The organism is Alteribacillus sp. HJP-4 (assembly GCF_042139015.1).
Lineage (GTDB): Bacteria > Bacillota > Bacilli > Bacillales > Marinococcaceae > JBHIKY01.
Window position 1 is genome coordinate 1 of sequence record NZ_JBHIKY010000002.1, and the last position, 57,671, is coordinate 57,671.

The window sequence follows — 57,671 nt, forward strand, 5'->3', positions numbered from 1 at the left end:
AACGGACTAGTACCGCATGGTACTATGGCTTCGGCTGACTTCTGATCGTTCAGCGGCTTCTTTCGAAGCCGGTTACCGCAAGAGTACGGCGTGCCAATCAGACCTCCCCGGGTAAGCGCACAGACTTCCTCTCCATGTACCCGCCTCATTTACTGCCCGTCCCTTTTTCGGACTTTGACTTGTTAAGCAGTCTCATCCAAGAAGGACAGCCTGGTATGAGATTCGTGTTCCTCGGATCGGAGATTTGCCTCCAGCTTCCTTCAGATTCCACCTCACGATGGACACCCTTGCCTTTGGCTAACGGCTACAACGACCTTCACCGTTCGGGACTTAAACCCTATAGCGTGTGCGCATGCCGGGCACACTTAAAAAGCTCCCGGGCTAAACCGGGAGCTTGCTGCCATCAGGTATGGCAGGAGAACACTATGCGTTATTCGAATCCGCTTCGGTCTGAAGCTGGACGTTCCGCTGCGGAGAAAAAGTGGAAATAGCGTGTTTATAAACCAGCTGCTGCTTGCCGTCACTATCCAAAACAACAGTGAAATTATCAAATGCTTTGACGTGACCCCGCAGCTGAAAGCCGTTTAATAAAAAGACAGTTACTGGGATCTTTTCTTTTCTAAGCGTATTTAAAAATTGGTCCTGGATATTTACTGGCTGCTTCATTGCTTTCGTCCTCCTCATCCATCTCTAATTCTAAGTATTCGACGATAAAAATTTTTTTCCTTCCAAATACTGAATAATTTCCGTAATTATTTTCCTGAAATCCTTTTTTGTTACATCAAACCATTCCACTTGTTCTTTGTTACGAAACCAGGTAAGCTGACGTTTCGCGTAACGCCTCGAATTTCTTTTTAATAAATCGACTGCATCGTTCAGGGATATATCCCCTGTAAAATAGGGAAAAAATTCTTTATATCCTATCGCCTGAGCTGCTTGGGACTGAGGAGAAATATTTTCAAAAAGCCATCTCGCTTCTTCCACGACCCCGGCTTTTATCATCTTATCCACACGCTCATTAATTCTATTGTATAAAAGCTCTCGTTCCATCGTCAAACCAATCAATGTTATATCGTTATTAGGAGCATTCTTTTCTTGATGTGCAAACGTGCGTTTATGACTGCCGGAATAGTGATTAATTTCCAGTGCTCGGATCACTTTTTTAACATTGTTCGGATGGATGGATTCTGCGCTTACCGGGTCCACTAATTCAAGTTTTGTATGCAATGCTTTCGCTCCATACTCTGCTGCGTACTTTTCAAGCTCTATTCGAAATGTTATGTCAGCAGCTGTATTATGAAATGTTAGATTTCCGGTTAGTGAGCGAATATAAAATCCGGTGCCGCCAACGATTACTGGAATTTTATTTTTATTAGTGATAGTGTGGATCAATTCTTCAGCCTGTTTTTGAAAGTCTGCTGCTGAAAAAGATTCACCAGGTACAAGGAGGTCGATTAAGTGATGAGGAATCATCTGCTGTTCTTGTACAGTAGCCTTGGCTGTCCCAATATCGAGTCCTTTATAAATCTGCATAGAGTCCCCGCTGATGATTTCACCACGAAAACGGCGTGCTATCTCAATACCGGCTGCTGTCTTCCCTACCGCCGTGGGACCTACTACAGCTATAACTCTCTTGCTCATACCTGACCACCTTTCTTCAGCTCAATAACAGCATATTCTGTGGAGGCATGCCGCCGCTTTGGAACAGAGAAACCTAAATAATTGGACTGCGAGCGTATGTTACGTTTCCAGACTACTCGTTTTTTCGCCACTCTTTTCGCTTCAGTAACCGTATTTTCATTTAATTTTTCATAAGAGGCTGCTGCTCTCAGCGGATTCAATGAGCGAGAACTCTCCACAGGAAAGTCAAACATCGGATCAAAATAAATAACATCATACAAATTGTCCGGCTGTTTCTCTAAGAAAGATAGATAATTTTCCGTTACAATAGAAATTCGCCGCATCGCTCTGTTAAAATTATCATCGGTTTCCGTCCAAAATTTTAAACCTTTTTCCACTACCCGAGCGATTTCCTTTTTTGATTCGAGGGCTGTCACATGTCCCGAATCTCCCGTTATAAAGCTCGCAATGATACTGTCTGAGCCGAGGCCAAGCGTACAGTCTAAAAAGGACATTCCGCGTTTGAGCCCTGCAGCTTCAATTAAAGGGTCATGTCCCCCTGCCGCAAGTCTCCTCGTCCGCAGCCACGACATTCCTGGATGAAAAAAGAACGCCTCGTCTGATTTACGAGAATGCCATGTATCGCGGACCGGCCCAACAATATATATATCCTGTGAAGTGTCTGATTTCCATTTTAAAATCGACCGTTTTTTACGATCCATATAAGAAGAGTCCCAGTTCTTCGCGAGCATCCTGGCTTCTTCTCGTACATTTTCAGCGGCTTTTATGGTAGTCGTAATAATCATGGCGCACTCCTCGTGATTATATTCTCCAAAGAAAGTAAAAAAAGGCGTATTCACGCCTTTTTAATTAGTTATCAGATTGGGACTGCTTGAGCATATAAACGGCCATAATCAAACTGACGATCACAATAAATGCGGATACACCTAAAATAACAACGAGATCCAATGGTGTCATGTAAAGATTCCCTCCATAATACTCTTTTCCCTGCATTATATCACGTGCAGCATGCTAGTTTAGTTTGAAATTGTGACAAACTATTGAAAGACAGCTACATAACACGCTTAAACATTTTTTCCATATCATAGCTTGAAAAATGGATAATGATCGGCCTGCCGTGCGGACACGTGTATGGATCAACACATGCCCTTAGATCCTTGATCAGGACCGTCATTTCATCCTCGCGCAAATAACGGTTCGCTTTAATCGCTGCTTTACATGACATGAGAATTGCAGCTTCCTCTAACAGCTTTGCGATATTAACCTTTTTGGCGTCAAGCAGCTGCTGAAGCAGCTCTCGGATGGTGCTTTCCTCTTGACCTTTCGGAAACCACGTCGGATGGCTCCTTATTCTGTAGGTTCTCACACCAAATGGTTCAAGAAACACGCCAACTTTTTCTAATTCCTCCAGATGCGCTTCTAATATTTGTTCTTCTCTCGCCGATAGCTCCATTGTGACAGGAACCATTAGATCTTGAAGCTGATTTGGAGTTTCTCCTATTTTTTGGCGAAAGAATTCATAATAAATCCGCTCTTGAGCTGCGTGCTGGTCAATAATATAAAGACCTTCATGATTTTGGGCAAGAATATATGTGCCATGGAGCTGACCGATTGGTTCAAATTCCGGGACCGTCCCATTCTGCTCAGGCTTCGTACGATCACTATCTTCTTCGTATGGTGCCCTGTCAACTGAATGCTTTTTTTCCTGAACTGCAGAATTCTCTTTTATAGAAGCATACGTTGACTGTTCATTCAGTAAATCTTCAGTCTCGTTTATCATCGATGGAGTCTGATACTTACTTTTCACATATGAAGGTGTTTCTGGTTTTGTCGGCTTCACGCCTCCATCATTTTGCTTCTTCTCCTTCTCAAGCACAAACGCTAATTGCTCAGACTGAGGTTTTTTGGCTCTTTTTTGGTCCATATTTGGTATGAGTGGCTGAGAAGAGATCGTCTGCTTTAGAATATATTCAATCTCTTCAAGGAGTTCTTTTTCTTTACTGAGACGTACCTCAAGCTTGGCAGGATGTACATTGACATCTACAAGGACTGGATCCATTGTCACTTTTAAAATGACAATTGGATACCTGCCGATCGGAAGCAGCGTATGATACGCCCGTTCAATTGCCTTTACAATAGGGAAATGCCTTACAAACCTGCCATTAATAAAAGTAGATATATATTGACGTGAAGCCCGGTTTGTCTCAGGTTTCGCAGCATAACCTTCGATAGTATAATCAAGCGATGAATGCTTCACCTGCAGAAATTGTCTGGCAGTGTTCATTCCATAGATAGCGGCAATAACAGCACGCATATCTCCATTTCCATTCGTAAATAGAAGACGTCGGCCGTTATGGGATAATTCAAAAGACACGCCGGGCTCTGCCAGGGCAAGCCGGTTAATTACATCCGTGAGATTGCCCACTTCTGTATTTATGGTCTTCATATATTTTAAACGGGCAGGCGTATTAAAAAATAAATTTTTTACAGTTATATCTGTCCCTTTTCTACTTTTTGAAGATGTAAAGGCAATTCTTTTTCCTCCCTGGTAACGTATAAGCGTCCCCGGACCTTTTCCAGTACCAGTCACTAAATCAAGCGTTGACACAGCAGCAATACTCGGCAGCGCTTCTCCCCGGAATCCAAAAGATGCAATTCTGAAAAGATCATTTTCTGTTTTTATTTTACTGGTAGCGTGCCGCAGAAAGGCAAGCTCTGCATCTTCTCGTTCCATGCCATTTCCGTTATCTACAACTCGAATCGATGATAAGCCTCCTTCTTCCAGGCTTATTTGTATACGGGAGCTGCCTGCATCGAGAGCATTCTCAACGAGTTCCTTTACGACAGAAGCTGGACGCTCGACCACTTCTCCTGCCGCAATCTTATTAGAAAGGTCGTCCGATAATTTTCTGATTTTGTTCATTAGTTCTGTGCCTCCTTTTACTTAGCGCGAAGCTTGTGCTGATACTTATAAAGCTTCTCAATCGCTTCGATTGGGGACATATGCAGGACGTCTGTTTTTAAAAGGTCAGAGATAATTTTTTCATATGTGTGCTCAGAAGGCTTCTGCACAGGTTCTTCAAACAGCTGCAGCTGTTCCGTGCCAGAGGCTGCTCCGTTGATCTGCTCCGGAGCAGGAGGTTCAGGCGCACGGCGATGACTATTGCTTTCAAGCTCTTTAAGTAAAGATTCGGCTCTGGTGATAACAGCTGCGGGGAGTTCAGCAAGTTTGGCTACATAAATACCATAGCTGCGATCAGCCTTACCCTCCTCTACTTTATGAAGAAATACAACCTCTCCATTTTCTTCAATCGCACGAACATGGACGTTATTCAACGTAGTAAGCTTATCTTCAAGAACCGTAAGCTCATGATAATGAGTAGAGAAAAGAGCTTTCGCTCCAACTACATCATGAATATACTCTACAATAGCCTGAGCGAGCGCCATACCATCATATGTAGAAGTCCCTCTACCGATTTCATCAAGCAGTATTAGACTTGCTGGAGTTGCTTTAGCCAGTGCATGCTTCGTCTCAAGCATTTCGACCATAAAAGTACTTTGACCAGAAGCAAGGTCATCAGCTGCGCCGATTCTTGTAAATATTTGATCAAATAATGGAAGAACAGCTTCATCAGCTGGAACAAAACATCCAGTTTGAGCCATAATGGATATTAAAGCTGTCTGTCGCATATAGGTGCTTTTACCGGCCATATTAGGACCGGTAACGAGAAGAATTTCACGGTTATCATTTAAAGTAATATCATTTGCTACATATTCTCCCTGGTCAAGCATCCGCTCTACAATTGGATGCCTGCCGTCTTTTATTGAAAGATGACGTGTGCTTGTAAAGGCCGGTCTCACATAATGATTCTGCTCAGCCACGACAGAAAATCCCTGCAGGGCATCAATTTCACTAACCGCTTTTGCAGTTTTTTGCAGCGGCTGTAAAAACGCTTTAACTTGATCTCTTAATGCAAGAAACAGCTCATATTCAAGCCCGGTGCTGTTTTCTTCAGCTCCAAGAATAAGTGATTCTTTTTCCTTCAGCTCCGGCGTTATAAAGCGCTCGGCATTCGTTAATGTCTGTTTTCTTTCATAACGGCCCTCCGGCAGGTATTGGATGTTTGCTTTTGTTACTTCAATATAATAGCCGAATACTTTATTAAACCTGACTTTTAACGATTTAATTCCTGTAGCCTGCCGTTCTTCCCTTTCAAGCTTAGAGATCCATTCTTTCCCGTTCCGGCCTGCCGCATTGTATTCATCGAGCTTTTGATGGTATCCATCTTTAAACATGCCGCCCTCAGTAATCGAAACCGGAGGTTCATCTACGAGACTTTCTTCTAAGAGCTTCAGCAGTTCTGAAAAATCCTCCATCTCTGCTGCTTTTTTATTCAGGATATCATGCTGTAGATTTTTTAATAAGTTAATAATGGCAGGAAGTTCTTGAAGAGAACGGCGCAGCTGCACAAGTTCGCGCGCATTAATGTTACCGTAGGATACTTTTCCTGCAAGTCTCTCAAGATCGTATACATAACGGAGATGTGTACGAATATCCTCTCTTTCAAAAAAGCTCGTTAAGAATAATTCGACGATACTCAACCTGTTCTCTATCGCGTCCTGGTGCAGGAGCGGTTCCTCCAGCCATTTCTTAACAAGTCTGCCCCCCATCGCAGTAACCGATTTATCTATCAGCCACAGCAGAGAACCTTTCTTTGTTTTATCACGCAGGGTTTCTGTCAGCTCCAGATTTCTTCTTGAATGAAGATCAAGCTGCATCGTTTCTGCCGGTACATAAGTTTCCACTGGCTGCAAATGGGTAAAGGACCGCTTTTGAGTTCGTTTAAAATAATTCGTCAGCAGTGCCACTGCCTCTAAAAGTTTTTCATTATGTAGGTGTTCACAGACAGAATTAAATTCCGGGTCAAGTGATGAGTTCGGCTCTGGTGATAATACAAGCTCGTTCTTTGGAAGTCCATCATTTGAAAATGTTTCTGGAACGACGAGCTCTTTAATACCCGCTCTTGTCCACTCTCTCTCCCACTCTGTCATATCAGAGGTTAGAAGTGCCGCCGCTGCTTCTCCTGTTGTTAAATCCGCTTTTACGAACGCTGCGGTATGATCTGAAAAAGGGAGAAGCGCTCCGATGAAATTGTTTTCTTTATCCTGAATGGCTTTACCTTCCATAACCGTGCCGGGCGTGATCATCTGAACCACTTCCCGCTTTACAACACCTTTTGCCGTTTTTGGGTCCTCTGTCTGCTCGCAAATGGCGATCTTAAATCCCTTTTCAATTAAAGAAGCTATATAGCTCTCGGCGGAATGATAGGGGACCCCGCACATCGGAATGTCTTCTCCTTTATTCGTTCCCCTCTTTGTCAACGTTATCTCCAGCTCCTGAGCTGCTTTTATGGCATCATCAAAAAACAGCTCGTAAAAATCTCCGAGCCGGTAAAATAAAAAGGCGTCCTCATATTCAGCTTTAATTGCTTTGTACTGCTTCATCATCGGTGTTTCCTCTGGCACAATGGATTCCTCCAACTCATAGGATGCGTCTGCCGTTATTATATCACACAAGGTTATTATGAAAGTAAAAAAAAGCCCTTTCTCCATCTGGACAAAAGGCTTGAAAGTATGATTATTTTTTATCCTTTAAGAAGTCCGTATTAATATCTTTTAGTTCTTCATCAGCCACTTGCTCTTCCCATTTAATATTTTTATAATCATCATCTTCTTCATCATCATGTACTTGAATGCATACCTTTGTTTCTCCGACAACTTCGGCGGCAAATTCTTTTTCCACTTCTACTTTTACATCCTTGCCTTTCTCCCCAATCGTCGCTTCTAGAGTATTCGGCTGTTTAATTGTTCTGGCAATGACATCTACATCGTCGCTGATCCATTCCTTCTGCTTCATAGCAAGCGGAAGTACCTCTGTGTATGCTACATTTTCAGTTGTAACATCTGTTTTCGTATTATCATCGTATGAATACCATACATTGATATCATAGCTGCCGATAATTTCTACAGAGTCACCTTTTCTGTCCGCTTCATACTTATGATTAATGATCCAGCATCCTAAAATGCTGCTAGGCTTTTGAGGAGGCTTGATGACGTGAGTATCTTTACAGTGCTTTCTCCCTTTTCCACAGACTGCTTTGGTCACAATCTCCCGATATCGTACGTTTTGTTTTTCCGACGGCATGCCTTGCCCTCCTTTAATTGTATGTGTAAATGCCGTGCCAGAATGGTCGCATTTACAGTGCTCATGCTTCCACTATATGCATGGCAAATGTCTATGTTGTCTTTTTATTTTGATTTCTCGTTCATACATACGCTGCTTATCCTAAAAATATTCTTAATAAATTACGGTACGTGAAATTATAATTTAAAATTAAAAAGGTGGCTGGGACAAAAGTGAATTTTTTAAGCAAAATCCAGACGATTCTACTGAATCTGTCTAGATTGTTTGTTACCCCTTAAGTTTTTAGTAAATGCTCGTCAAAATGCTTCGTTTCCCACAGGCACGTCTCAAGTGGGCGCTAGTGTCGATGTTTGCCACAGGACGTGGCCGATTAATTCACCAGGCCTCTCGCTTGCTCCTATCTAATCAATCATTTCTTTCTTTATGTAAAGGAATAATTATTGTTCATATCAGACGGCAGTGGAACTTAATAACTTGGTTTGCGTTGCGTTGCCGAAATTTGACAACCAAAGCTTTTTACTCATCGTCTACATATCTTTAGAGAAGTATTTTTAGCATCCTTATGGCGTTTATTCTTCGATTGAAGAACGGAAGGCGGCGACTCCGTTGAGATCAGCGCAGTCTGAAAATCCATTCTGCCGAAGCATCGCTGAGGCAGAATTAGTTGAAGACAAGCCCCGCGGAAAGCGTCCACCTGCAGGGATGAAATCAACAAAACCCAAACTTTCTCTGTTTTATAAAAGCGGATGGGACAAAAGTAAATTTTTTACGCAAAATCCAGACGATTCTACTGTATCTGTCTGGATTGTTTGTTACTCTTGAGTTTTCATAAAATGCTCCGTCAAAACGCTTCGCTTTCCACAGGCACGGCTCAAGCCTCCCCGGCAGAAAGAACACTGCCAATGGAGACTTGAGACTCGTGCTGTCCTGCGACGCACAGGACCGTGCTGGTAGCGATGTTGGCCACAGGACGTGACCTGTTGTTCTAATCGACCAGCAGTCTAGGAATTTGACTGCGCATTGGATCTATTTTCTCGTTCAAGGATTTTAATATTCGTCTTTCAAGAGACTATTTTTAATTTGTCCAAGCCTCTTTATTATTTTTGCTCAATATTCATAAATGGATTTTTCGTCGTCGTACCCTGGAGCTTGTCTCCTCCAGCAGATTCTATAATTTCATCAGTTACTGTATTGGAAATTGTAGTAGATACCAGCTGCAGAAGCTGGTTTACATCGGTTTGACTCTGTTTAAACTCCTGCACGAGTGGAATATCATCAATTTCAGCATTTAGATCATCAATCTGTTGTTCTACCTTTTTCAGTGCCTCAGTTTTTTCATAATGCTGCAGGTTTACTGCTTCTTTTTGTTTCTTTTTTATCTTCCCAATTAATTCCTGCACTTTTAAATTTCGATTAATCTGTTCTTCTGCGCGCTTAAAGAAGTCAACTTCTTCTGTTTCTGCTATCATTTTTCCGAGTTCACGCGCTTTACCGAGCACTTCTTTTTTTGAATAAATCGTCTCACTCATCAGCTTTGCACCTCTGCCATTTCTGTCATATTTCCATCAAGACTCCATGTTTTAGCTTTAGTAATCGTAACATAGACGATCTTACCAATACATGATTTCGGCCCTTGGAAATTCACCAGCTTATTCGTACGGGTCCTCCCGGAAAGAATATCTGCATTTTTTTTGCTTTCCCCTTCGACAAGTACCTCTACTGTCTGCCCTTCAAGTTCTTTATTTCTTCTTGCGGAAATCTCATTGACAACTGCATTCAAGCGAGCTAGTCTATCTTTTTTTACTTCCATTGGCACATTATCCTGCATTTTTGCAGCCGGTGTGCCGTCACGAGGGGAGTAGATATACGTAAAGGCACTGTCATAGTCCATTTCCCGCATAAGGGTCAGTGTATCCTGAAATTGTTCTTCTGTCTCATTTGGAAATCCTACAATAATATCCGTCGTAAACGAAGCATTCGGCATGGCTTTTTTAATCTTGCGGGCAAGCTCCGTATAGCTTTCTCTCGTGTACTTTCTCGCCATCAGCTTTAATACTTTACTGTTCCCCGACTGGACCGGCAGGTGAATGTGTTCCACCAGATTTCCGCCTTTGGCGAGTACGTCAATAAGATGGTCATCGAAATCACGAGGATGGCTGGTCGTAAATCGAACACGCGGGATATCAATTTTTCGGATTTCATCCATGAGATGACCCAGCCCATAGTCTTTGTCCAGGTCTTTTCCGTAGGCATTCACATTTTGTCCAAGCAGCGTAATTTCCTTATAGCCTTGGCGGGCCAGGTCGCGCACCTCCGCAATAATATCCTCAGGGAGCCGGCTTCTTTCCTTTCCGCGAGTATAAGGCACAATGCAATACGTACAGAACTTATCACAGCCATACATAATATTCACCCAGGCCTGCGTTTTGCCAACTCGTTTTCTCGGCATATTCTCTACTACATCGCCTTCTTTAGACCAGACTTCGATCACCATTTCCTTGCCCTGGATTGCATCCTTTAACAAGTGAGGAAGGCGGTGAATATTGTGGGTGCCGAAGATGAGGTCGACATGCTGATGTTTGTTCATAATTTTATTTACGACTGACTCCTCCTGTGACATGCAGCCGCAGACTCCTAAAATTAATTCAGGCTTCTCTTTTTTCAAATGCTTTAAATGACCGACTTCTCCAAACACCTTATTTTCAGCATTTTCACGGATCGCACATGTGTTTAAGAAAATAACATCGGCATCCTCGGCTTCATCTGTGGCGATAAATCCCATATCCTCAAGAATTCCTGCCATATTTTCGGTGTCATGATAATTCATCTGACAGCCATAAGTGCGGATCAAATATTTTTTTCCGGATCCGATCGCTCTCATTTCAGATGGGATGGAGAAATCATAATGCACTTCGACATCTTCTTTTCCACGCCGTTTTCCTTTTTTATAATCCGGCTGGTCATTAATTAAAATACTGCGCCCGCCGATTTTCATGTATTGTTTTCCATCACTGTTTTCTTCCATGCTGGCATTGGAAAAATCGAAATATTTACTAAAATCTTTATTGGAAGCAGTCGTTTTATCAGACGCTGCATGGTTGTCTCGCGTTTCACCCATTTGCTGCTTACGCTGTTCTTCGTTCATGATCAGCTCTCCTTTCATTCTCGCAAAATGGAGAAGGTCCAATATAAAATTATACCCCGTATACACCTGGAAAACAACCGTTTCCGCGACTGCAGCCGTTGTTCAGATTTCAATGAAATAAAAAAGAAGCCGCTTTAATTAACAACAAGGCGCCGGTGACGATTAATGGCAGCCGCTATTTCATATCGTCTCGGCATTGCCATATCCCCAGGATGAGAACCAAAAAATGGAGAGACTCGATCAAGTCCATATTCTGAGACTTCTGCTTCGAGGAATTGTAATACTTCCTCCATCGATGCATTTTCCTCCAGATATCTGCAGGCATACTGTATCATGTTCGCAATCGCATTCGTCTGGGAGCTGTTTAAAAGCTGCTCTACCCCGGTAAGATCTATTGCATCTCGTCCATATAAAATCGTCTGTTTTCCTTTCGCAGCCACTTTACTTTTCTTTCCTTTTTTCGACTGAAAGCAGTTCGTCTGAATAACTCTTTCGGAAATTGGACCGAAATTGCTTCCGGCCTCCATCTGCCGTGAAGAACCATAGAGAGCCGCAATTTCTTTTGCTTTTTTTGTCACATCAGTCGGGCGGTACTCCTCAAGCATCACCACCGAATCAGCCACATCAAAATAGTCACCTGCCCCGCCGACTACCAAAATGGTGGAGACTCCATGATCGGTGTAGAGGGAATTAACTTTATCTATAAATGGAGTAATCGGTTCCTTATCTTTTGCCACGAGCGCCTGCATTCTTCCATCACGGATCATAAAATTGGTCGCACTCGTATCCTCATCAATTAATAAGCAGTTTGTTCCGGCTTCGAGACTTTCCATAATATTAGCAGCCTGGGAAGTACTTCCGCTGGCATTATCAGTACTAAAAGAATCCGTTGATTTATCTATGGGAAGATTAGAGATAAATGGAGAAATATTCACTCCCGCGACACTTCGGCCGTCCTCTGCCCGCACTTTGCATGCGCCTGCCCGGGTAATAACAAATTCTCTTCCGTCCCCGCTGCGATGGTTATATACTCCTCGTTCAATTGCTTCTAATAAGGTGCTTTTTCCATGATAACCGCCCCCGACGATAATATTAATACCTTCTTTTACAGCCATACCTCTAATAGGAGGTCTATGTGGCAGCGGTATTTCCACTCGCATACTGTCCGGCGACTGAAAAGATACAGCGTTTTCTTTAAGCGGTCGATTACTTATCCCGCTCTCTCTGGGCAGAACAGAGTCTTCTGCAATAAAGGTAATCAGTCCGTTCTCTATTAAAAATTCACGAATGGCCTGCTGCTGATCTGCCAGCTCCAGCTGTGCCCGGAGCTTATCAGCAGAATAGTGGAGCACTGCTGTCTCCAGAATTTTAGGAAGATCTCTGCTTAAAAGCTGGACGGCTTCTTTCCCAAGGATCGTTCTTCCTCTTGCCGGAAGGTGAACCGACATTCTAATTTCTATTTCTTTCTCCCTTATCAGAACTGCTGTGCGATCGAGAATTTCCTGGCCGGGTCCGTCAATTTGCAGACTGCTGCTTCTCTGTTTTTTCAGGGCAAGCTGAATTTCTTTAGCAAAGAAATCAACAGAAGCCACCCTTCTTTGCTGGCTGCTATCCGCCTCTGCGCCTAGAGAAAGCAGCTGCCTTCCCACACTTATCCTTATTCTTGAAGGACTCGCATAGGGATCGGGCTGGATATGATCAATATGAAGAGTAAAATTGGGAAATGAATAGCGTCCTTTAATATCGTTGTATGCTTTGTAACCTTTTCGATCTATTCGGTTTAAATGTTGTATTAATTGCTTCATGTCCTGTCTCCTTTCTCGTATCTGAGAGTGATATTACCTCATGTGAGGCTGCGCAAACATCAAAACAGGACCGGAGAAGAATCCCGGTCCTGCATTTTTGTTTACATAAATTCACTTGCAAGCTGTTCAAATTTTTCACGGTCAAGTTCAAGATTGTCATCGGAAAGAGGGGTCTCTTTGTATCCGCTGATAAGATCCTGATATGACAGCTTTTCTTTATCCTGATAAATAAGGCCGGTGACAAGACCTTCATTTTCCATTAATGTCTGCATGGCTAAGATCCTGTTGGAAGAATCATAATTTTCAATTGTATCCAATTTTGTCAAATTTTCCTTAAACCAATCATAAGTGTTCACTTTATTAAATGTAACACATGGACTGAAAACATTGATCAGGGAAAATCCGTTATGATTGATTCCTTCCTCAATTAAAGATGTCAGTTCCTTTAAGTCGCTTGAAAAGCTCTGCGCAACAAATGTAGCGCCTGCGGTTAAGGCTGCTTCCATCACATTTAAAGATGATTCAATTGAGCCTCCCGGCGTGCTTTTGGTCTTAAATCCCATCTCACTGCGGGGGGAGGTCTGCCCTTTTGTTAATCCGTATATCTGGTTATCCATGACAATATACGTCATATTAATATTTCTGCGGATTGAATGAATGGTATGCCCCATTCCAATCGCAAATCCGTCTCCGTCTCCGCCGGAGGCAACAACAGTTAAGTCGCGGTTCGCCATTTTGACACCCTGGGCAAGGGGAAGCACACGTCCATGAACCCCGTGAAAACCATAGGCATTCACATAACCCGACACACGTCCTGAACAGCCGATCCCGGTAATCACAGCGAGCTCATGAGGCTCTAGCCCGACATTGGCAGCGGCCCGCTGGATGGCGGCCTGTACGGAAAAGTCACCGCATCCTGGGCACCAGTTAGGCTTTACTTTATTTCTGAAATCTTTAAAAGTTGCCATTTACAAAACCTCCCTGCACTTGCTGTGAATTTCGGACGGAAGAAACGGGTTTCCATCGTACTTCAATATATTTTCCACTTTTACGCCGGTATTCAGGCGGATAATCTGCCCGAGCTGACCGGTAGCGTTATTTTCAATGACGACTGCTTTTTTAGCTTTGTTCAGCTGTTCAAGTAACTCTTTCTCCGGGAAAGGATGAAGAAGCCGGATATGAGCATGATTCACTTTAAAACCTTCTTTCTCGAGCCGGGGCATAGCTTCTTTAATAGTACCACGGGTGGAGTTGATTCCGATAATTAATAAATCAGCTTCATCATGATTTGCTTCCACATGTACCGGCTCTTCAAACCGTAACGAAAGATTCTTCGTCTTTTTTAGACGCTTATCCATCTGAGTGACACGGTTTTCGGGATTTTCAGAAGGTTTTCCCATTTCATCATGTTCTACACCAGTGACGTGAAAAATCCCATTTTTCGTACCTGGAAGGACACGTTCTGAAATTCCATCAGCTGTGTCCGCATACCTCTTAAAATAATCTCCCGGCGCTTGTTCTTCAAACTCTTCACCGCTGTTCAACCTGCCGCGCTCAATTTTGATTTTATTATAATCTAGAGGTTCAACTGTCTGCTTTCCAAGGGAAAGTGCAAGGTCTGTCATTAAAATGACAGGGCATTGGTATTCATCTGCGAGATTAAAGGCCTGGATTGTATCATAAAACGCTTCCTGAACAGTACTTGGAGCAATAACAATTTTCGGAATCTCCCCGTGTGTCCCATAAAGCATCGCCATCATGTCTGACTGTTCCTGCTTTGTAGGAAGGCCGGTGCTTGGTCCTCCCCGTTGAGTGTCGACAATAACAAGAGGCGTTTCTGTCATGCCGGATAACCCAATCGCTTCCGTCATTAGTGATAAACCAGGCCCAGCTGAAGCGGTAAAGGATCGGACACCACCGTAGTTTGCTCCAATTGCCATGTTTGCTGCTGCAATCTCATCCTCTGTCTGAATGACTGTGCCGCCAAAATCAGGAAATTTTTTAATTAAGTATTCCATAATCTCAGAAGCCGGAGTAATAGGATAAGCCGCCATGAATCGAGACCCGCCTGCAATAGCGCCGAGACCTATGGCGTCATTACCGATCATAAACATCCTCTTATTGCCATCTGCTTTATTCAATCGGAAATTCTCTACATTTCCGCCTGCCTGCTTTTGAAATTGCGCAGCGCCTTCTCGCACGGCGTTCATATTTTTTTCAACGACTGCTTCGCCTTTTTTGCTAAAGATTTCTTCGACGACTTCCTGGTAATTCTCAGTGGATATTCCCAGAATGGCACTGGACGCACCCACAGCCACCATATTTTTCATTAATGAAGTTCCAAGCTCATTAGCAATCTCTGTAAATGGAACATCATAAAGCACTGCTTTGCCGTTCTCCGGAACGACTGGATTAAACTTTGAATCCGCGATGACAATCCCGCCATTTCGAAGCTCTGAATAATTGACATCGATCGTTTCTTGATCAAAAGCTACTAAAATATCAAGATCGTCAGAAATTGAATTAATCTGGCTTGTGCTGACTCTGATTTTATTATTAGTATGTCCACCTTTAATTCTTGAAGAGAAATGACGGTATCCATACAAATAATAACCAAGACGGTTTAACGCAACGGAAAAGATTTCCCCAGTACTTTCAATTCCTTCCCCCTGCTGGCCACCAACTTTCCATGAAAGTTGTTCTATCATGCTCTCTCATCCTTTCCAAACTACTTTCTCTCTCTCGTGTATATAGCTATAGCAGCAAGTTTTTCTTGCTGCTCTTCGGTCAAAGCGGGCACTTTTTCATCTTAGAATGAACAGGCTGAAAAAGCAAGGTTTGTTAAATTAATCTATCCGTTTTCTCATTACTGTATCTATGTATATTGATTATAACAGAGTAATCCTATCAGATTCAAAGGTTTTTTGAAAAATACAACTATTGTTGAGTCAGTACGAAAAGCGTCAGCTCCTTTACTCACTAGCCCTTAGCTTTTTCTTAAGAAGGTCCACGCGGTGCAGGCGGACAGGAGATCCGTTTTTTTGTTATTTTTCACTTTTTTTGAATGGTTGGCGGAAACCAGCTCGCTGCTTGGAGCAAATAGCCGAACCAATGTTCAAAGAACCCGCCGTATTTTGTAAAAAATGAATTTCATTCAAGTCAAAATAAAAAACCGGCTTTAAATGCAGCCGGTTTTTGTTTATTCCTATAATATTCTTCAGCGGGGTTCTACAATCAATTTAATAGCTGTTCTTTCTTCCCCATCAATCTCAATGTCCGTAAACGCAGGGATACAAACAAGATCAATACCGCTTGGAGCCACAAAGCCTCTCGCAATAGCAACAGCCTTGATGGATTGATTCAGGGCGCCTGCTCCGATTGCTTGAATTTCTGCTGCCCCTCTTTCTCGAATAACTCCTGCAAGAGCGCCGGCAACAGAATTAGGGGTGGATTTAGCTGATACTTTTAATACTTCCATCTATAGTACCTCCTTGTTGGGATCTAGCCCTCGTTAACTATATTCATGATGGAGCGTGCTTATTCCTGCTGTGAATAGAAAGAATTTTGCGCTATTTTACTGTTTTATTCGTAAAAAGGAGTTTCGTCGCTGATATGAATGCGCTCTGCCGCTTGGGCTCTGCCGTTCGAAGGATCGAAATGTATTAGGATTCCGTTTAATTGTTCCCGTCCTTTATCTACTTCAAACCTTACTGGCAAATTTGTTAAAAATTTGTTAAGAACACTCTCCTTTTCCATCCCAAGTATCCCATCTAGCGGCCCTGTCATTCCGACGTCCGACTGGTAGGCTGTGCCAGACGGAAGAATTCTCTCGTCAGCTGTCTGCACGTGCGTATGAGTGCCGATCACAGCTGACACTCTTCCATCTAAATACCAGCCGAGCGCTTGTTTTTCGCTCGTGGCTTCTGCATGAAAATCGACAAATATTATAGGCGTCCGCTTTTTTATTTGTTCAATAATTTCATCAGCTTTACGGAAAGGGTCATCGTTAGCAGGCATAAATGTACGGCCCATCAGGTTAATAATCCCTATTTCCAACTGGTTGACCTTAATAATTTTATAGCCCTGGCCGGGTGTTCCGTCCGGGTAATTAGCAGGACGTACCAACAGTGGAGCGTTATCTATAAACGAGAAAATCTCTTTATTGTCCCAGCTGTGGTTCCCAAGCGTCACAGCCTGCGCCCCTTTTTCCAAAAAACGTTTATAGATTTTCTCAGTAATTCCTTTTCCTCCCGCCGCATTTTCTCCATTTACCACTGTAACGGCAGGGTTGTACTTTTTTTTCAGTTTTGGTAAATATTCATCTATCATTTTTCTGCCGGGAGAGCCGACGACATCTCCAATAAACATTAGCTTCATTTCATAATTCCTTTCATCTTCGCAATCTATCCGTCATTATTTACTTGACAGAAGGAATATTAAACGTTTACCTTTATTCTGTCTTCCTGCTAAAGAAAAAAGCGACGTCGTAACGTCGCTTTATTTCGCATATTCGACTGCTCTTGTTTCTCGAATAACGGTCACCCGAATATGTCCAGGATAATCCAGTTCATCCTCAATTCGTTTAGTTATATCTCTCGCCAGACGATGTGCGAGCACATCATCCACTAAATCAGGCTTCACCATGATTCTGACTTCCCGGCCCGCCTGAATAGCGTACGTTTTCTCCACCCCGTCAAAGGATTCAGCAATTTCTTCGAGCTTTTCCAAACGACGGATGTACGTTTCAAGTGTTTCTCTTCTCGCACCAGGCCGTGCCGCTGACAGCGCATCTGCAGCTGCAACGAGTGAGGCGATAACTGAAGTAGCTTCTGTGTCTCCATGGTGAGAGGCAATACTGTTAATTACGACCGGATGCTCTTTATACTTCTGTCCGAGTTCCACGCCTATTTCCACGTGGCTGCCTTCCACTTCATGGTCAATAGCTTTGCCGATATCATGAAGGAGACCTGCACGTTTGGCGAGCTGCTGATCTTCTCCAAGCTCTGCCGCCATTAATGAAGTCAAATGAGCAACCTCCATTGAATGCTTCAATACATTCTGGCCGTAGCTCGTCCGGAACTTAAGACGTCCAAGAATTTTAATAAGATCAGGATGCAGGCCATGTATTCCCATTTCAAATGTTGTCTGCTCTCCATATTCTCTTATCAGTTCATCTACCTCGCGTCTAGATTTTTCCACCATCTCTTCAATTCTGGCAGGATGGATTCGGCCGTCCTGAACAAGTTTATCAAGTGCCGTTCTGGCAACTTCTCTGCGGATTGGATCGAAACCGGATAAAATAACCGCTTCCGGAGTATCGTCAATGATCAAATCAATCCCTGTTAAGGTTTCGAGTGCTCGAATATTCCTGCCTTCACGCCCGATAATCCGCCCCTTCATTTCATCGTTCGGAAGGTTCACTACAGAGACAGTTGTTTCTGCCACGTGATCAGCAGCACAGCGCTGCAGAGCAAGCGACAAAATCTGACGCGATTTCTTATCGGCTTCAGCCCGGGCACGTTCTGTGTGCTCCTTGATCATAATTGCCGTTTCGTGCTCAAGCTCCTGCTGAATATCGGTAAGAATTATATCCCGCGCTTCTTCTCTCGTAAGTCCGGATATCTTTTCAAGCTCTTGTTTCTGTCTGGATAAAATCTCCTCCACTTTGCTATTATTTTCTTCTGCCTGTCGTTGTTTGTCGGCAAGAGTTTCTTCGCGTTTGTCCAGTGATTCTTCTTTCTTGTCCACGAGCTCACTTCTGCGGTCAAGACTTTCTTCTTTGTGCATTAAACGGTTTTCCTGCTTTTGAACTTCATTCTTTCTTTCACGTAAATCCGCTTCTGCTTCAGCCCGAATCTTATGAGCTTCGTCCTTTGCCTCGAGGATTGCTTCCTTTTTATTCGACTCTGCTTTTCTTTCCGAGTCTTCGAGGATCTGACGGGCTGCGTATTCGGCACTGGAAATCTTAGCTTCAGCTGTCGATTTACGAATAAAATAACCAATCAACCCACTAATGACTGCAACGACAATCAGCAAAATGGAGATGAGAAAGATACTATCCATTCTTTTCACCTCCTCTTGCTATCTGTTTGTGTTCTTTCCATTTTTCATTGGAAAGGAGTGTTTCAATTCAATCATAAAACATTGCTTAATAAAGAATGTTTAATGTGCGCGCTCATCACAGTAACGCTGCACCAATCATTAAGAAACATTCATAGAACAGCTGTATTACAGCAGCGTTCTATATTATTGTATCTTCCCAGTGAAGGCATGTCAAGACTTGCCAGCATGGGGAAACCTTTATTTAACAGGGTTTTCAAGAATTATGGAAACATATGAACGGTCTTAATTTCTTGGATCACAATAACAAATTATTTGTACAGCGAAAGAATGAACAATGATTTTTACATTTTGCTTATCTGTATTTTATGTCAAGGAATTTATTTAGAAGGTGATGAAGAGTCCCGAAATTAATGGTTATAAGAATAGTGCCGACTCCTTGAAAAAACTGGACACAGGGGCCGGCAGCTGGATATCGAAGTTGAAATTTTGTACATTTCTATTCTATAAGAAAGATGACCATGGTGTAAAACCGCGGTCATCTTTAAGATGCATTTCATTAAACTATTCATATTATAGGGTGCGTCTTAAGCAGCTCTAACTTATTTAAGAAGAGTCTTTTAAAACATACCGGAAAATTCGTTTTTTATGCTTCCTCGCTATCGAGGGGCAGACCTTCTTTTCCTTCTTCTGTTTGAGCCTTATTCAAATCATAATGATCACGAATTTGAGCTTCAATTGTTGAGGTTACTTCTTCGTTTTCCTTCAGATACTGCTTTGAATTTTCACGTCCCTGTCCGAGGCGGTCTCCCTCATAAGAATACCAGGCACCGCTTTTTTGGACGATATCAAGCTCAGCGGCCATGTCGAGGATAGATCCCTCTCTTGAAATTCCCTCGCCGTACATAATATCTACTTCTGCCTGCTTAAATGGCGGAGCCACTTTGTTTTTTACCACCTTGATTCTTGTTTTGTTCCCGACCATATCATTTCCTTGTTTCAAGGTTTCCGCACGGCGTACCTCGAGACGGACTGAAGAGTAAAATTTCAGTGCGCGCCCCCCTGGAGTTGTTTCAGGGTTTCCGAACATAACCCCGACTTTTTCACGAATTTGATTTATAAACACGCAGATGGAATTCGATTTACTGATAGCTCCGGAAAGCTTTCGGAGCGCCTGCGACATGAGCCTGGCCTGAAGCCCGACGTGTGCATCGCCCATTTCACCCTCAATCTCTGCTTTTGGTACGAGGGCTGCTACAGAATCGACAACAATCATATCTACTGCGCCGCTCCGCACGAGAGCTTCTGCAATTTCCAGCGCCTGTTCTCCCGTATCAGGCTGAGAAAGAAGCAGTTCGTCAATGTCGACCCCCAGATTCTGGGCGTAAGCCGGATCGAGCGCATGCTCCGCATCAATAAATGCTGCCTGGCCGCCGCTTCGCTGAACCTCGGCAATCGCATGAAGAGCAACGGTCGTTTTACCAGAGGATTCCGGACCGTAAATTTCAACGATTCTCCCCCTGGGATATCCGCCGACACCGAGGGCGATATCAACTGCAAGCGCTCCGCTCGATACGGTGGAAACCCTTCTGTCTGTCTGCTCTCCAAGCTTCATAATTGAGCCTTTTCCAAACTGCTTTTCAATATTTCTTAACGCATGATCCAGAGCTGTCTTACGTTCATTCATACTATCTCTCCTTCGCACATTTTCTGACTGATTGTTGTCCCCATGAAACAAACAGTGCGTGTGTATTTCAAACGGTCATTAGAAAGAAGGACCGTATCATTCTATCACCTACTTAATAATAACTTGTTTTTCATCATTTGCCAATACTTTTGCGAACATTTATTCGTATTTTTTCTTATAGTTTGATGAAATTCATCAGTCATTTTCAAAATCCGGAAGGTTCTCCGGGCATCAGTTCAGCTATTTTCTCCAAGCAGCGTACTTTTGGTTGTGACGGAGATGAGTCCCGCTATCGGTCGAAAAGAATGCCAAATCGCCTGCCATTCACGCTATCAGCGTACCTGATGTCCGCCAACCATTCAAAAAAAGGCAAAAAGTAAAAAAATTACCGATCTCCTGTCCGCGTCCAAGAACCGTCCTCTCACGCTGCATCCGAATGTTCGTGTTGGATATACAGAACAGTACTTATGAAGTTGATTCAGTTATTACAAAGAAAACACTGCCTGGAAATCCGGGCAGTGTTTTTCTTTATCGGGAAGGGCGTGCAGGTCTCGGCCTATTTTCCCGCTTCGGACGCGGCTTAGCAGGCTCAAGGTTTACGCGTGCTCCGTTAATGCGTGAATAGCGGAGCGCTTCATACACAAACGGCGCTACATCTTCTGGCACCTCAACAAAAGTAAAGTTTTCAAATATGTCAATCCTTCCGACAGCTTTTCCAGGAATTCCAACCGCGTTTGAAATTTCCTCAATCAGCACCTTTGGACTCATGTTTACATTGCGCCCAACATTGATGAAGAATCTTATCATTCCTTTTGCTCCACCGGTCTCACCAAAATTATATCCATCATCACTTTCTCCGATTGCAGAGGAGAAATTAAGCTTCATAAGAGAACGGACAATGTCCTTTGCTTCATACTGTTCAAGCAGTTCCTCGGTCAACGCATTAAACAAAGAAAGATCTTCATCATCATTCAATTGGTCCGTGATCAGGTTTTTCCATGACTGCTGCTGTTTTTCCACTACTTCTTCAATAGAAGGAACAGCGTGGGATGGAATCGCCATTTTAATTTCAGCCTCAATAGAACGCAGGTGTTTCATTTCCCGTGGTGTAACAAGGGTAAGAGCTTCGCCGCTTTTCCCTGCACGGCCCGTCCGGCCGATTCGGTGGACATAGCTTTCCGGGTCCTGCGGAATATCATAATTGATAACATGAGATACATCGTTTACATCAATACCACGTGCAGCAACATCTGTCGCAACAAGAAATTCTATAGACGAATCACGGAATTTCTTCATGACTGCGTCCCGCTGAGACTGAGTGAGGTCGCCATGAAGGCCATCCGCAAGATATCCTCGTGCCTGCAACGCTTCTGTAAGCTCAGCTACACCTTTTTTCGTCCGGCAGAAAATAATTCCGAGTTCCGGATCCTTACTGTCAAGTATCCGGCACAGTGATTCTTGTTTATTACGCTCAAGGACTTTAAAGTATACTTGATCAATGGAAGGAGCTGTGACCTCACTTTTATTAATCGACACAGTCACCGGGCTATTCATATAACGTCGTGAAAGCTTACGGATAGCAGGCGGCATGGTCGCGGAAAAAAGAAGCGTCTTTCTGTCCGTATTTACCTGCTTCAAAATATTTTCAATATCATCGATAAATCCCATATCAAGCATTTCATCTGCTTCATCCAGGACTACAGCACGTACTTTATCAAGCCTTAACGTTTTTCTGCGCAGATGATCCTGAATTCGGCCCGGAGTCCCAATAACAATTTGAACTCCCTGCTTCAGCGCACGAATCTGGTGTCCGATGGATTGCCCTCCATAAATAGGAAGCGTTCTTATTTTCATATATTTTGAAAGCTTTTGCAGTTCACCGGATACTTGAATGGCAAGCTCGCGTGTCGGTGTTAAAATAATCGTCTGCACATGTGGAGCTGTAGTAATTTGATTTATAAGCGGAATTCCAAATGCTGCCGTTTTTCCGGTCCCGGTCTGGGCCTGACCTATTAAATCTCTGCCCGAGAGGATTTCCGGAATTGCTTTTTCCTGGATGGGGGAGGGTTCTTCAAATCCCATTTCCTTTATCGCCTTTTTTATGTTTTCATTAATATCAAAATCATTAAAATACGTCATTCACTATCACCTTTTCTTTCCATTAACAACCGGCAGCCGTGATACATGCTAACTCTCCGGATTTGTTCACGTACTCCGGCCAAATTTAATAAATGGGAGGATGTCCCTTCGGCTGAGGCAATTCCAACCCATACCGTACCAGCTTCTTTTCCCTCTAAAGGATCGGGTCCTGCAACACCAGTGAAGCTGATGCCGATATTTGAATTCATAATGCTTCGCACTTGTTCAGCCATCTTTTCTGCACATTCTTTACTGACCATCCCATGCTGATCAAGAAATTCTTCATTAATACCGAGAGCGTGCACTTTCGCAATTTTTGTATACGCTGTAATGCCGCCCCGGAAAACAGACGATGCCCCCGAAATATCGGTAATCATTTTTGAGAACCAGCCTCCGGTTAAGCTCTCTGCAGCAGCGAGAGTCAAGGAATGATCCGAGAGCCATTTCACTGTATTGCTGGCCAGCGAGTCGCTGCCTCTGCCATATAAGTATTTTCCAGCTTTATGCTGTATCATTTGATCGAGCTTTTCAAGCATTTCATCAGCTTCCACATAATTTCCTGCACTAGCGGTCAGTCTTAATGTAACTTCTCCTTCAGCAGCGAGGGGAGCAATTGTAGGATTTGTCTGGGTGCTGATCAGATCTTTAAACATTTCTTCAAGACTTGACTCACCGATCCCAAAAAATCGGAGTACTCTGGATAACACTACTTTTTCGCTGTCTTGTTTTTGCTGCAAAAACGGGCGAACATCATGATCGAACATACTTTTCATTTCCCGGGGCGGGCCCGGGAGTAAAATAAACCAGGTACCTTTTTCCTCAACAGCCATACCACAAGCTAATCCTGCTTTATTATAAAACACTTCTGCACCTTCTGTATAGTGAGCCTGCTTAACATTCGATGCAGTCATCACTTTACCGATCCTGTCAAAAAACTCTTTCATGTTATCATGAGTTTTTTTATGAACAATAAGCTTTCTGCCGGTAAATTCTGAGATAACTTCCTTAGTTAAATCATCCTCAGTCGGACCAAGTCCTCCTGTTAGTATAACAACTTCTGCCCGTTCGCCAGCTTCTGAAAGCGAATCGCGGAGACGATTCCAGTTATCTCCAACGACAGTATGGCGGTACACATTTATGCCAATTCCGGCAAGTTCTGCGGATAAGTATTGTCCATTCGTATTAGCAATTTGACCGAGCAGAAGCTCTGATCCAACAGCAATAATTTCAGCATTCATAATCGTATATCCCCGCCTTTCTTACATGGAATGTTTAAAAATGTGCTTATTTTTCATAAAATAATCAACACCGGAAACAATGGTTAAAAGCACCGCAATCCACATCAATGCCATTCCCGCTGGTATGCCCCACAGCTCGAATGGAAGATTGTAAAAAAGCAAAACGGAAAGAGCAGTCATTTGAAACACGGTCTTCCATTTGCCGAGCCCGCTTGCCGCAATCACTTCACCACTGCTGGCTGCTACAAGGCGTATACCGGTCACCGCAAATTCGCGGCTTAAAATAACGATAGCCATCCAAGCTGGCAGCATTTCAATCTCTATCAGAGACAGAAGCGCAGCTGTAACGAGAAGCTTGTCTGCGAGCGGATCAAGAAATTTACCGAAATTTGTTACGAGTTCAAGTTTTCTCGCATAGTAACCATCAAGCCAGTCTGTTGAGGCCGCAATTACAAATAAAACAAATCCTATCAAATGAGAAACAGGGAACATGCCAGCACTCGTTTCTATTTCTCCTAATGGCAGTGGTACAAGCATAAACACCATAAAAATAGGAATAAGGGCGATTCTTGCAATTGTTATTTTATTCGGCAGATTCATCGTTCACCCTCTTTTCTGTCGTCTTTACCGGATGAAGTCCCTCGTTATTGTACCATATAATAATAATAGATAGGCTGATATAGCATGGATTTGGTGGAAGAAGAAGAAAAAAGCCCCAACTGGAGAACGGGACTTTCTTGCATGTATCATTCTTCTGGATCTTTATCAAAGCGTAGTTTTTGGTGAGGAGCGCTGTCCGGATATTCAATTTCATTGCCGTTAAAGCTGACGGTCACAGCACTGGAATTCCCGATGTTGAGAATCACAAAATCTCGGTCGCTGTAATCAATCTCAACAGATTCTCCGTCGCCGGGGCTTGATATTTCTTCAATAATGCTTCCGTTATCATTCCAGTCTTCTCTGGCGTCCACATAAGATTCCCCTGAAAATTCAAGCTCAATATTCATATTATCCGAACCGGATACTTCGAATACCGCACGGCGGTTTTCAGAAGAGACAAGTTCAGGGGCTGAATCACTATCCTCCGACTCCTCATTGCCTTCTTCCCCTGTATCTTCCTCTTCATCGCCTTCATTTGAATTGTCGCCATTTTCCGAATCATTTTCGGATTGCTCTGGTTCCTCTTCTTCTGGTTCCGCAGATGTTTCTTCATCGTTAACATCTGATTCCACCCCAGGATCATTTTCAGGGGAGATGCCGTCAGAAGTGCTATTATTCATTCCCTGGACCACAACCCAAATACTAGAAGCAACGATCACCAAAAATAAAATACCTATCGCTGCAGGTACGATTGAAGAGTTTTTTTTCTTTTTTTGAGTGCCGGCATGCCGTGGCCTTGCCCGTTCTGCCCGTGACGGAAGATCACTCGTCTGCTGCTTAGGCTGAGGAAGCTCTGAACCGTAGTTTTCAAATACCTCATCAGGATTTAAATGCAGCGCTTCGGCATAGCTTTTAACAAAAGCCCTTGCGTAAAAAGCTCCAGGCAACTGATCATAGCTGCCGCTTTCAATAGCCTGCAGGTAACGCTTCTGTATTTTTGTTAACTCCTGCATTCTTTCAAGCGTAAGGCCCTGATCTTCTCTTTTTGATTTCAAAAATAATCCTAGCTCTGACAATTTTAACACCTACCAACTAACTGATATCAAAAGATGAAAAGCCGGAATCTACAACGTCATAAGTGATTTCTTCTTTCTCATCATTTCGTAATTCAATTATACAATCAAAATCTTCCAAAGAATATGGAGATTCCCGCACAAATATGTCCGGATGCTCGACTACTTTAACAGCAGGAAGTCTCATAATTTCGTCGACGAGAAGCCGGTGTTTTTCAGAAGCTCTCATCATTGTGACGATTCCATCGATGATATATATATAGCCTTCTTCTCGTTCATCATCAGCGAGCTGGCTTCGAACCGTCTGGCGGAGCAACGTGGAGGAAATAAAACTCCAGTGCTTGTTGGCACAAACGCTCGCCGCCACTAATGATTCTGTTTTTCCCACTCTGGGCATGCCCCTGATACCGACTAAATAATGACGGTCCTTTTTAAACAGCTCTGCCATAAAATCAACGAGAAGACCAAGCTCATCTCGTACAAAGCGGAAGGTCTTCTTGTCGTCTGCATCACGTTCTATGTATCTTCCATGCATCACTGCCAGTCTGTCGCGAAGTCTCGGTTCCCTTAATTTACGAACTGTAATCGTATCCATTGTTTCTAAAATGGAACGAAATCTGGTCACCTGATCGTCATTGCGGCTGCGGATCAGCATTCCTCTGCGTCTATCTTCTACACCGTTAATCGTTACTATATTAATGGAGAGCATACCGAGCAGAGATGAAATATCACCTAGTAAGCCGGGACGATTCTGGTGGATTTCATATTCCAAATACCATTCTTTTTTATCCGGCACTTTCGGATCCCCTCCATAATCTAATGAGATGATAATGTTATTTTACGCTAATTTTTTTGTTTTGAACAGGCTTATTCGAATTTTGCAACAATGGTCCTTTTCATTTCATTCGACTAAATAGAAAAAAGGCTGCAGTGCAAAGATAATCTGCTGCAGCCTTTTTTCTCTTACTTTGATTGGACAAGCTTCACCATCATATTTGCAATTGTATGCTGCTCTTTTTCATCTGCAACCTTCCACAAATCGGCAAGAACTCGTTCTTGTTCATTTTTCGGTTCTACCTGGCCGGATAAATACTCGCCGACCTCATAAGCGATGTCGCTGATGACTTCATTATTCATTCCGTCATGCTTTGCCTGATCGAGTCTCGTGCCGAGAAAATCCTTCCACTGATCCCAATTATCGAGTACAGACATAGAAATCCCTCCTTCTTGTATGTTCAAGATTACTATGCCCAAAAGAAGAATTCCTATGTAAATTTCTTTTCGTTTACCAGCCCCCATCCACCTTAAGAATATGGCCGTGCACGTAGCTTGCCCGCTCAGAAAGTAAAAATTCTACAGAACTGGCTACTTCCTCAGCTTTTCCAATTCTTCCGGCAGAGATATTGTCTTCAAGCTCCCTCAGTTCGGGTTCCGACAAATGAGCAATCATTTTGGACTTGACCACTCCCGGCGCCACCGCATTGATGCGGATCCCTGAGCGGGCGGTCTCCTTGGACAGCGCTTTTACAAAGCCGTTTATTCCACTTTTCACAGTAGAATATACCACTTCCATTGCAGCGCCCTCCTGCCCCCAGATCGATGAAACAAATACAAAGCAGCCTTTCTTTCGATGAATCATGGCGGGAAGCAGCAATTGTGTCAGCTCCATTGCACTTCCTAAATGAAGCTGAATAAGCTCACTCATCTCCTGCTGTGTTATCTCTTGAAATAGTTGATAATGAGCGGTCCCGCAGGCATATACTACCTTATCCACGCGAGGTTCTATTGTCTTAAAAAGCAGGGCCGCACTCTGTGGCTTGGATAAGTCTGCCTGCAGAATGTCGGCTTCAGCTCCGCGTGCTTTACACTCTCTTTTAACTTGCTCTGCCTGTTCTTTAGAAAAGGCATAATGCAGCAGCAGATTCATATCAGGTCCGGCAAGCTCAAGAGCGATCGCACTGCCGATCGCTCCACTTGCTCCTGTAATCAGGATACACTCCCCCATTTTCAGGCCTCTTTTTTAATAACCTGGGAAACGGAACGAGATTTTTCCGAAAAATGGTTTTGCAGCTGTTTGTTGATGTCTTCTACCGTTAAAGATTCAAGGATCGGAATAGTATCAAAAAGATGCACATTATGAAAGGCACAGCTCGTAAATTGATTCGCAATGAATTCAGGGGAATTTAACTGCTTTAAAAAATTTCCGATTTTCTTTTTCCGGACTCGTTCAAAGTTTTCGTCATCCACACCTTTTTCCATTGCGGATGCAAATGCGTCCGTTAATTTTTTTTCAAGCTGATCAGGATCAGGCGTATCTCCCCCTGCGGCTACAAAGGAAAAAGAGCGTTCTACCGATATATCGATGGAAAACGAATCATCGATTAAACCTTCTTCATAAAGCTCTTCATATAAATCTGATCCCGCTCCAAAGAGGGCATCCAGCAGCAGCTGCATTTTAAGTTCATATTCGAGCATCTCTCTGCCATTCAGGTCTGATGCCTTCAATTTAAAACCAACCAGGCATTTAGGAGTATTTACACTCATTTTCACGACCTTCTTAGCCGTAACAACCTCCTCAGGTTCTGTTTGAAGAAAGCGTTTGATATCTTCAGGCTCTTTAAAAGTTTTTTGCTCCTGATTTCTCTTTACAAGATCTATAATATGCTCTGGATCAGCGTCTCCAGTCACAAAGAAAATCATATTGGAGGGATGATAAAAGGTGTTGTAGCACTCATATAAGTCATCTTTTGTTATTTCGTAAATAGAGTCAGCTGTACCGGCAATATCTATTTTCACCGGGTGGTTTGCATACATGCTGCCGAGCAGATTAAAAAAAAGCTGCCAGTCCGGATTATCATCATACATGCTGATCTCCTGTTCGATAATCCCTTTTTCCTTTTCAACACTTTCCGCCGTAAAATAAGGATGCTGCACAAAATCAAGCAGGGTCGTAATATTTTCATCCGTATTCGATGTACTTGAAAATAAATATGCCGTTTTTGTAAAGCTCGTAAAAGCATTTGCTGCTGCACCTTGTTCACCGAAGGTTTGAAAGACATCACCTTTTTCATCCTCGAACATTTTATGCTCGAGAAAATGAGCAATACCATCCGGTACTTTGACCTCTTCATTTTTTCCTATCGGAGTAAAATGATTATCGATCGAACCATAATTTGTCGTAAAGCTGGCAAAAGTTTTATGAAATCCGGCCTTGGGGATAACGTAAACTTGGAGGCCGTTTGCGAGCGTTTCTTTATAAAGCTTCTCTTCAAGCTGGTCAAATATTTTTTCTTCCATTTTAATTTCTTTCCTCCTTGCCGCACAAAAAGTAGATCGTATCGAGATTCAGCTCTTCGGCACATGAAATTATATCTTCTTTTTTTACCTCATCAATCTGCTGTATCCATTCAGCAAGCGGTCTGTTTTTTCTGGACACTACTCCCTGATAAGACAGCTCCACCATTCCTCTTGCTGAGTCTGCTGTTTCTAACAGCTGGTTTTTCAGCATCCTTTTTGTCTGCTCTACTTCTTCCTCCGTAAATTCACCTTTTCTCATATCCTCGAGCTGTTCTTTAATAATGGTGACTGCCCTGTCGTATTTGCCTGCCTCTATCCCTGACATAACAAAAACGAGTCCTTTTTGACTCTCATATCGGGAGGCTGCATAGTAAGCGAGACTCTCTTTTTCACGGACGTTAATAAAAAGCTTGGAATGCGGGAAACCACCGAATAAACCGTTCATTACCTGCATGGCGGGAAACTTTTCATTTTCGAAGGTCACCGGTGTCCGGTAGCCGATGTGCAGCTTGCCCTGCTGAACATCATCGGTTTCGGTTACATGATTTTCCCCGGTCTGGACCTTGTCATTAACGGTCTCTGGAGGAGTATCAGCTGCGGAAGACTTTACTTGAAACAGATCAGCCTGCTTTCTCACCTGTTCCTCTGTAATGTCTCCAACAATATATAAGCGGATGTCATCATCGGCAAGCATTTGTTGATATTCCTGATAAAGATCAGCCGTGCTTAACGCTTTAACTTCTTCGGTTTTTCCATAAGGGTGGACGCCAAATGGCTCTCCCTGGCACATGATCTCAAGCATGCGTACATTGGCATATCTGATTTTGTCATCATAAATAGAACCTATTTTTTGAATAAGATTTCTTTTTTCTTCTTCGACTATTTTTTTTGAAAAAGTATTCTCTTCGATCAGAGGTTTTTCAAGGATGTCTCTTAGAAAAGAAATACTTTTTTCAAATAGTGAAGGGTCCTCCTGCAAATATTTTTCATTGGCTGTTTCCATGCGGAAGCTGATTACGTGGTTCTCTCCTTTTTTTGAGATATCGTTACTGAAAGAGGCGCCGTACAGCTCATCGAGAAACAGTCTAATTTTCTTTCGTGTCGGCAGGCCCGCCGTGCCGCTTTTTAACACATTGGCAAGCAGTGCCCTCGGTGCCGCATTTTCATGGGAAAGCTTAGTTTTTAACTGCAGAACAAGTGTGGTGGTTTTATACTTTTTTGTTGAAATCAAATGGATTGGAAAAGGCAGATCTGTGATTATTTTTTCATTGTGCATTTCATTTCCTCCTTGAACCCTATCGAGACTGAATTTCTTCTTCTGTGCGGCTTACAAGTACTTCACGCGGCTTGCTTCCTTCGTACGGTCCGACAATGCCGCGCATTTCCATTTCGTCAATCAGGCGGGCAGCGCGGGTATAGCCAATTCGAAAGCGGCGCTGCAGCATCGATACAGATGCACTTTGCATTTGTAAAATCAGGGCGACTGCTTCATCATATAATTCGTCGCTGACTTCTGCTTTAACCTCAGGCTTGTCATCTGGAATCATTTCTTCCTGGTAAGAGGCTTTCTGCTGGGAGATTACTGCATCGACGATTGCTTCAACTTCATGATCTGATACGAATGCTCCCTGAACTCTTGTAGCTTTGTTTGCTCCGACGGGCTGAAACAGCATATCACCTTTCCCCAATAATTTTTCTGCACCGGACGAATCCAGGATCGTTCTTGAGTCAATTTGGCTGGAAACCCCAAAGGCAATCCGCGAAGGAATGTTTGCTTTAATGACCCCGGTGATGACATCAACTGAAGGACGCTGTGTCGCAATAATCATGTGAATGCCTGCAGCTCTTGCCATTTGAGCAAGTCTTGTGATTGCATCTTCCACATCACTGGAGGCTACCATCATTAAATCAGCCAGCTCATCAACTATAACGACAATGTAAGGAAGCTCCGGCTGCTTTTCTCCCTTTTCATTATTCTGTCTTTTTATGAAATCATTATAACCTCCAATATTTCTTGTACCACTGTGTGAAAAAAGATCATAACGTCTTTCCATCTCAGCAACGACTTTTTTTAAAGCCTGTGCTGCCTTTTTTGGTTCTGTTACGACTGGAGCCAGCAGATGCGGGACTCCGTTATACACATTTAGTTCAACCATTTTCGGATCAATCATCATCAGCTTCACTTCATGGGGCCTGGCCTTCATTAATATGCTGGAAATGATGCCGTTAATACATACACTTTTTCCGCTCCCTGTAGCACCTGCCACAAGCAGGTGCGGCATTTTATCAAGTGAGGCGAGAACCGGTTCACCTGAAATATCCCGGCCGAGACCAACAGAAAGTACATGATCTTTCTTTTTGAATCCCGCTTCAAGTACTTCCCGCAGGGTCACCATCGCCACTTCCTGGTTCGGGACCTCTATTCCAATCGCTGATTTTCCGGGAATCGGGGCTTCCATGCGAATATCCTTCGCAGCTAATGCAAGTGCCAGATCGTCCGCCAGATTGACTATTTTACTCACTTTCACACCGGTATCGGGCTGTACTTCATATTTTGTCACGGCAGGTCCAAGATGAACTTCATTAACTCTGGCTTTTACTCCAAAGCTTTCCAATGTTTTTTCTAATTTTCGTGCATTTGAAGATATTAGTCCGCGTTCATGCTTTTGAGAGTTATGCTTTGGAGAACCTAATAAATCAGGAGATGGAAGGACATAATCTTTATTCTCAGTTTCTCCTGTGATAAGCGGTTCTGCTTCGAGCTTCGGTTCATTATTTGGTGACTCTTTACGTCTGGGTTCCGCCTTTGTGGGAACGATATCCGGACTTTTATTCGAATTATCAGCTCCCGGCGTATCGACTGGATAAGCATGCTCAGCAAAATTATAAATAACCGGCTCTTGTTCATCAATTTCCTGTTCATGTGCTGCAGTCTGTGACTGCTCTTTGGTGCGTGTATTTTTTTCTTTAGGGTCTGTTTTCTTACGGACTGTTTTCGCTGCTGCATCAGACCATTTCTGCCTTCCGGCGGCAAAGCTTTTTTTCAATCCCGGACCTATTTTTTTCATAAGATAGTCGCTTACATCTTTAATGGAGAGTCCCGTAATTAAAAGGAATGACAATATAAAAAACAACATTGCGATAATCCTCGTGCCGCCGCTCCCAAACAGAAAGTGGGTCGTTACAAAAAGCACAGCACCTGCCATACCGCCTCCCAGCTCACCTGCTGTACTGAGTCCGACCGCATCTATCCAAAACAGTTCCCAGGTAGTTATTATTGCAGAGGACTCCTGAAATGCTCCTGCTCTTCCCATACCTTCTATAAGCTCAAGGTGACTGAGCAGCAATATCGTAATTACAGTAAGAAATAATCCGCCCCAGCGCTTTCCTTTAAATACCGGGAGCTTTCGTTTAGCAATCATATATAAGGCGGAGCCCATAACAAATATGTTTAAAAGAGGATGCCAGTCCCCCACAAAAAAACGAAAAAATTGCACGAAAATATTTCCGGCAGCCCCAAAATGAAAAAGCGCCAGCAGGCCGAACGTAAGCAGAAGTAATCCACAAAGCTCAAATTTCATCTGCGTTTTCCACTGTTTATTGGTACGTTTTTTCCGCTTTGTGCTCTTAGCCATTCCATCACCTCATTCATCCCATTACTTTATGTAAACAACGAATGCAGCGCAAAAGGATAAATGCGCTGCTACGTCTTTAACTATTATTTATGGCTGGAAATTATCCTTCATACCTAACAATTACCTGTTTCTATATTATTATAGCATATCTTTCCTGTTTCCCGGCAGACGATTTAAATATCTATCTTTTTTCCCAGACCGATCCCGGCTGATACTCCGGCTTCAAATAATCATTAGGATTCGTGCTGTTTAAAGAGGCAACAATCCAGCTGCTTTCATGTTTTTCTACAGTGACCATGCCATGAGAAATTTCAACATTTTTTCTGTTTTTCCAGTCCGATTCATCAGCTGGAAATACAGATTCTGCGGCCATCGGTGTGTAAAGAATCATTGAATCATGTCCTCCTCTTTTTTGTGGTTTTCATCGATCCATGTGTTTAACGTTCTTAGTGCAGAGCCGATTCCGCCTACTTCATCAATCAGGCCGTACTCCACCGCATCCGGACCGACGACATTTGTACCGATGTCTCTTGTTAAATTTCCTTTTTCAAACATAAGTTCTTTAAATTTTTCCTCAGAAATATTGGAGTGTTTCGTGACAAACTTAATTACACGCTCCTGCATTTTATCTAGATATTCAAAGGTCTGCGGCACCCCGATGACCAGTCCTGTTAAACGGATTGGATGGATCGTCATGGTAGCTGTTTCAGCGATATAAGATCGATCCGCAGCAACAGATATAGGGACTCCGATGGAATGCCCTCCACCCAGAACGAGTGCAACAGTAGGCTTGCTCATAGTCGCAACCATTTCAGAAATTGCAAGACCCGCTTCGACATCACCTCCGACTGTATTCAAAATAATAAGAAGTCCTTCGATCTTCGGATTTTGTTCAGCCGCCACAAGCTGAGGAATTATATGTTCATATTTAGTAGTTTTGTTTTGAGGCGGCAGCTGCATATGCCCTTCAATCTGTCCGACAATCGTAATGCAGTGAATATTCGAGTTTTCCATTGAGGCAACATTTGTCTGGCCAAGCTCCTGAATTTTATTGACGAGGCTTGATTCTTTATTTTCATCTTTCTCCGTCTCAGGCTTCTGCGGTTCCTCTGGATTTTGATCATTTTGCATAGGTGATGCCTCCTTTTACATATTACATGTAGTATTGCCGAACTCTGCGTGCTCAATACGAAAGGAAAGCGCACTGCCCTGCAGGAGGCTGTGCGCTTAGATCACCTATTTCAAACTTTAACTTCCATAATGATCGGCAAAATCATCGGTCGGCGTTTTGTTTTTTCATATAAATATCTGCTTAATACGTCGCGGATACTGCTTTTCAGCGAGGACCACTCATTGACGTTTTCACTCATGCACTTTTCAAGAGTTGCTGACACTTTTTTGTTTGCTTCTTCAAGTAATTCTTCTGATTCGCGGACATAGACAAAACCTCTTGAAATAATATCAGGTCCTGACACAATCGCACCCGATTTCTTATTCAAGGTTACGACAACCACCAGTATACCATCTTCGGATAGCAGCCGCCGGTCGCGGAGTACAATATTCCCAACATCTCCCACTCCGAGGCCGTCAATAAGCACATTGCCTGAAGCAACCTTGCTCGCGAGCCTTGCTTTGCCATTCGTAAATTCCACGACATCCCCTTTATCCAAAAGAAAAATGTTCTCAGTCTTTACGCCGGTCATTTCAGCAAGATCCCCGTGAGCGCTCTGGACACGGTATTCTCCGTGAATCGGAATAAAATATTTCGGCTTCAACAGGTTCAGCATCAGCAGAAGTTCTTCCTGGCTTGCATGACCGGACGTATGGACCTGATCATTTCCATAGACTACTACAGCACCTATCTGGTATAAAAAGTCAATTGTGCGTGAAAAAGACTTTTCATTTCCAGGTGTCGGCGTTGCAGCGATAATAACCATATCTCCATTTTGGATAGAGATCTTAGGATGTGCACCTTTAGCCATTCTCGTTAGAACAGATACCGGTTCTCCCTGGCTGCCAGTACAAAGAATTGCAACCTTATCCTTGTCCAGGCGGTTGACCTGATCCTCATCAATAAAAAGATCCTCCGGATAGGAAAGGTAACCGAGATTTCGGGAAATTTCTATGATTTTACTCATACTGTGCCCCGCGACAGCAATTTTTCTATGCTGACTGATTGCAGCATCTATAACCTGCTGAATACGATGGATATTCGATGCAAAGGTCGTTACTATGACACGTCCATCCGCTTCTTCAAACACATCCAGAATTCCCTGGCCTGGTTTAGTATCAGAAGGGGTTGTACCGGGCCGCTCTGCATTAGTGCTGTCTGATAATAAGCACAGTACTCCTTTTTTTCCCAGGGCAGCCAGTTTATCGATGTCTGCAAACTGACCATCCGCAGGTTTTTGATCGAATTTGAAGTCTCCTGTATTAATAATCGTTCCTTTCGGAGTATGCACTGCAACGCCTACCGAATCAGGTATGCTGTGATTTACCCGGAAAAAAGTAACCGGAATCTGTCCGATCTTTATGCTGCTGTTATTGTCTATTAAGCGGAGATCAGACTTTTTCCTTACACCGTTTTCCTTTAAATGATCCTCTACAATTCCAAGTGTCAATTTCGTTCCGTACACCGGAACATTAATTTTTCTTAGAATGTAGGGTAGCGCACCGATATGGTCTTCATGACCGTGGGTAAGAATGATGCCTTTTACCTTGCTTTTGTTCTGAGTTAAATAAGAAATATCCGGGATAACTATATCTACACCGAGCATATCATCCTCGGGAAACATTAAACCTGCATCAATGATGACTATATCTTCGTCTGTTTCTACTACATACATGTTTTTGCCGATCTCTCCAAGTCCGCCCAGTGCAAAAACACGAATATTATCTAATACTTGCTTTGACACGTAATTTCCTCCTAATAAATATAACGTATTTTCTGTTTAATGACTTTTTTCATTTTGGATGAACGAAGGGAAATAAACGCGCTGTCCTATATGTAAAATGGGCACGCGCGCAGTACGAAACAATCGCACATCTGCTCATGTATCTGCTGCTGCCGACACAACAGACCAATAGGTAAATGAACAAACGCACGAATAGACAGTGCTTTCTTCAATGATATGCCATAGCTTCACGAACAGGCATTGTGATGATGTCTGTTCATGTATTTCGTTTTTCCCGCACAGATCACTTGTATGTAGTATAACTTAAAATGGAAAGAGAATACAAGCCTGCCTGCTGCCAGCATAATATTAGAAACCACGCTCTAAAAATCATGTGTTGGGGATACTGTCCAACAAAAGAAAAGCCCGGCTTATGCCAGGCTGAACCATTGGTCTAATTGTTTTATTTCCGAATCGTTTAATGGCAGCAGAGGCAGTCTTGTATACCGTTTCATGATGCCGATCTGCTCAAGCATAGCTTTCACCGGAGCCGGGTTCGGCGCAAGAAAACATGCTTTCATTTTAGGAAGCAGCTTGCGGTGCAGGGCTGCGGCATGAGCTGTATCCCCCGTGACAAAATGATGAATCATCTCTTTAATATCAGCACCGGCAATATGAGCCGCCACCGAGACCACCCCATTGCCTCCAACGGATAATATCGGTATCGTCATCGAATCATCCCCGCTGTAAACATAAAAATCAGCTGGGGCAGAGTCTACGATAAGTGAGATTTGATCAAGGTTTCCGCTTGCCTCCTTCACGGAGGTAATATTGTCTATGTCTTTTGCCATTCTGATCATGGTTTCTGCCTGCAGATTAATAATACAACGGCCGGGAATATTGTAAACCATGACAGGGAGGGTCACAGAAGATGCGATTGTTTTAAAATGATAATACATTCCTTCCTGATTCGGCTTGTTGTAATACGGAGTGACAGCCATAATGCCATCGACTCCAGCTGCAGCTGCTTTTTCAGTTAATTCAGCAGAATAAGCGGTATCATTGGTGCCGGTTCCTGCAATGACAGAAACGCGTGTTCCTGCAATTTCCTTTACTCTTTTAAAAAGCATTAATTTTTCATCAGTTTTTAATGTCGGTGATTCTCCCGTGGTTCCGGCTACGACGAGACCATCTGAACCATTTTGAATTAAATGCTCTGTCAATGATTCAAGTGCTGTCCAGTCTAAATTTCCGTTTTTATCAAAAGGCGTCACCATTGCTGTTAACAATTGGCCGTAATCCAAGCTCGTTCCGCCCCTTTCATTTACTTTTTCATGATGTTTTGCGAGAAAAGCGCCATCTCTTCCAGCCAGAGAGCTGCTTTTCTTTTTATTTTTGTACAGACCGGCTGCTTAACTCAAACATACGATGAAGCGCGGAAACGGCTTTTTTCAGGTCCTCGCCTTTAACAAGCACCCAGATGGTTGTATGGGAATCAGCCGATTGCAAAATTTGAATATTTTCGGCAGCAAGAGCTGCCACAATACTGGATGCTACCCCCGGGACTCCAGTCATTCCTGCGCCTACGGCAGATACTTTGGCACAGTCCTTTACTGCTTCCGGAGAATAGCCTTTCTTTTCTAAAATAGAGACCGCTTTGTCTGCCAGCTCATTCGGTACTGTGTAAATGACGGCATAAGGCTGAATGTTAATAAAGTCTACAGAAATATTTGCTTTTGCCATTTCTTTAAACACATTTGCCTGAAGGTTCAAATAATCTTTGTCTTTAACCGTAATCTGAGTCAGGCCTGCCATGTGGGCTATTCCAGTAATTGGACGGTCGGCAAGATCAGCGCCGACTGCACCGCCTGTCACTGAAGTAATTAGGGTGCCAGGGGTCTCCATCATGGTGGAGCGGATTCGAATTGGAATTTTCGCCTGCATCGCAATCTCCACTGCTCTCGGATGGATCACTTTTGCTCCCTGATAGGCTAAATTACAAATTTCCTGATAAGTGACCGAATCAATGATTGCAGCATCCTCGACCATTCGCGGGTCAGCTGTCATGACTCCTTCAACATCTGTAAAAATATCCACCCATTCTGCCTGCAGAGCTGCACCGAGTGCAGTAGCAGACGTATCACTGCCGCCCCGTCCAAGAGTCGTAATTTCCCGGTCGGTTGATTCTCCCTGAAAACCAGCTACGACGATTACATCTACCTCTTTTAATTTATCAATTAGTGCCTCACAGTGCATTTCAGTTATCCTCGCATCTCCGTGGTCGCTGTTCGTACGAAAGCCTGCCTGAGGACCTGTCATAGCCGCAGCACGAATCCCTTTTGACAAAAGCAGCTCTGTAAAAATTACTGAAGAAATTACCTCCCCGCAGGAAATCAGCAGATCCTTCTCGCGGTGGCCAATATAAGATCTATCTTTATTGACGAGACTGAGAAGCGTATCTGTCGCATAAGGATCACCTTCCCGGCCTATTGCCGACACGACCACTACCACCTTGCAGCCATCCTGCTGAGCTTTTATCACATGGGATGCCGCATGCTCTCTCATCTCGCTGCTTTTGACAGAAGTTCCCCCGAATTTTTGAATAATAACGTTCATCCGAGCACCTCTCTTATCCTTTTAACATCCCTAGTTTTATGAGGCTTTCTGCAATTTGTACGGAGTTATATGCCGCACCTTTTAACAGGTTATCAGACACCACCCAAAAATGGTAAGCATTTTCCCGGTCAAGGTCACGCCGTATTCTCCCTACAAATACATCTGGAAGGCCGACACTGTCGAGTGCCATCGGGTACTCCTGCTCGGACGGGTTATCTTTTAAAGTTAGTCCGTCTCCGCTTTCAAGAAGCTGCTTTAAATCCTCAACGCCGGGATTTCCATTTTCCACTTCAATATAAACGGATTCAGAGTGTCCGGTTTCTACTGGCAGACGTACACACGTCGCAGCTACTTCTAATTTGTCTTGATGCAGAATTTTCTTTGTTTCGTTTATCATTTTCATTTCTTCAAACGTATAGCCGTTTTCCTGGAACTTGTCAATTTGAGGTATAGCATTAAAAGCGATTGGAAAATGCTTTTTGTCTCCGCCGACCGGAAGAATTTCCGGGCTCACTTCTTTCCCATCAAGCATGTCTCTAGACTGCTCCTTCATTTCTTCCACAGCAGCCCAGCCTGCACCGGAGACAGCCTGATACGTAGATACAATAACTTTGTTTAAACCGTACTTTTTCCGGATCGGTTCAAGGGCAACCACCATCTGAATGGTTGAACAATTTGGATTGGCAATAATTCCGTTATGCTCTTTAATATCTGCTTCGTTCACTTCAGGAACGACAAGCGGTACATTTTCATCCATACGAAATGCGCTTGTGTTATCCACAACAACAGCCCCGCGCTTTACTGCTTCCGGAGCAAGCTGCTTGGAAATAGAACCACCTGCAGAAAATAAAGCGATTTGTACATTTTCAAATGAATCCGGACCAGCTTCTTCCACTGTATATTCTGTGCCTTTAAACGTCACTTTTTTTCCTGCGGAACGCTTAGAGGACAATAATTTCAAGTCTTTTATTGGAAAATCCTTCTGCTCCAGCGTCGCGAGCATCTGCTGTCCGACAGCTCCTGTGGCTCCCAGAACCGCTACTGTATATCCTGTTTCATTAGCCATGATGATTTCTCCCTTCTTCCAATGCATACATTTTTTGATCGTTTATTGCATCTATTTTAACATAAAGGAAAGAAGCGATGGTGGCAAGATGGGTAAGCCTTTAATCTTTGAATTTTTCTACGATAACCGGCTGATATTGGCGGCCAGCCATTGCTTCTTCAAGTGTCGCCGGAATTGCTTCCATTCTTGCAACCAGTGAGGTAGGTTTTTTGACAGGATCATCCTGACCGAAGGGTACAAAATAAATATTTTTTGCATTCATAAGCTTCATTATATTCATCCCATTTAACCCTAGTGCATCATTTGTTGAAATAGCTAAAACAAGCGGAGAGCCGTTTCGAAGCGTCGCCTTCGCTCCCATCAGTACTGGTGAATCGGTGATAGCATTTGCCAGTCTGCTTATCGAATTACCTGTTAACGGTGCAAGCACCATAGCATCGAGAGGAATTCTGGGACCAAAAGGTTCTGCTTTGACAATGGAGTCTATTACGTCATCTTTTCCTGTTGCTTCTTTAATTTTCAAAAGCCATTTTTCCGACGCCCCGAATTTAGTATCTGTCGTTAATACCGTTTTTGTGATAAACGGATAAACATCTGCTCCTTTGTCGCGCAATGCTTTCATATAAGGTATTGCTTCTTCAAGTGTACAATGTGATCCGGTCACACCGAATCCAATTTTTTTATTTTGGAAAGGCATCCTATGCCTCCTTTCAGCTGCACGTTTCATGCAGCAGCTGGATAATCACTTTTGCGAGTATGGTTCCTGCTGTTTTTGGTGCTACAGCACCCGGAAGACCAGGGGCGGCCACGGCTTTTATACCCCGTTTCTTTGCAAAATCAAAGTCAGTTCCTCCCGGGCTCGAAGCAATGTCTATAATAAATGCACGAGCTGGAAACTGCTTTAATATATCTTCAGTTAATACTGGCGCTGGTATTGTATTGATACAGATGTCTGCTTTGGCTGCTTCTGCCTTTAACTCGCGGAGATCAAAAGATTCCAGCCCCATCGCGGCAGCTCTCGCTTTTTCTTCAGGATGTATCGTTCCTACTTTTGCATATGCACCTATGTTCGAAAACGTGCCCGCAATCGTCTGACCGGTACGTCCGAGACCGAGTATGAGAGTAACCGAGTGATGAATGGTAATATCTGTTTCCTGCATGGCGATCAAAAGTGTGCCTTCTGCGGTAGGAATAGAGTTATAAATCGCTACATCGTCTCTTTCCATTAAAATGACTGCTTCACGACCAATTTCCGTAAGAACGGAGTTTAAAGCAGGCGTGTTAATACCGCTCATAATCAAACAATCTTTTTTGAGCTGATGTAGCCAATTAATATCAAGCTTGATATCTTCAGCAGCAAAGCACGCTTCAACTATATTTTCTTTTTTTAATCCACTGACTGGGAGCAGTACTGTGTCAATATCTGCCCAGGGCACATCACCGTTACCACTTGCTTTTTTGATTCCAGCAGCATTTCTGTTCCATAAAGGAAACCCGATGATATACGTTTCTGTATTATCTGCAGCCAGTAATTGTGCTATTTCAATCTGTCTCGCATCTCCTCCAATAATGACAGCTTTTTTTTGCCTGCCCATTCGCTATCCACTCCCTTTTCTCGAATCCCCTTTACTACTCTATGAGAGGAGAGGCAGTAAGTGAAAAGCACATGCCTATTAAACAAAGAAAAAAGAGGCAGACTCAAAAGTTGAACTTTTGAGTCTGCCTCTTTTTATCATTACAGCTACTTCATTATATCCCCGCGACTTTATGGGTGATCAATTATGATATAATCCTCTCCAACACGGCGAATATCACTCCATGGAATCGTCCATTCCTTTGCTTGTTTTTTTCGAAAAGGAACTGCTGCGGCTGGAAAAATAAACGCTTCGATTTTCCCAGATGTTTCATCAAAGACAAGATCAGCTGTCCCGGGGCTACCCAGTCTTTCCCCTAAACGAACATCAAGTACTTCTTTTCTGCTGATTTCACTTAGCCGCATATTTTTCCTCCTTCATATTCGAAATTAAAGTGCTTTCGGAAATTTTCCATCCTTGCTGATCAGTGACACAGCATATTGCTTTTGAAAAACTTTGTTGGCGGTTCTTTGAATATCAGCAGGCTGCACCGCTTCGATTCTCTCAATCACTTCATCAAGTGTACGATGGTACCCTAACATCATTTCATTCTTTCCGTTCCGGCTCATGCGGCTGCTCGTGCTTTCGAGACTGAGCATTAAGTTACCTTTTAACTGTTCCTTTCCGTTCACCAATTCCTTTTCTTTTAATCCATTATTAGTAAGATCATGTACACTATCCATCGTAGCTTCATAGAGTTCGTTTACCTGCTCCGGCGCCGTGCCTCCGTAAATGGTCAGCATCCCACTGTCCTGAAAGGCCGAGTGATAAGAAAAAACCGAATAAGCCAGCCCGCGTTTTTCGCGGATTTCCTGGAACAGCCGACTGCTCATACTGCCTCCAAGTGCATTATTTAATAATATCAGCGAATAAATATCGTCATCCCCAATTGCCAGACCCGGGAAACCAAGGCACATATGCGCCTGCTCTGTTTCTTTTTTCTTTGCCATTCTTCCTGGTGAAAAGGAGGGAACGGTAATTTTTTGCTTCTCATGGCTTTTCTTTAAGCCACCGAAGCGCTCTGTAATCTGCCCAAGTAACGAATCCGAAATATTGCCTGCAAGAGAAATGACAACATTTCCGGCAGTATAAAAACGGCTCATATATGCTTCCAGGGAGGATTTTGTAAACGTGCCGACCGTTTCAGTGGTTCCTAATATCGGTAATCCGAGTGGGTGTTTTTTGTAGGCTGCTTCCCCCAGCATGTCATGAACAATGTCATCCGGTGTGTCATCCACCATTTTAATTTCTTCAAAAATAACATTTCGTTCTTTTTCCAATTCATCTTCTTGAAAAGTCGATTCAAAAAACATGTCAGATAGGATATCAAGAGCTCTTTCACCATGCTCATCAAGTACTTTTGCATAAAAACATGTATATTCCTTGGAGGTGAATGCATTCACCTGGCCTCCTATTTTATCAAAGCTCTCCGCAATATCTGCAGCGGTACGTGTTTTAGTTCCTTTAAAAAACATATGCTCTAAGAAATGCGAAATTCCATTCTCATCATGAGCTTCATTTCTAGAACCAGTTTTCACCCAGATTCCGATCGTGACAGAACGCACAAAAGGTATACTCTCTGTAATAACGCGCAGTCCGTTTGGCAGTGTGGTTTTTTGTAACAATCCGGTACCTCCTTGCATCTGTTATTGTTCGTTGTCCTGTAATACAGGTATTCGTTTTTCGTCTAATAATGTAGAAACGGTATCCAGCGTAATCTGTTTCTTTTTTATTTGATCAATCATAGGTTTGAGGCCGGCTGCAGACGCAGCAGTTGGATGCATGAGGACAAGCGTCCCGTTTTCCGTTTTTGCTGCTGTACGATCTGCCATTTCGATAGGGTCAGGGTTTTTCCAATCGACAGTATCAGCAGTCCATAAAATCGTATTCATATCCATTTCAGCCGCTGTCTTGACAGTTTGATCCGAAAAGCTGCCGGAAGGCGGTGCAAACAGTGATGGCTGAATGGAAAGCACAGCTTCGATTGCCTGATTCGTCTTTTCGAGCTCTGCGTATGTTTCTTCCTCGGTAGAAGTTTTCAAATCGGGATGTGAATAAGCATGGCTTCCGATTTCGTGTCCTTCCTCCACGATCATTTTAGCTAACCTCGGAAACTTTTGCACCCATCTTCCCTCCAGAAAAAAAGTGGCTTTTACATTCTCTTCCTGCAAAGTCTTTAACATAGTCGGGAGATATTCCTCTCCCCACGATACATTTATCATCAAGGAAGCCATTGGTTTGGAAGGATTTCCTTTATAAATAGGTGCCGGAGGCAGATCGCTTAAGTGAACCTGGGGTGAGATCTCTTCAAAGACTAGATTTTTTTCATCAAATGAGCCATTTTTTTTCATTAATTCGTAGGAAGCTTTTACGTCAACTGTCTGTCCGTTATAACCTGGAATGGCTTTCCACACTTTATCTATGACAGCATCCTGGGGTGCAGCCTGAAATTCTTCTGCTGCCGCTTCAGTCAGTTTATATAATTGATTGTCCTTACTGCTTACTGCAAATGAATCTGCTGTCTCAAATGATGCCTCTTTATGAGTGGTGTAGGGCAGGGTTTCATGTACGATCAATAAAAGTACGACGATAGAAAAAAGCAGTAAGGCAGGCATATGCTTGTTCATGTTGTCCCCCCTCCTGCTTCAGTGTATGAAACCAGGCAGGGGAGCTAGAACGAAAATTTGTTTATCCCTATGTAAGACGCTTTTAAAGCGCCGAATAAAAAGAACTTGGCATGATGCCAAGCGTCTTTTTGATTACTTTTGTTTTTGTTCTTTCAATAATACTTTTCTGGAGAGGTTTACTCGGCCCTGATTATCGATTTCAGTTACTTTAACAAGTACCTCATCGCCGATTTTTACAACATCTTCGACTTTGTTTACCCTCTCTTCAGCCAGCTGAGAGATGTGAACAAGTCCGTCTTTTCCTTTAAAGAGTTCAACGAATGCTCCGAATTTCTCTATTCGTTTTACTTTGCCAAGGTACGTTTCGCCTACTTCTACTTCTCTTATAATATCCTCAATAATTTTCTTAGCTTTTACATTTGCTTCTGCATCTGTGGAGGAAATATACACCGTGCCATCCTGTTCGATATCGATTTTCACACCGGTATCTTCAATGATCTGATTAATCGTCTTGCCGCTTGGCCCAATAACATCACGAATTTTATCCGGGTGAATGGACATCGTCGTGATTTTTGGAGCGTAGGCAGACAGTTCTTTTCTTGATTCACTAATGGCAATCAGCATATTATCCAGCACTTTCATGCGGGCGTCTTTTGCCTGAGCGAGAGCATAATCAAGAATTTCACGGTTAATCCCTGACAACTTGATATCCATCTGCAGAGCGGTAACCCCTTTTTCCGTGCCGGCGACTTTAAAGTCCATATCACCGAGAGCGTCTTCCATTCCTTGAATATCTGTCAGAACTGTAACGTCTTCCCCTTCTTTGACGAGCCCCATTGCAATACCTGCAACAGGTGCTTTTATAGGTACACCTGCATCCATCATCGCAAGAGTGCTGGCACAAATACTTGCCTGGGAGGTTGAGCCGTTTGATTCCAGCACCTCTGAAACAAGTCGAATCGTATATGGAAAATCCTTTTCATCGGGAATCACTTGTTCCAGTGCACGTTCCCCAAGAGCTCCATGTCCGATTTCACGGCGGCCGGGGCCTCTGATAGGTCCTGTTTCGCCAACACTGAACTGTGGAAAGTTATAGTGGTGCATAAATCGCTTTGACTCTTCCATACCAAGACCGTCAATGACCTGCACATCTCCAAGAGCACCTAGAGTACATACGCTCAACGCCTGGGTCTGACCGCGTGTAAACAGGCCCGATCCATGCGTTCTCGGCAGAAGCTTCACTTGAGAGGACAACGGGCGTATTTCTGCAGATGTTCTGCCATCCGGACGAATTTTGTCCTTCGTAATTAGCAGGCGGAATTGTTGTTTAACAAGTTTCGCTAAAATCGTATTCACTTCATCCTGGTCTTCTTCGTCAAACTGGTCCGCTATTTCTGCCTTAACAGCTTCAATTGCCTCTTCACGCTCCTGCTTTTCATTAACCATTACTGCACTCTTCAGTTTGTCTTCTCCAAGCTCGCGGACACGGCTTTCGATTTGGGCATCCGCTTCAAGCAGCTCCGGTACAAACTTTTCTTTTCCTACTTTTTGAATAATGTCTTCCTGAAAAGCAACAAGACGTTTGATTTCTTCATGGCCAAACATGATCGCTTCGAGCATCGTTTCTTCCGACACTTCCCTGGCTCCTGCCTCCACCATGTTGACCGCTTCTTTCGTACCTGCCACAGTCAGTTCAATATCGCTGCTGTCCATTTGCTCAGATGTTGGGTTGATGACAAATTCACCATCTATACGGCCGACATTAACACCGGCTGCCGGACCATCAAACGGGATGTCCGAAACGGATAGAGCAAGTGAAGAGCCGAGCATCGCAGCCATTTCAGATGAACAATTTTGATCAACACTCATTACAATACTGATTACCTGTACATCATTGCGGAAACCTTCCGGGAAAAGCGGCCGTACCGGCCGATCAATTAAACGGCTTGTCAATACCGCGGTTTCACTGGGGCGGCCTTCTCGTTTAATAAACCCGCCTGGAATTTTACCAGCTGCATAAAGACGTTCTTCATAATTTACGGTTAATGGGAAAAAGGGCAGGTCTTTTGGCGTTTTTGAAGCTGTTGCCGTGCTTAATACAACTGTGTCGCCGTATCTGACAAGGACTGCACCATTAGCCTGTTTGGCAAGCTGGCCGGTTTCTACCGTAAGTTCTCTTCCGGCCCAGTCAAAAGTGAATGTTTGTGGTGTTTGTTCCATTTCCAAAGGATCTTCCTCCTGTATAGTTTATTCGAATGTATAGTTTCCAGCAGAACTTCCTCTTCTATTCTACATTTGTATAAATAGGAAAGAAAGCCTGCAAAAGCGCAAATTAAATTTTTCATAACAAAAAAAGCGGGATTCCCTCCCGCTTTTCGTTCTACCGGCGCAAACCGAGCTTATTAATCAGATCGCGATAACGAGTGATATCTTTGTTACGCAGATAAGTAAGCAGATTACGGCGCTTACCGACCATCTTTAAAAGACCCCGGCGGGAATGATGATCTTTCTTGTGAGTGCGCAAGTGCTCGTTGAGCGTGTTGATCTGCTCCGTTAGGATAGCTACCTGAACTTCTGGAGAACCAGTATCATTTTCATGCGTTTTGTATTCCTGAACCAGTTCATTTTTGCGTTCCAAAGTTAATGCCATCCGGAACACCTCCTTTTTTAGAAATCGCCGATACCTGAGCCGATCGCCGGAGGAGCGCAAAGGCCGAGATATGGCTGATAATTGGTACAGATAAAAGAATACTCTTTTTTTTATAAGAATGCAAGGGCAGTGCTGGCTATTATACACTATTTTTAACGGAGAGAATCTTTTCTGCCTTTTCTTTATCAGCTTTAATTTGAATAACGAGCTCATCTGCTGAATTGAATTTCTTTTCTCCACGAATTTTTTTTAGAAATTGAACCCGGACTTCCTTTTCATAAAGATCTCCTTCAAAATCAAGAACATGCACCTCAATCTGCGGGGGACCTTCCTGTTCATCGTGAAATGTAGGTTTGTAGCCGATATTGCAGACTCCATCTTTCCACTGATTATCTACAAGCATACGAACAGCATAAACTCCTGTTGCAGGCAGTAAATAAGGATCCCTCACACTTACGTTTGCTGTAGGAAATCCAATTGTGCGCCCTCTCTGTTCCCCTGTTACTACAACGCCGTCTAAATCATAAGGTCGTCCAAGCAGTCCGCGCACTTGAAATAGATCTCCATTACTGATGTAATTGCGAATGAGGGTGGAGCTGATTTTTTCTCCATCAGGCGCCGCGACCTGAGAAATAGTAGTTTGGCTGAAGGATTGCCTTGCATGAAAGGGCATCGTTTCCATCGTCCCTTTTCCTAGTCTCCCATAACTAAAATCAAAGCCGGCTACTACATGAACCGCCCGGAAGCGTATCACATAGTCATCAATAAATTGCTGTGGTTCGAGTGCTGCAAACGCTTTGTCAAAATGAACCACAAACAAATAATCGACGCCAAGCCCGTACATCAGCTCTTCTTTTCTTGAAGAAGGGGTGATGTAGCGCATTGTCTCTTCAGAGAATTTGGAGGAAAGCACCGTTTTGGGATGAGGATGAAACGTCATCACCCCAACTGCAGTGCCTTTTTCTGCCGCAGTCTGCTTCGCTGTCTCAATCACACTTTGATGTCCGAGATGGACCCCGTCGAAATATCCAAGCGCCAGGACCATTTCAGGAAACGCTGGTTCAAAGAGCTGCTGTTGATGATATAAAAAGATAGTTTTCATCAGCTTTCACCTGCCACTTCACATAATTCAAAGTTACGACGATTCGGAAATTAACATCGTTTTTGGTTTTATTCTGCCGGGTTTGTTCGGGTGCTCTTCATAGACAGCAAGTGCTTTTTTGTTATAAAGAATCATAAACATCGGCTCTTTCACTTCAGGAAATGCCGGCAGCACCGCGCCGTTTTTCACCTTTTCAGCTAGTTCCTCCCCGATTTCTATATAAGGAAGATAGCTGAGCGCTTCTGCAATTGGAATGACTGCCCGCTCAAGCTCTCCGAATTCTTTTAATTGATTAAGTTCAGCGAGAGTTACGCAGTGCGTCAGCTGAAATGGACCAGAGCTTGTCCTTATCAGGTCAGACATGTGTGCGGGATAACCAAGTCGTTTTCCAATATCAACTGAAAGTGTCCTGATATAGGTGCCCTTGCTGCAAGAGACCTTAAAACGAAAAGTAACGAGCCTTTCTTTTACTTTGAGTGACTCTTCTAAATAAGAAATATCATACACTTCAATTGGCCGCGGTTCCCTCTTCACTTCAATTCCTTCTCTTGCATATTCATACAGCTTACGTCCCTTCACTTTAAGAGCGGAATACATTGGCGGCACCTGCTGCTGCCTGCCTTGAAAACCTTCGAGAACCTTCTGAATAGAGGATGCATCTATATCTTCTTTCACTGCTTTACTGCTGGTGATAATGCCGGAAGCATCTTCCGTGTCCGTCGCAAATCCGAGCGTGATTTCTGCTTCATACTGCTTTGGAAGGAGTGTAATATAATCAGCTGCCTTCGTTGCCTTTCCAAGACAGATAGGCAGCACCCCTTCAACATCAGGATCAAGCGTGCCGGTATGACCAACTCTTTTTGTTTCAAAGATTCTTCTAATTTTCATCACACAGTCATGAGAGGTCATCCCTTTTTCCTTAAATAACGGTAACAAGCCGTCCATTACCTATTTCACCCCCGCTATGCAGCTGAAACTTTATGTAAAAAGGGGCGCTGAAACAGCCCCCCTTTTGTCATTCATTACTGCTCTTCTTCGTTCACTTCACGTAGAAGCTTATCAATTCTGTTTCCGTAATCAATCGATTCATCAAAAGCAAATGAAATATCAGGCGTTTTTCTCAGTTGAATTCGCTTCCCAATTTCGCTGCGGATAAAGCCTCTTGCTTTTTGAAGTGCCTGCAGGGTTTTTTCTTTGTCCTCCTCTTCTCCGAGGACGGTAAAAAAAACTTTCGCCTGCTGCAGGTCCCCTGTCACATCTACACCTGTGACAGTCACAAATTGCACGCGCGGGTCTTTAAGTTCGCGGGTAAGAATGTCTGCCATTTCTTTTTTCATTTGTTCCCCGACACGATGAGGTCTTACATTACTCATGATAGCTGCCTCCTTTAAAGCCATTCATAATCTGTCTCTGTGCGCTCAAGCTCCGGATAACGATCAATTAATTCCAGAGCTTTTTGTAGCTCTTTTTCTGCTTCCTGTCTGCTGTTGCTTATACAGACGATCGAGATAGCTGTGCGCTGCCAGAGGTCATGATGGTCCATTTCCGAGACGGAGACATTCAGTTTCTGTCTCAGTCTCGTGACTACACTTTTTAAAACAGAGCGTTTTTCTTTTAAAGACTGTGCATTGTAGATCATACACTCACAATGGACTGCGCCGATCATGTCCGTTTGATTTCCTCCATAACGTATGCTTCCACCATGTCGCCTTCTTTTAGATCATTAAAGTTCTCAAGCGTAATACCACATTCATAGCCTGATGCCACTTCCTTCACGTCGTCCTTATAACGTTTCAAAGCATTTATCTTTCCTTCGTAGATAACAATGCCGTCACGAATCAGGCGGACTGTAGAATCTCTTGTGATTTTTCCTTCCGTTACGTAGCTGCCGGCAATAGTGCCGATACGTGAAACCTTGAAAAGCTGCCGGACTTCCACCTGGCCGATGACTTTTTCCTCGTATTCAGGATCAAGCATGCCTTTCATCGCTGCTTCAATTTCTTCAATGGCGTCATAAATGACACGGTGCAGTCGGATGTCGACTTTCTCAGCTTCGGCAGTACGATTAGCATTGACATCCGGACGCACATTAAACCCAATGATAATCGCATTAGAGGCGGATGCTAAAATAACATCTGATTCGGCGATAGCCCCTGCTCCAGCGTGAATGATATTGATTTTTACGCCTTCCACTTCGATCTTTTCCAGAGAACCGCGGACAGCTTCGACGGAGCCCTGTACGTCCGCTTTTACGATCACATTAATTTCCTTCATGTTGCCTTCCTGAATCTGGCTGAACAGATCATCGAGACTAACACGGTTTGTCTGGCTTCTTTCTTCGTCTTTTGCCCGGGCTGCCCTTGCTTCCCCGATCTGGCGGGCTTTCTTTTCATCCTCGAACACGATGAAAGGATCGCCGGCAAGCGGTACATCATTTAAGCCGGTAATTTCTACCGGTGTAGATGGTCCAGCTGATTTAACCCGTCTTCCAATATCATTTACCATTGCTCTGATTTTACCGAATGTGTTCCCCACGACAATCGGGTCGCCGACATTCATCGTTCCACCCTGGACTAGCAGAGTAGCGACTGGACCCCGGCCTTTGTCGAGCTCCGCTTCTACAACGGTACCACGGGCGCGCTTATCCGGATTGGCTTTCAACTCCTCTACTTCTGCCACAAGCAGGATCATCTCAAGCAATTCATCGATGCCATCACCCTGCAGAGCTGATACGTTTACAAAGATTGTCTCTCCGCCCCACGCTTCCGGAATCAGTTCAAATTCAGTTAATTCCTGCATTACACGGTCCGGATTGGCACCTTCTTTATCCATTTTGTTGACCGCAACAATAATTGGAACCTCAGCTGCTTTTGCATGATTTATCGCTTCTCTGGTCTGCGGCATAACACCGTCATCCGCTGCAACCACAAGAATGGTAATATCCGTAACTTGGGCACCGCGAGCACGCATTGTTGTAAAGGCTGCGTGACCCGGTGTATCAAGAAATGTAATTTTCTTGCCGTTTTCACTGACTTGATAAGCTCCGATATGCTGAGTAATTCCACCTGCTTCTCCTTCAGTCACTTTCGTGTGACGGATAGAATCGAGCAATGTGGTTTTCCCGTGGTCCACATGTCCCATAATTGTTACTACAGGAGGACGCTCTACGAGCTTGGCTGGGTCATCTTCCTCAAAATACGTATTGAAATCCAGCTGATCCACAACTACCTCTTCTTCTACAGCTACTCCATACTCGGACGCAAGAAGCTCTATCGTATCTTTGTCGAGTGATTCATTTTTAGTAGCCATTTTCCCCATCATCATCAGCTTTTTAATAAGTTCTGATGATTCTCTATGAAGCTTTTCTGCCAGTTCACCAACCGTTAATGAGTCCAGGAATGTAATCTTGTCCGGAGTCGGCATTACCTGCTTAGGCTGCTGGTTATTGCTTCGGCGGTTGTTTTTTCCTCTGCCTTTGTTAAAAGACTTGTTTCTCGGGTTATTTCTGTTCTGATTATTTCGATTAGGATTATTTCTATTTTGTCCGCCTTTGTTAGGACCCTGTTTACTCTGGTTATTTTTTGTCTGCTGATTCTGAGATCTTTCTTTTGTTGTATTTTTCATATTTTTATTTGTATTGTCTCCTCGCCCGCTTGCTGCTGCTTGGCCAGCGGATTTTTTTTGGTCACTTCTTCCCGATGGAGAAGCTTGTTTTCTTTTTTGCTGCAGTCGTTCAATCGTTTTTTCATCAATTACAGACATATGATTGGAAACATCCACGTTCATGGCCTTTAATTCATTCACGATATCTTTGCTGGAAGACTGAACTGATTTCGCATATTCATATACTCTCATTTTTTTCATAAGAACAACCTCCACCTTCTAATGATCCAGCATGGCACGAAGCTTTTTGGCGAAGCCATCGTCCATGATGCCGAGAATCACCCGGCTTTCTTTTCCGATTGCGCTGCCGAGACTCTCCCGGTCTCCAATTACACAAACAGGAATATTATAATAGCTGGATTTATCTTTAAATTTTTTCAGGGTGTTCGGCGAAGCGTCACCAGCGACGATTACGAGCCAGACCGCCTGCTTACGAATTTCTCTTAAAACAGTATCCTCTCCCGTTTTAATTTTCCCTGCTTTTGCGGCAAGTCCGAGAAAAGAGTAGAAAGCATTCATCGATTCGCCACTCTGACTCTCTCTTCTCCGAGCCGGTCATAATCCTCTGGTGTGACCTGGACTTTAAGATGTCGGGAGAGGGCATCTTTCTTTTTTGCCGATGAAAAAGATTCTTCATCATTTGTGAGATAAGCGCCTCGGCCGTTTTTTTTACCTGAAGGGTCGATAAAAATGTCACCTTCCGGGCTTCTGACGACCCGGATTAATTGGTTCTTTGGTTTCATTTCCCCACTGACGATGCATTTACGCATCGGAACTTTCTTTTTCACCTAACTTCTCTCCTTTATCGTTCAGCCGTTACTCCTCAGATAAGTCAGTTCCAGCATGGTCCCAATCCTGGGGAGAGCTTTCGAATTCCTCTTCCTCGAACGTGTCTGAAGGTGCATAGCGTCTTGCTTCTGCTTCCTGCTCATCATAAAGACCGAGCTCTTCTGCTTCTGACTGGCTTTTAATGTCAATTTTCCACCCTGTGAGCTTTGCAGCGAGTCTGGCATTCTGGCCACGCTTGCCGATGGCAAGTGACAGCTGATAGTCGGGAACTATAACAAGTGTGCTTTTTGTTTCTTCATTTACCTGCACATCAAGTACCTCTGAAGGACTTAACGCATTTGAAATATATTCAAATACACTCTTGGAGTATTGCACAATGTCTATTTTTTCACCTTTGAGTTCATCTACTATCGCCTGTACTCGCTGTCCACGCTGCCCTACGCAGGATCCCACCGGATCAACATCAGCGTCTTCAGCGTAAACTGCAATTTTGGAACGGTCACCGGCTTCTCTTGCCACGGACCTGATTTCTACTGTTCCGTCAAATATTTCCGGAACCTCCAGCTCAAAAAGACGTTTCAGCAGGCCGGGATGCGTTCGGGAAATCACGATCTGCGGCCCTTTAGTGGTTTTTTCTACTTTGGTAATATAGGCTTTTATCCGGTCATTATGCTTGTATGATTCATTAGGCATCTGTTCGCTCTGGGGAAGCAGGGCTTCGACCTTGCCGAGATCGACATAAATAAAGCGATGGTCCTGACGCTGTACAATACCATTCATAATATCTTCTTCACGGTCAATGAAGTCCGAATAAATGATGCTTCGTTCTGCTTCACGCACCCGCTGCGTAACGACCTGTTTTGCGGTCTGTGCTGCTATGCGACCAAAGTTTTTTGGAGTAACTTCAAGCTCCACGACATCATCGAGCTCATAACTCGGGTTGATCTCTTTCGCTGATTCCATGGAAATTTCAAGGCGTGGATCAAATACTTCCTCTACAACTTCTTTTCTTGCAAATACTCGGATGCTGCCATTATCACGATTGATGTCCACCCGTACATTCTGGGCCTGATTAAAATTGCGTTTATACGCTGAGATCAATGCAGCTTCAATCGCCTCAATAATGATCTCCTTTTCAATCCCTTTGTCAGTTTCGAGTGTATTCAATGCATCCATAAATTCACTGTTCATGGACAATATTTCCCCCTTCTTCTGCCGGCTGACGGCATCCTCTTAAAATTGAATGGCAAGGCGGGCTTTTGCCACTTTACTATATGGGAGCTGATAGGTGACTACTTTATGCTTCACTTTTACATCTATCTGCAGCAGGTCCCCGTCGAATGCAGTAAGACTTCCTTCAAATGCTTTTTCTCCATCAATTGGTTCATACGTCGTGACATAAACATGCTTTCCTACGGCACGGCGCAGATCTCTTTCTGTTTTTAAAGGCCTTTCTGCCCCAGGAGAAGATACTTCTAAATAATAAGCCCCCTGAACAGGGTCCTCCTTGTCAAGTTTTTCACTTAACTTTTCACTGACAATTCCGCAGTCTTCTATATCCACGCCGTTTTCTCCATCAATAAAAATTCGGAGAAACCAGTTTTTTCCTTCTTTTTTATATTCAGTTTCTACTAATTCTAGATTCATTTCAGCTAATATCGGTTCAACGAGCCTTGCAGCCGTTTCCTTCATGTTCGAACTCATCTTCTGCCTCCTTCTTCAGCGGTTGCCAGCTTATTCGCATAACAGGAAATCTTTGTTAGGACAAACGAAAGAGTGGGTAGGAACCCACTCTTTCCACCTCGTACTATTCATCACGTTTCTCCATAGAAATACTACCACAGTCTGCCAATTAATGCAACAAAGCGCGGTTCTGCACCTGCTGTGAAGCATGTTCCCTAAAAAAGTGAAAGCTGGTTTGAATCAGGCAGACCTTCCAGGCAGCCATGAAGATCAAGATGTTCAATTACAGTTTTAGTTGCTTTGCTGCGCTGCTGCAAATCCTCTTTCGATAAAAATTCCCCGTCTTTACGAGCAGAAACGATATTATGGGCAGCGTTCGTTCCCACACCGTCCAGCGCATTAAACGGAGGAATTAAAGACTCTCCGTCTACTACAAATTCCACTGCCTCCGAACGGTAAAGATCGACCTTTTGGAAAGTATATCCTCTCTCGCACATTTCTAAGGCAAGCTCAAGAACCGTAACAAGATTTTTTTCTTTCGGAGAAGCCTCGAGTCCTTTCACTTGAATCTCTTCAATTCTGGAACGGATCGATGTTCCTCCTTTTGTCATAACCGCTAAATCGAAGTCAGCTGCACGGACCGTAAAATAAGCAGCATAAAATAATATCGGGTGATGAACTTTGAAATAGGCGATACGAACAGCCATTAATACATAGGCAGAAGCATGGGCTTTCGGAAACATGTATTTAATCTTTAAGCATGATTGAATATACCAGTCCGGCACTCCGTGGTTTTTCATTTCATCAATCCAGGCTTGTTCGAGTCCTCTTCCTTTTCTTACAAACTCCATAATCTTAAATGCGAGGGAGTGCTCCACTCCTTTATAAATTAGATATACCATAATGTCATCACGGCAGCCGATTACATCTTTAAGCACACAAGTACCACTCTGGATAAGCTCCTGTGCATTGCCAAGCCAGACGTCGGCGCCATGAGACAGGCCGGAAATCTGGACAAGTTCAGAAAACGTACTTGGGTTGGTTTCCTCCAGCATCTGCCTAACAAAACGGGTACCAAATTCCGGAATCCCGTAAGTTCCCGTTTTACACATAATCTGTTCGGGCGTGACTCCCAATACTTCCGGTCCGCTGAAGATTTTCATAACATCTGGATCAGCGGTAGGGATAGTCATCGGATCAATTCCACTTAAATCCTGGAGCATGCGGATAACAGTTGGATCATCGTGGCCGAGTATATCAAGCTTCAGCAGATTGTCGTGAATAGAGTGGAAGTCAAAATGAGTCGTCTTCCATTCAGACCCTTTATCATCTGCAGGAAATTGAATCGGGCAAAAATCATGGATATCATATTCATCCGGTACGACAATAATGCCGCCGGGGTGTTGACCAGTAGTACGTTTCACGCCGGTGCAGCCAGAAACAAGCCTGTCGATCTCCGCACCTCGGTAATGAAACTCATGATCTGCCTGATAGCCTTTCACAAATCCGTACGCAGTTTTTTCTGCAACCGTACCAATTGTTCCGGCACGGTAGACGCTGTCTTCTCCAAACAATTCCTTCGTATAATTATGGGCGCGTGGTTGATATTCTCCAGAGAAATTCAAATCAATATCCGGAACTTTATCTCCCTTAAACCCGAGAAACGTTTCAAACGGAATATCCTGGCCGTCTTTAACATATTTCGTTCCGCATTTTTCACAGTCCTTATCAGGAAGGTCATATCCTGACCCTACAGAACCATCATCAAAAAAGTAAGAATGGCGGCAGGACGGACATACGTAGTGAGGCGGAAGCGGGTTTACCTCCGTTATTTCAGTCATCGTTGCCACAAATGAAGAACCGACCGATCCCCGTGACCCAACAAGGTAGCCGTCATTTAACGATTTCTTCACAAGCTTTTGGGAAATGAGGTAAATAACTGCAAATCCATGACCAATAATGCTTTCGAGTTCCTTATCGAGTCTTTTTTCCACAAGCTCCGGAAGGGGGTCCCCGTAAAGACCTTTGGCGCGTTTGTAGCACATATCCCTGATTTCCTGGTCAGACCCTTCAATGTTAGGTGTATATAATTTATCAGGAATAGGATGAATTTCTTCAATCGCATCTGCAATCGCACGCGTGTTTGTTACGACGACTTCCTTTGCTTTTTCATTCCCTAAGAAGGAAAAACATTCCAGCATTTCTGTTGTCGATTTAAAGTGAACCCTGGGGAGGGTCTGCTTGTTTAATGGATTGGCACCGCCCTGGGAGGCAATTAAAATCTTCCGGTAATCATAGTCCTGCGGATCTATATAGTGAGCATTTCCAGTCGCAACAACCGGCTTCCCGAGTTCTTCACCCAGTGCTGTAATTTTTCTTAAAATATCTAGTACAGCATCTTCTCCACGCACCAATTCTTTTTCTACAAGATGAGCATAATTCTCCGGAGGCTGAATCTCCAGGTAATCATAAAATTGAGCTGCTTCCTTCGCTTCGTCTGCAGATTTTTGCATCATCGTTTCAAACACTTCGCCTTTATCACAGGCAGAGCCGACCAGCAGGCCTTCCCGGTGCTTTTGCAGCTTTGACCGCGGAATCCGTGGATTACGGAAAAAGTAATTTAAATGGGACATCGAAACGAGTTGATACAGATTTTTTAAACCTTCCTGAGTTGTTGCCAGCAGGGTACAGTGCGACGGGCGCAGCCGGTGAAAATCTCCCTGTCCCATGTTGTCATTTAATTGATGATGGCTCGAAATTCCTTTTTCAATGGCATCTTTCACCATCTTCCAGAGCAGGTAACCTGTAGCTTCCGCATCGTAAATAGCCCGGTGATGGCTGACAAGCTCGATGTCAAACACTTTACACAGTGAATTTAACCGGTGGTTCTTCAAATTAGGATATAAGAAACGGCCAAGCTCAAGAGTATCAATAACCGGATTTTCTGCAGCCGCTTTATTTATCTTCTTATAACCTTCATTTAAGAAACCCATGTCAAAACTTGCGTTATGTGCAACGAGAATCGAATCCTTCGCAAACGCTTCAAAATCCTGAAGCACGTCACCGATTTCCGGAGCACCTTCGAGCTGGTCATCAGTAATGCCTGTCAATTCAATAATGGTGTTGGAAAGCTTTTCATGAGGATCAGCAAATGATTCGAACCGATCAATGATCTCACCATCCTTAATTTTTACCGCAGCAAGCTCAATGATCGTATCATAGACTACAGACAGTCCTGTAGTTTCTACGTCAAAAACAACATATGTGTCTCCATAGAGCTCCCGCTCCGACTCGTTGTAAGCAATTGGAACTCCATCATCAACGAGGTTTGCCTCCATTCCAAACAATACTTTTATTCCATGCTTTTTAGAAGCGTTGTAGGCTTCCGGAAATGACTGTACCACTCCATGATCTGTAATTGCTACTGCAGAGTGTCCCCATTTCGAAGCCTGCTCCACATATTCGGACGCATTTGCAATCGCATCCATCTGGCTCATGACAGTATGCGTGTGAAGCTCAACTCTCTTATTCTCTTCGGGCTCATCATCTGAACGAATTTCAGGCTGAATTTGAATGACATCGTTTGCGATCATAACGAGATCGCGGACAAAAGTGTCGTTTTGGACTCCTCCTCTTACCTTCAGCCACATTCCTTTTTTTATCGCTTGAAAATTCGGAACATCCTCTTTATCTCTTGAAAACATTTTAACGAGAATCGAATCCGTATAATCAGTGATTTTAAAAGTCAACAGTGTGCGTCCGCTCCGCAGCTCTCTCGTCTCAGCTTCAAACACATATCCTTGAATCGTTATTCTTCTTTCTTCTTCCTGAATTGTTTCAATCGATAGAGGTTCGTCTTTAATTGGATATCCTATTTTTAATGTCTCACCGCCGTCGCGCTGTTCAGATTGTTTTTCCAGCTTCTTTTTTTCCATCATTGCTTCAATTACTTTGGACTGATCTTCCTTCTTTTTCTTTTCTTCAAAAGCCGTTTTTTCTTCCTCAGAAGTTTTCACAGCCATTTCCAAAGTGCAGGCAGGAAATCCAAATGATTGAAGAATGACGTTGAGCGGTTCCTGAAGGCGTCTGTTCAGAGAAGCACCTTCTGTTTCATTTTTACAGGTGATAATTAATTTATTTCCTTCGACCTGTGGAGTACCACCGTTTAGGCGCTGACGCAAAAATGGAGCGGTCCCGTCTAATTTCGTTATGACGGCAGGCCAGTATTCTTCTATTCGATTTAATGGCATCGGTTCAGAAGTATATTCTATGGAAAAATCAACGCTGCTGATACTTGAAAAGCTGGCAGTAAGCCGCTCCTGCAGCATCAAAAATACGGAAAATGGAAGATGATTATCCAGCTGAAAATGAAAATGCCACTTTTGTTCTTTTCTCCATATGGACAGCTTTAAAATCTTTCCG

At 43.5% G+C, this 57,671-nt stretch carries 48 protein-coding genes (1 of these 48 running past the window's edge); all 48 read right to left on the reverse strand.

Annotated elements, in window-relative coordinates; translation table 11 throughout:
• Positions 1–423: 423 nt before the first annotated feature.
• Entirely contained in the window at positions 424–666 is a 243-nt protein-coding gene (gene hfq / locus ACE4RR_RS01485) for an RNA chaperone Hfq (RefSeq protein ID WP_375533620.1), read from the reverse strand.
• A 30-nt stretch (positions 667–696) separates the two neighbouring features.
• Positions 697–1,641, reverse strand: a complete 945-nt coding sequence (miaA, locus tag ACE4RR_RS01490) for a tRNA (adenosine(37)-N6)-dimethylallyltransferase MiaA (protein ID WP_375533621.1) — start codon at positions 1,639–1,641, stop codon at positions 697–699.
• Positions 1,638–2,426 (reverse strand): class I SAM-dependent methyltransferase, encoded by a 789-nt coding sequence (locus ACE4RR_RS01495; protein WP_375533622.1) that lies wholly within the window; start codon positions 2,424–2,426, stop codon positions 1,638–1,640. The genes miaA and ACE4RR_RS01495 overlap by 4 nt, the downstream gene beginning before the upstream one ends.
• Before the next feature lie 266 nt (positions 2,427–2,692).
• Positions 2,693–4,564 carry a DNA mismatch repair endonuclease MutL gene (gene mutL, locus ACE4RR_RS01500; RefSeq protein ID WP_375533623.1) on the reverse strand — a complete coding sequence of 624 codons (1,872 nt, stop codon included), beginning with the start codon at positions 4,562–4,564 and terminating at the stop codon, positions 2,693–2,695.
• 17 nt (positions 4,565–4,581) lie between these two features.
• Complete coding sequence (gene mutS / locus ACE4RR_RS01505; RefSeq protein WP_375533624.1) at positions 4,582–7,167, reverse strand: DNA mismatch repair protein MutS; 2,586 nt, start codon at positions 7,165–7,167, stop codon at positions 4,582–4,584.
• A 112-nt stretch (positions 7,168–7,279) separates the two neighbouring features.
• A complete protein-coding gene (cotE, locus tag ACE4RR_RS01510) occupies positions 7,280–7,846 on the reverse strand; it encodes an outer spore coat protein CotE (RefSeq protein WP_375533625.1) in 567 nt (188 codons plus the stop codon).
• Between the two features lie 1,097 nt (positions 7,847–8,943).
• Positions 8,944–9,375, reverse strand: coding sequence for a YlbF/YmcA family competence regulator (locus ACE4RR_RS01515; RefSeq protein WP_375533626.1), 432 nt, complete (start codon positions 9,373–9,375; stop codon positions 8,944–8,946).
• Positions 9,375–10,991 carry a tRNA (N6-isopentenyl adenosine(37)-C2)-methylthiotransferase MiaB gene (gene miaB, locus ACE4RR_RS01520; RefSeq protein ID WP_375533627.1) on the reverse strand — a complete coding sequence of 539 codons (1,617 nt, stop codon included), beginning with the start codon at positions 10,989–10,991 and terminating at the stop codon, positions 9,375–9,377. Before miaB ends, ACE4RR_RS01515 begins: the two co-directional genes overlap by 1 nt.
• Positions 10,992–11,125: 134 nt before the next feature.
• Positions 11,126–12,796: an ABC-ATPase domain-containing protein gene (locus ACE4RR_RS01525; protein ID WP_375533628.1), complete on the reverse strand. Its 1,671-nt coding sequence runs from the start codon at positions 12,794–12,796 to the stop codon at positions 11,126–11,128.
• Between the two features lie 101 nt (positions 12,797–12,897).
• Positions 12,898–13,764: a 2-oxoacid:ferredoxin oxidoreductase subunit beta gene (locus tag ACE4RR_RS01530; protein ID WP_375533629.1), complete on the reverse strand. Its 867-nt coding sequence runs from the start codon at positions 13,762–13,764 to the stop codon at positions 12,898–12,900.
• Positions 13,765–15,504 carry a 2-oxoacid:acceptor oxidoreductase subunit alpha gene (locus ACE4RR_RS01535; protein WP_375533630.1) on the reverse strand — a complete coding sequence of 580 codons (1,740 nt, stop codon included), beginning with the start codon at positions 15,502–15,504 and terminating at the stop codon, positions 13,765–13,767. It lies immediately after the preceding gene.
• A 509-nt stretch (positions 15,505–16,013) separates the two neighbouring features.
• Positions 16,014–16,274 carry a stage V sporulation protein S gene (locus ACE4RR_RS01540; protein ID WP_375533631.1) on the reverse strand — a complete coding sequence of 87 codons (261 nt, stop codon included), beginning with the start codon at positions 16,272–16,274 and terminating at the stop codon, positions 16,014–16,016.
• Positions 16,275–16,378: 104 nt separating this feature from the next.
• Positions 16,379–17,173: a TIGR00282 family metallophosphoesterase gene (locus tag ACE4RR_RS01545; RefSeq protein ID WP_375533632.1), complete on the reverse strand. Its 795-nt coding sequence runs from the start codon at positions 17,171–17,173 to the stop codon at positions 16,379–16,381.
• A gap of 120 nt (positions 17,174–17,293) precedes the next feature.
• A complete protein-coding gene (rny, locus tag ACE4RR_RS01550) occupies positions 17,294–18,859 on the reverse strand; it encodes a ribonuclease Y (protein ID WP_375533633.1) in 1,566 nt (521 codons plus the stop codon).
• Between the two features lie 643 nt (positions 18,860–19,502).
• Positions 19,503–20,543: a recombinase RecA gene (recA, locus tag ACE4RR_RS01555; RefSeq protein WP_375533634.1), complete on the reverse strand. Its 1,041-nt coding sequence runs from the start codon at positions 20,541–20,543 to the stop codon at positions 19,503–19,505.
• Between the two features lie 528 nt (positions 20,544–21,071).
• Positions 21,072–22,682 carry a DEAD/DEAH box helicase gene (locus tag ACE4RR_RS01560; RefSeq protein ID WP_375533635.1) on the reverse strand — a complete coding sequence of 537 codons (1,611 nt, stop codon included), beginning with the start codon at positions 22,680–22,682 and terminating at the stop codon, positions 21,072–21,074.
• On the reverse strand, positions 22,679–23,920 hold the full coding sequence (locus ACE4RR_RS01565) for a competence/damage-inducible protein A (protein WP_375533636.1): 1,242 nt from the start codon (positions 23,918–23,920) through the stop codon (positions 22,679–22,681). The genes ACE4RR_RS01560 and ACE4RR_RS01565 overlap by 4 nt, the downstream gene beginning before the upstream one ends.
• Positions 23,921–23,941: 21 nt before the next feature.
• Complete coding sequence (gene pgsA / locus ACE4RR_RS01570; RefSeq protein ID WP_375533637.1) at positions 23,942–24,520, reverse strand: CDP-diacylglycerol--glycerol-3-phosphate 3-phosphatidyltransferase; 579 nt, start codon at positions 24,518–24,520, stop codon at positions 23,942–23,944.
• Between the two features lie 146 nt (positions 24,521–24,666).
• Positions 24,667–25,596, reverse strand: coding sequence for a helix-turn-helix domain-containing protein (locus ACE4RR_RS01575; RefSeq protein WP_375533638.1), 930 nt, complete (start codon positions 25,594–25,596; stop codon positions 24,667–24,669).
• 16 nt (positions 25,597–25,612) lie between these two features.
• Entirely contained in the window at positions 25,613–26,389 is a 777-nt protein-coding gene (locus ACE4RR_RS01580; RefSeq protein ID WP_375533639.1) for a DUF3388 domain-containing protein, read from the reverse strand.
• Positions 26,390–26,556: 167 nt separating this feature from the next.
• Positions 26,557–26,805 carry a DUF3243 domain-containing protein gene (locus tag ACE4RR_RS01585; protein ID WP_375533640.1) on the reverse strand — a complete coding sequence of 83 codons (249 nt, stop codon included), beginning with the start codon at positions 26,803–26,805 and terminating at the stop codon, positions 26,557–26,559.
• A 73-nt stretch (positions 26,806–26,878) separates the two neighbouring features.
• Positions 26,879–27,598 (reverse strand): elongation factor P 5-aminopentanone reductase, encoded by a 720-nt coding sequence (gene ymfI / locus ACE4RR_RS01590; RefSeq protein WP_375533641.1) that lies wholly within the window; start codon positions 27,596–27,598, stop codon positions 26,879–26,881.
• Between the two features lie 2 nt (positions 27,599–27,600).
• On the reverse strand, positions 27,601–28,890 hold the full coding sequence (gene yfmH / locus ACE4RR_RS01595; RefSeq protein ID WP_375533642.1) for an EF-P 5-aminopentanol modification-associated protein YfmH: 1,290 nt from the start codon (positions 28,888–28,890) through the stop codon (positions 27,601–27,603).
• A gap of 1 nt (position 28,891) precedes the next feature.
• The gene (gene yfmF, locus ACE4RR_RS01600) at positions 28,892–30,166 is read right to left on the reverse strand and encodes an EF-P 5-aminopentanol modification-associated protein YfmF (RefSeq protein WP_375533643.1); all 1,275 of its coding nucleotides are present in this window, start codon (positions 30,164–30,166) and stop codon (positions 28,892–28,894) included.
• Between the two features lie 19 nt (positions 30,167–30,185).
• Entirely contained in the window at positions 30,186–32,525 is a 2,340-nt protein-coding gene (locus ACE4RR_RS01605; RefSeq protein WP_375533644.1) for an FtsK/SpoIIIE family DNA translocase, read from the reverse strand.
• A gap of 181 nt (positions 32,526–32,706) precedes the next feature.
• The gene (locus ACE4RR_RS01610; protein ID WP_375533645.1) at positions 32,707–32,916 is read right to left on the reverse strand and encodes a YlzJ-like family protein; all 210 of its coding nucleotides are present in this window, start codon (positions 32,914–32,916) and stop codon (positions 32,707–32,709) included.
• Positions 32,913–33,656, reverse strand: a complete 744-nt coding sequence (locus tag ACE4RR_RS01615) for a ClpP family protease (RefSeq protein WP_375533646.1) — start codon at positions 33,654–33,656, stop codon at positions 32,913–32,915. The genes ACE4RR_RS01610 and ACE4RR_RS01615 overlap by 4 nt, the downstream gene beginning before the upstream one ends.
• A 110-nt stretch (positions 33,657–33,766) precedes the next feature.
• Positions 33,767–35,440: a ribonuclease J gene (locus ACE4RR_RS01620; protein WP_375533647.1), complete on the reverse strand. Its 1,674-nt coding sequence runs from the start codon at positions 35,438–35,440 to the stop codon at positions 33,767–33,769.
• A gap of 410 nt (positions 35,441–35,850) precedes the next feature.
• On the reverse strand, positions 35,851–36,723 hold the full coding sequence (gene dapA / locus ACE4RR_RS01625; protein WP_375533648.1) for a 4-hydroxy-tetrahydrodipicolinate synthase: 873 nt from the start codon (positions 36,721–36,723) through the stop codon (positions 35,851–35,853).
• Positions 36,724–36,808: 85 nt separating this feature from the next.
• The gene (dapG, locus tag ACE4RR_RS01630) at positions 36,809–38,035 is read right to left on the reverse strand and encodes an aspartate kinase (protein WP_375533649.1); all 1,227 of its coding nucleotides are present in this window, start codon (positions 38,033–38,035) and stop codon (positions 36,809–36,811) included.
• A 13-nt stretch (positions 38,036–38,048) separates the two neighbouring features.
• Positions 38,049–39,101: an aspartate-semialdehyde dehydrogenase gene (asd, locus tag ACE4RR_RS01635; protein ID WP_375533650.1), complete on the reverse strand. Its 1,053-nt coding sequence runs from the start codon at positions 39,099–39,101 to the stop codon at positions 38,049–38,051.
• A gap of 100 nt (positions 39,102–39,201) precedes the next feature.
• Positions 39,202–39,798 carry a dipicolinate synthase subunit B gene (locus tag ACE4RR_RS01640; RefSeq protein WP_375533651.1) on the reverse strand — a complete coding sequence of 199 codons (597 nt, stop codon included), beginning with the start codon at positions 39,796–39,798 and terminating at the stop codon, positions 39,202–39,204.
• A 13-nt stretch (positions 39,799–39,811) separates the two neighbouring features.
• On the reverse strand, positions 39,812–40,696 hold the full coding sequence (gene dpaA, locus ACE4RR_RS01645) for a dipicolinic acid synthetase subunit A (RefSeq protein ID WP_375533652.1): 885 nt from the start codon (positions 40,694–40,696) through the stop codon (positions 39,812–39,814).
• 170 nt (positions 40,697–40,866) lie between these two features.
• Entirely contained in the window at positions 40,867–41,100 is a 234-nt protein-coding gene (locus tag ACE4RR_RS01650; protein WP_375533653.1) for a YlmC/YmxH family sporulation protein, read from the reverse strand.
• A gap of 24 nt (positions 41,101–41,124) precedes the next feature.
• Entirely contained in the window at positions 41,125–42,360 is a 1,236-nt protein-coding gene (locus ACE4RR_RS01655; RefSeq protein ID WP_375533654.1) for a M16 family metallopeptidase, read from the reverse strand.
• 21 nt (positions 42,361–42,381) lie between these two features.
• The gene (locus tag ACE4RR_RS01660) at positions 42,382–43,362 is read right to left on the reverse strand and encodes a polysaccharide deacetylase family protein (RefSeq protein WP_375533655.1); all 981 of its coding nucleotides are present in this window, start codon (positions 43,360–43,362) and stop codon (positions 42,382–42,384) included.
• 132 nt (positions 43,363–43,494) lie between these two features.
• Complete coding sequence (locus tag ACE4RR_RS01665) at positions 43,495–45,582, reverse strand: polyribonucleotide nucleotidyltransferase (RefSeq protein ID WP_375533916.1); 2,088 nt, start codon at positions 45,580–45,582, stop codon at positions 43,495–43,497.
• 160 nt (positions 45,583–45,742) lie between these two features.
• Positions 45,743–46,012 (reverse strand): 30S ribosomal protein S15, encoded by a 270-nt coding sequence (gene rpsO / locus ACE4RR_RS01670; protein ID WP_375533656.1) that lies wholly within the window; start codon positions 46,010–46,012, stop codon positions 45,743–45,745.
• Between the two features lie 139 nt (positions 46,013–46,151).
• Entirely contained in the window at positions 46,152–47,114 is a 963-nt protein-coding gene (locus ACE4RR_RS01675) for a bifunctional riboflavin kinase/FAD synthetase (protein ID WP_375533657.1), read from the reverse strand.
• Between the two features lie 33 nt (positions 47,115–47,147).
• The gene (gene truB, locus ACE4RR_RS01680; protein WP_375533658.1) at positions 47,148–48,059 is read right to left on the reverse strand and encodes a tRNA pseudouridine(55) synthase TruB; all 912 of its coding nucleotides are present in this window, start codon (positions 48,057–48,059) and stop codon (positions 47,148–47,150) included.
• A gap of 77 nt (positions 48,060–48,136) precedes the next feature.
• Positions 48,137–48,487 (reverse strand): 30S ribosome-binding factor RbfA, encoded by a 351-nt coding sequence (rbfA, locus tag ACE4RR_RS01685; RefSeq protein ID WP_375533659.1) that lies wholly within the window; start codon positions 48,485–48,487, stop codon positions 48,137–48,139.
• A 14-nt stretch (positions 48,488–48,501) separates the two neighbouring features.
• The gene (locus ACE4RR_RS01690; protein WP_375533660.1) at positions 48,502–48,780 is read right to left on the reverse strand and encodes a DUF503 domain-containing protein; all 279 of its coding nucleotides are present in this window, start codon (positions 48,778–48,780) and stop codon (positions 48,502–48,504) included.
• Positions 48,777–50,978, reverse strand: coding sequence for a translation initiation factor IF-2 (infB, locus tag ACE4RR_RS01695; protein ID WP_375533661.1), 2,202 nt, complete (start codon positions 50,976–50,978; stop codon positions 48,777–48,779). The genes ACE4RR_RS01690 and infB overlap by 4 nt, the downstream gene beginning before the upstream one ends.
• A gap of 18 nt (positions 50,979–50,996) precedes the next feature.
• A complete protein-coding gene (locus tag ACE4RR_RS01700; protein ID WP_375533662.1) occupies positions 50,997–51,296 on the reverse strand; it encodes a YlxQ family RNA-binding protein in 300 nt (99 codons plus the stop codon).
• On the reverse strand, positions 51,293–51,547 hold the full coding sequence (gene rnpM, locus ACE4RR_RS01705) for an RNase P modulator RnpM (protein WP_375533917.1): 255 nt from the start codon (positions 51,545–51,547) through the stop codon (positions 51,293–51,295). Before rnpM ends, ACE4RR_RS01700 begins: the two co-directional genes overlap by 4 nt.
• A 46-nt stretch (positions 51,548–51,593) precedes the next feature.
• Positions 51,594–52,757 (reverse strand): transcription termination factor NusA, encoded by a 1,164-nt coding sequence (nusA, locus tag ACE4RR_RS01710; RefSeq protein WP_375533663.1) that lies wholly within the window; start codon positions 52,755–52,757, stop codon positions 51,594–51,596.
• A 42-nt stretch (positions 52,758–52,799) separates the two neighbouring features.
• Positions 52,800–53,270, reverse strand: a complete 471-nt coding sequence (gene rimP / locus ACE4RR_RS01715; protein ID WP_375533664.1) for a ribosome maturation factor RimP — start codon at positions 53,268–53,270, stop codon at positions 52,800–52,802.
• Positions 53,271–53,464: 194 nt separating this feature from the next.
• Positions 53,465–57,671, reverse strand: the 3' portion of a protein-coding gene (locus ACE4RR_RS01720) for a PolC-type DNA polymerase III (protein WP_375533665.1). It continues 95 nt past the right edge of the window; the window shows 4,207 of its 4,302 coding nt (coding positions 96–4,302); its start codon lies off the right edge, out of view — the gene reads right to left on this strand; it ends in the stop codon at positions 53,465–53,467.

Bases quoted from the DNA above. Each gene is read 5' to 3' on its own strand.
- hfq (WP_375533620.1), bottom strand. From the start codon at position 666: ATGAAGCAGCCAGTAAATATCCAGGACCAATTTTTAAATACGCTTAGA.
- miaA (WP_375533621.1), bottom strand. From the start codon at position 1,641: ATGAGCAAGAGAGTTATAGCTGTAGTAGGTCCCACGGCGGTAGGGAAG.
- ACE4RR_RS01495 (WP_375533622.1), bottom strand. From the start codon at position 2,426: ATGATTATTACGACTACCATAAAAGCCGCTGAAAATGTACGAGAAGAA.
- mutL (WP_375533623.1), bottom strand. From the start codon at position 4,564: ATGAACAAAATCAGAAAATTATCGGACGACCTTTCTAATAAGATTGCG.
- cotE (WP_375533625.1), bottom strand. From the start codon at position 7,846: ATGCCGTCGGAAAAACAAAACGTACGATATCGGGAGATTGTGACCAAA.
- ACE4RR_RS01515 (WP_375533626.1), bottom strand. From the start codon at position 9,375: ATGAGTGAGACGATTTATTCAAAAAAAGAAGTGCTCGGTAAAGCGCGT.
- miaB (WP_375533627.1), bottom strand. From the start codon at position 10,991: ATGAACGAAGAACAGCGTAAGCAGCAAATGGGTGAAACGCGAGACAAC.
- ACE4RR_RS01525 (WP_375533628.1), bottom strand. From the start codon at position 12,796: ATGAAGCAATTAATACAACATTTAAACCGAATAGATCGAAAAGGTTAC.
- ACE4RR_RS01530 (WP_375533629.1), bottom strand. From the start codon at position 13,764: ATGGCAACTTTTAAAGATTTCAGAAATAAAGTAAAGCCTAACTGGTGC.
- ACE4RR_RS01535 (WP_375533630.1), bottom strand. From the start codon at position 15,504: ATGATAGAACAACTTTCATGGAAAGTTGGTGGCCAGCAGGGGGAAGGA.
- ACE4RR_RS01540 (WP_375533631.1), bottom strand. From the start codon at position 16,274: ATGGAAGTATTAAAAGTATCAGCTAAATCCACCCCTAATTCTGTTGCC.
- ACE4RR_RS01545 (WP_375533632.1), bottom strand. From the start codon at position 17,173: ATGAAGCTAATGTTTATTGGAGATGTCGTCGGCTCTCCCGGCAGAAAA.
- rny (WP_375533633.1), bottom strand. From the start codon at position 18,859: ATGGATAGTATCTTTCTCATCTCCATTTTGCTGATTGTCGTTGCAGTC.
- recA (WP_375533634.1), bottom strand. From the start codon at position 20,543: ATGAATGAACGTAAGACAGCTCTGGATCATGCGTTAAGAAATATTGAA.
- ACE4RR_RS01560 (WP_375533635.1), bottom strand. From the start codon at position 22,682: ATGACGTATTTTAATGATTTTGATATTAATGAAAACATAAAAAAGGCG.
- ACE4RR_RS01565 (WP_375533636.1), bottom strand. From the start codon at position 23,920: ATGAATGCTGAAATTATTGCTGTTGGATCAGAGCTTCTGCTCGGTCAA.
- pgsA (WP_375533637.1), bottom strand. From the start codon at position 24,520: ATGAATCTGCCGAATAAAATAACAATTGCAAGAATCGCCCTTATTCCT.
- ACE4RR_RS01585 (WP_375533640.1), bottom strand. From the start codon at position 26,805: ATGTCTGTACTCGATAATTGGGATCAGTGGAAGGATTTTCTCGGCACG.
- ymfI (WP_375533641.1), bottom strand. From the start codon at position 27,598: ATGGGGGAGTGTATCCTGATTACAGGAGCAAGTGGAGCGATCGGCAGT.
- yfmH (WP_375533642.1), bottom strand. From the start codon at position 28,890: ATGGAAGAAAAAATATTTGACCAGCTTGAAGAGAAGCTTTATAAAGAA.
- yfmF (WP_375533643.1), bottom strand. From the start codon at position 30,166: ATGCACAATGAAAAAATAATCACAGATCTGCCTTTTCCAATCCATTTG.
- ACE4RR_RS01605 (WP_375533644.1), bottom strand. From the start codon at position 32,525: ATGGCTAAGAGCACAAAGCGGAAAAAACGTACCAATAAACAGTGGAAA.
- ACE4RR_RS01610 (WP_375533645.1), bottom strand. From the start codon at position 32,916: ATGATTCTTTACACACCGATGGCCGCAGAATCTGTATTTCCAGCTGAT.
- ACE4RR_RS01615 (WP_375533646.1), bottom strand. From the start codon at position 33,656: ATGCAAAATGATCAAAATCCAGAGGAACCGCAGAAGCCTGAGACGGAG.
- dapG (WP_375533649.1), bottom strand. From the start codon at position 38,035: ATGAACGTTATTATTCAAAAATTCGGGGGAACTTCTGTCAAAAGCAGC.
- asd (WP_375533650.1), bottom strand. From the start codon at position 39,101: ATGGCTAATGAAACAGGATATACAGTAGCGGTTCTGGGAGCCACAGGA.
- ACE4RR_RS01640 (WP_375533651.1), bottom strand. From the start codon at position 39,798: ATGCCTTTCCAAAATAAAAAAATTGGATTCGGTGTGACCGGATCACAT.
- dpaA (WP_375533652.1), bottom strand. From the start codon at position 40,696: ATGGGCAGGCAAAAAAAAGCTGTCATTATTGGAGGAGATGCGAGACAG.
- ACE4RR_RS01650 (WP_375533653.1), bottom strand. From the start codon at position 41,100: ATGCGGCTAAGTGAAATCAGCAGAAAAGAAGTACTTGATGTTCGTTTA.
- ACE4RR_RS01660 (WP_375533655.1), bottom strand. From the start codon at position 43,362: ATGAACAAGCATATGCCTGCCTTACTGCTTTTTTCTATCGTCGTACTT.
- ACE4RR_RS01665 (WP_375533916.1), bottom strand. From the start codon at position 45,582: ATGGAACAAACACCACAAACATTCACTTTTGACTGGGCCGGAAGAGAA.
- rpsO (WP_375533656.1), bottom strand. From the start codon at position 46,012: ATGGCATTAACTTTGGAACGCAAAAATGAACTGGTTCAGGAATACAAA.
- ACE4RR_RS01675 (WP_375533657.1), bottom strand. From the start codon at position 47,114: ATGAAAACTATCTTTTTATATCATCAACAGCAGCTCTTTGAACCAGCG.
- truB (WP_375533658.1), bottom strand. From the start codon at position 48,059: ATGGACGGCTTGTTACCGTTATTTAAGGAAAAAGGGATGACCTCTCAT.
- rbfA (WP_375533659.1), bottom strand. From the start codon at position 48,487: ATGAGTAATGTAAGACCTCATCGTGTCGGGGAACAAATGAAAAAAGAA.
- ACE4RR_RS01690 (WP_375533660.1), bottom strand. From the start codon at position 48,780: ATGATCGGCGCAGTCCATTGTGAGTGTATGATCTACAATGCACAGTCT.
- infB (WP_375533661.1), bottom strand. From the start codon at position 50,978: ATGAAAAAAATGAGAGTATATGAATATGCGAAATCAGTTCAGTCTTCC.
- ACE4RR_RS01700 (WP_375533662.1), bottom strand. From the start codon at position 51,296: ATGAATGCTTTCTACTCTTTTCTCGGACTTGCCGCAAAAGCAGGGAAA.
- rnpM (WP_375533917.1), bottom strand. From the start codon at position 51,547: ATGCGTAAATGCATCGTCAGTGGGGAAATGAAACCAAAGAACCAATTA.
- nusA (WP_375533663.1), bottom strand. From the start codon at position 52,757: ATGAACAGTGAATTTATGGATGCATTGAATACACTCGAAACTGACAAA.
- rimP (WP_375533664.1), bottom strand. From the start codon at position 53,270: ATGAGTTCGAACATGAAGGAAACGGCTGCAAGGCTCGTTGAACCGATA.